Raw genomic sequence first — 57,671 nt, forward strand, 5'->3', positions numbered from 1 at the left:
TCCGCACCGCCCTCCAGCGCAAACACAACATCCCGCAACGAACGCCCCACACGCCCGTCCAACACCGCACACACCGCATCAAAAGCCTCGGCGAACACCGGGAACGCGGCATACAACTCACGCCCCATACCGGCACGCTGCGTACCCTGACCCGAGAACACGAACGCCGTCTGCCCGCCCTTGCGGGCCTGTCCCCGTACGATCTCGGCCGATTGCGCCCCGGAGGCGAGGGCGGTGAGCGCGCGGATGGCACTCCCGGAGTCGGCGGCCAGCACGACCGCGCGGTGGGCGAGAGCGGCACGGGTCGTCGCCAGCGAGTAGCCCAGATCCTGGAGGGACGGTCCCGTCCCGGCCACCGTATGCGCGGTGATGTGCTCGACCAGGCGCGCGGCCTGGGCCCGCAGCGCCTCCTCGGTACCTCCCGCGACCGGCAGCGGAACAGGGTCAAGGGCCGGTGCGGCAAGGGCCGGCAACCCGGCAGCGGCGGGTACCGGCACGGGCGCCTCTTCGATGATCACGTGCGCGTTCGTGCCACTGATCCCGAACGAGGAGACCCCCGCACGGCGCGGGTGGTCGCCGGGCTCCCAGGGCATCGCCTCGGTGAGCAACTCCACCGCACCCGCCGACCAGTCCACGTGATGGGAGGGTTCGTCCACGTGGAGGGTCCTGGGCAGCATGCGGTGGCGCAGGGACAGCACGACCTTGATGACCGCCGCGGCGCCGCCGGCCGCCTGGGCGTGGCCGATGTTGGACTTCACCGACCCGAGCCACAGCGGGTGGTCCGCCTCACGCCCCTGGCCGTAGGTGGCCAGGAGTGCCTGCGCCTCGATGGGGTCGCCCAGCCGGGTGCCGGAGCCGTGCGCCTCCACGGCGTCGATCTGGTCGGGAGTCAGCCCCGCCGAGGCCAGGGCCGCGCGGATCACCCGCTCCTGGGAGGGGCCGTTGGGGGCGGTGAGCCCATTGGAGGCGCCGTCCTGGTTGACCGCGCTGCCCCGCACCACGGCCAGGACCTGGTGCCCGTTGCGCCGCGCGTCCGACAGCCGCTCCAGGAGCAGCAGGCCCGCTCCCTCGGCCCAGCCGGTGCCATTGGCCGCGGCGGAGAAGGACTTGGCGCGTCCGTCGGGGGCGATGACACCCTGCCGGCTGGAGTCCACGAACAGGTCGGGGCTGGACAGGACGGTGACGCCGCCGGCCAGTGCCAGCGAGCACTCGCCGTTACGCAGCGCCTGGGTGGCGAGGTGCAGGGCGACGAGTGAGGAGGAACAGGCGGTGTCGATGGTCATGGAAGGCCCTTCCAGGCCCATGACGTAGGAGATGCGGCCGGAGACGACGGCTCCCGAGCTGCCGTTGGCGAGGTACCCGGCGACGGCCGGGGGCGCGTCGTGCACGCGGCTGCCGTAGTCGTCGTACATCGCTCCGGCGAAGACACCGGTCTGGCTGCCACGCAGGGAGCTCGGGTCGATCCCGGCCCGCTCGATGGTCTCCCAGGCGGTCTCCAGCAGCAGCCGCTGCTGCGGGTCCATGGCCAGGGCCTCGCGCGGGCCGATCCCGAAGAACTCGGGGTCGAACTCCGCCGCGCGGTGAAGGAATCCGCCTTCGCGGCTGTAGGTCTTGCCGCGCCGTCCCGGCTCGGGGTGGTAGACGCCCTCGATGTCCCAGCCTCGGTTGGTGGGGAAGTCGGTGATCGCGTCGGTGCCGTCGGCGAGCAGCCGCCACAGGTCGTCGGGTGTCATCACGTCGCCGGGGTAGCGGCAGCCCATGCCGATGATGGCGACGGGTTCGTCGCGGGGAGCCGGCTCGGCCTTCGCCGCCGAGGCGGCGGCAGGGGCCGGAGGGGCCGATTCGATGATCCGGCTCTTGAGATACTCCGCGACGGCGTGGGCCGTGGGGTGGTCGAAGACCAACGTGGCGGGCAGTGTCAGGCCGGTCGCCGAGCCGAGCAGGTTGCGCAGTTCCACCGCCGCGAGGGAGTCGAAGCCCAGCTCCTTGAAGGCACGTCCGGCGTTCACGTCCGCGGCGCTCTCGTGGCCCAGGACCGTCGCGACATGGGTGGCGATCAGTTCGATCAGCGCCTGGTCGCGTTCGGCCTCGGTGAGCCGGGACAGGCGCCGCGCCAGGTCCGACTCCTGCCCGGCGGACGTCCCGGCGGACGCCCCGGCAGTTGCGGTGCGCCGCCGGGAGGCGGCGGCCGGTACGCGCGCGGATGCGAAGCCGCGCAGCAGCGCGGGCAACTCGTCGGTACGGGCCTTCACGGCGGCCGGGTCGATCCGCAGCGGTGCGACGACCGGTTCCGTGGTCCGCAGCGCCTCGTCGAACAGGGCCAGCGACTCCCGTGCGTCGAGCGCCGGCACGCCGAGGCGCGCCATGCGCCGGAGGTCGTCGGCGCCGAGTTCGCCGCCCAGTCCGGTGTTCTCCGCCCACAGGCCCCAGACGAGGGAGGTCGCGGGCAGACCGGCCGCGTGACGGTGTTCGGCGAGTGCGTCGAGGAAGGAATTGGCGGCGGCGTAGTTGCCCTGGCCGGCCGCCAGCACCGTGCCGCCCGCGGAGGAGAAGAGGACGAAGGCTGCCAGGTCCCGGTCCCGGGTCAGCTCGTGGAGGTTCCACGCACCGTCGACCTTGGGCCGCAGGACCGTGGCGAGCTGATCGCCGGTCAGGGTGCCGACCAGTCCGCCGTCGGCGGTACCGGCCGCATGGACGACAGCGGTCAGCGGGTGCTCGGCCGGTATCCCGTCCAGTACGGCGGCCAGCGCGGCCCGGTCGGCGGCATCGCAGGCGGCGATCGCCACCGAGGCCCCGAGGGCGGTCAGTTGGTCACGAAGTTCGTCGGCGTCGGGGGCGTCCGGTCCGCGTCGGCTGGTGAGCACCAAGTGGCGGACGCCGTGCGCGGTCACCAGGTGGCGTGCCACCAGACGGCCGATACCGCCGGTGCCGCCCGTGACCAGCACGGTTCCTTCGGGGGCGAGCGCGGCGGGCGCGGGCCCGGCCGCTGCCGTGAAACGGGCCAGCCTCGGTACCCGGACGGCGGAACCGCGGACGGATGTCTCCGGTTCGCCCGACGCCATGGCGGCCATGAGCGTCTCGGGGAACGCGTCCTCCGCGTCCACAAGGAGGATCCGTCCCGGGTGCTCGGCCTGGGCGGCGCGCAGCAGCCCCCACACCGGGGTCGAGGCCGGGTCGGGGGCACCCTCCGGGGACACGGCGCCCCGGGTCAGCGCCACCAGGCGAGCGCCGTCGAAGCGGGCGTCGGCCAGCCACGCCCGCACCGTACGAAGGGCGTCGGCGGTACGGGCCCGGGCCCGGGCGGGGACGTCGGCGCGGTCGTCCCCGGCGGGTGTCCGGCAGTCGAGGACCACGGTGTCCGGTACGGGTGTGCCCGCCTCTACGGCGGCGACGAGCGCGTCGAAATCCTCGTGGACGCGCTGCGCCGGGACGAGGCGGCGAAGGGCGTCGGACGCCGGCGACGCCGGTCCCTCCGCCTTCCCGGCAACTCCGTTGCCGATCACAGCCCATCCCTCGACGGGCTCCGTCCGGGTGGCCCCCGTTCCGGTGGCGGTGGCGGGCAGGGGGTGCCACTCGACCCGGTGGAGGGAGGCGCCGGAGCCGTCGGCGGCGGTCTGGGCGGGCGGCTGTCCGGCGACCGGCCGCGAGACCAGGGACTCGACGGCGGCGACGGCCCTGCCGTCGCGGTCCGCGATCTCGATCGCGGAGACCTCGTCCCCCCTGACGCGGGTGATCCTGACGCGCAGTTCGGTGGCTCCGGCCGCGTACAGCGTGACCCCGTTCCAGACGAAGGGCAGCAGCGTCGCGCCGTCCGGGTCGGTGAGCAGGTCGGCGTGCATCGCGGCGTCCAGCAGGGCCGGGTGCAGACCGTAGGAGGTGGCGGTCCGGGCGGTGGTCTCGTCCGCCTCGATCTCGGCGAACACCTCGTCGCCGCGCCGCCATGCGGCCCGCAGTGCCCGGAAGGCAAGTCCGTAGTCGTAGCCCCGCTCGCGCAGGGTCGAGTACGCCCCTTCGAGGTCGATCGGCTCGGCGTCCGCGGGCGGCCAGTGGGCAAGGTCGAAGGACTCCGGACGACTCTCCTCGGCGAGTACGCCGGCGGCGTGGCGCGTCCACTCCTGCTCGGCCGGGGCATCGTCCGGACGGGCGTACACCGCCAGGGAGCGTCTTCCCCGCTGGGCGGGGCCAACCACCACCTGGAGGGCGACGCCGCCGCTGGCGGACAGCGCCAGGGGCGCCTCCAGCGTCAGTTCCTCGACGGTTCCGCAGCCGACCTGGTCGCCCGCCCGGACAGCGAGTTCAACGAAGCCGGTACCCGGCAGCAGGATCTCGCCGCGCACGACATGGTCGGTCAGCCACGGCTGGCTCCGGGCGGACAGCCTGCCGGTGAGCACCACGGTGTCGGCGCCCGGGAGCGCCACGACCGCCCCGAGTACGGGGTGTCCGGCGGCGAGTTGGCCCAGTCCGGCAGCGTCCGTGGCGGGCACGGCGTCCAACCAGAAGCGGCGGTGCTGGAAGGCATAGGTGGGCAGGTCGATCGGGGTTCCGCCCCGGCCGAGCAGGGCAGGCCAGTCGACGGGGACGCCGCATACGTACAGTGCGCCAACGGCGGTGAGGGCCCCGGACGGTTCAGGCCGGTCGCGCCGGGTCAGGGGGGTGAAGTGGAGGTCCGGGCGGTCCTGGAGGGCATCGGTGCACAGGGCGGTCAGAGCACCGCCGGGCCCCAGCTCCAGGAAGGTGGTGGCTCCCTCGTCCACGAGCCGCAGCACCGCGTCGTGGAAACGGACCGGCCGACGCACGTGCGACACCCAGTAGCCCGGATCACACAACTCCTCCGCCGTGGCCACCGCGCCTGTCAGCGACGACACCACCGCGATCCGCGGTCGGTGGTAGGTGAGTCCCTCGGCCACCTCCCGGAACTCACCCAACATCGGCTCCATCAACGGCGAGTGGAACGCATGACTCACCGTCAGACGATGAACCCGGCGACCCCAGCCAGCCACCTCCCGCGCCACCGACTCCACCACCGCGGCCTCACCCGACACCACCACCGACACCGGACCATTGACCGCCGCCACACCAGCCCGGCCCCCAACCCCGGCCAGCAACGGCAACACCTCCGCCTCACCAGCCTCCAACGCCACCATCGCACCACCCGAAGGCAACGCCTGCATCAACCGACCACGAGCCGCCACCAGCGCACAGGCATCCTCAAGGGACCACACACCCGCCACATGCGCGGCCGCGAGCTCACCGACCGAATGTCCAGCCACGAATCCCGGAACCACGCCCCAGGACTCCAACAGCCGGAACAACGCCACCTGCACCGCGAACAACGCCGGCTGCGTAAACCCCGTCGCGTCCAACAACGCCGCATCCGCACCGCCCTCCAGCGCAAACACAACATCCCGCAACGGACGCCCCACACGCCCGTCCAACACCGCACACACCGCATCAAAAGCCTCCGCGAACACCGGGAACGCGTCGTACAACTCACGCCCCATACCGACGTACTGCGACCCCTGACCGGGGAAGAGGAAGGCGAGCGTGCCGTCGTCCTCGGTCCCAAGAGGCGTCCCGGGCGGTGTCTCGCCGACCGCCAGTGACTCCAGGCCGCGCAGCAGTCCGGCGTGGTCGGCGGCGATCAGAGTGGCCCGGTGTTCGAGGGCGGCGCGGGTGGTGGCGAGGGAGCGGGCGAGTTCGCCGAGGTCCGTCCCGGGCCGTTCCTCCAGGAAGGAGCGCAACCGAGCGGCCTGGCCGCGGAGTGCGGCGGGGCCGCGCGCGGAGAGCACGTACGGCAGGACGGGCAGACGCGGTTCTCCCGGGTCCTGCTCCCGTGTCTCCGGGCGGGGGAGGTCGGGCGCGGGAAGTACCTGCTCGACGATGACGTGGGCGTTGGTGCCGCTGATGCCGAAGGAGGAGACGCCGGCCCGGCGGGGGCGGCCGTTCTCCGGCCACTGACGGAGCTCGGTCAGCAGCCGCACCTCGCCCGCCGACCAGTCCACTTGGTGCGACGGCTCGTCGATGTGCAGGCTCCTGGGCAGGACGCCGTGGCGCATCGCCATGACCATCTTGATGATGCCCGCCACACCGGCGGCGGCCTGGGTGTGGCCGATGTTGGACTTCACCGACCCCAGCCACAGCGGACGGCCCTCGGGTCGGTCCTGCCCGTAGACGGCCAGCAGCGCCTGCGCCTCGATCGGGTCGCCCAGCCGGGTTCCGGTGCCGTGTCCCTCGACGGCGTCCACATCGCCGGGTGCCGCTCCGGCCTCGGCCAGGGCCTGCCGGATGACGCGCTGCTGAGCGAGGCCGTTGGGCGCGGTCAGACCGTTGGAGGCACCGTCGTGGTTGACCGCGGAGCCGGGGACGACGGCCAGGACGCGATGTCCGTTGCGATGGGCGTCGGAAAGACGCTCGACGAGGAGCACGCCCACGCCCTCGCCCCAGCCGGTGCCGTCGGCGGCAGCCGAGAAGGACTTGCATCGTCCGTCCGCGGCAAGCCCGCGCTGCCTGCTGAAGTCGATGAACGTGTCGGGGGTGGACATCACCGTCACGCCGCCGGCCAGTGCCAGCTCGCACTCGCCGCGACGCAGCGACTGGACCGCCCAGTGCAGGGCGACCAGCGAGGACGAGCAGGCGGTGTCCACCGTGACCGCAGGGCCCTGAAGACCGAGCGCGTAGGCGACCCGGCCGGAGACGACACTGGCGAGGCTTCCGTTACCGAGGTAGCCGGCCATGTCCTCGGGCACGGTGCCGAGCCTGGTGCCCCAGTCGTGGTACATGACGCCGGCGAACACGCCGGTGCCGCTGCCGCGCAGCGAGCGCGGATCGATGCCGGCCCGCTCCAGCGCCTCCCAGGAGACCTCCAGCAGCAGCCGCTGCTGCGGGTCCATGGCCTGCGCCTCGCGCGGGCCGATCTCGAAGAACTCCGCGTCGAACTCGGCCGCGTCGTACAGGAACCCGCCCTCGCGGGCGTAGCTCCTGCCCGGTGTGCCGGGTTCGGGGTCGTAGACGGCGTCGAGGTCCCAGCCGCGGTCGGTGGGGAACCCTCCGACGGCGTCGGTTCCGTCGGCGAGCAGCCGCCACAGGTCCTCGGGGGAGGTGACTCCGCCGGGGTAGCGGCAGGCCATGCCGACGATGGCGATGGGTTCGTCCTCCACGGCGGGCCTGGCGGGTGCCGTGGCCGCGGGCCGTTCGTCCTCCGGCCGGTCGGCGAGCAGTCGCAGGATGTGGTCGGCCAGGTGCTGCGGTGTCGGGTGGTCGAAGACGAGCGTGGCGGGCAGCCGCAGCCCGGTGATCGTGTTGAGCGCGTTGCGCAGGTCGACGGCGGCCAGGGAGTCGAAGCCGAGGTCGGTGAAGGGCCGCCGGGGGTTGACGGAGTCCTGATCGGTGTGTCCGAGGACCTTGCCGACCTGGGTGCGCACCAGTTCCGTGACGGCCCGCTCGCGGTGGGGTCCGGTCAGCTCCGCCGGGGGCCACACCGGCGGGAGTCCGCCGGGGGCGGTCCGCGTTCCGGCCGGGTGGCGGGCCGGTGCCGGGGTGAGGTCCCGCAGCAGGCCGGGCACTCCGTCGGCGCGGGCCCGCAGGGCGGCGGGATCGACCCGGACCGGTACCAGGGCCGGTTCTCGGGTACGGAGGGCGGCGTCGAGGGCGGCGAGGCTCTCCTCGACGGTCAGCGGGGCGAGCCCCAGGCGGTCGATGCGGCGCCGTCCGGCCTCCTCCAGGCGACCGCCCATGCCGGTGCCGCCGGACCACAGCCCCCAGGCCAGGGAGTGCGCGGGCAGGCCGAGCGAGGCCCGGTGGGCGGCCAAAGCGTCCAGGAAGACGTTGGCGGCGGCGTAGTTGCCCTGCCCGGCACCGTCGACGAGGCCGGCGGAGGAGGAGAAGAGGACGAAAGCGGCCGGGTCCAAGTCCCGGGTCAGCTCATGGAGGTTCCACGCGCCGTCGACCTTGGGACGCATGACGGTCGCCAGCCGGTCCGCGGTGAGCGCGCCGGTCAGCGCGTCGTCGAGTACGCCCGCGGTGTGCACCACGGCGGTCAGCGGGTGCTCGGCCGGTATCCCGTCCAGCACGGCGGCCAGTGCCGCCCGGTCGGCGACGTCACAGTCTCTGACGTCCACCGTGGCGCCCAGTTCCCGCAGTTCGTCGGTGAGCGGTCCGGCGCCTGGGGTGTCCGTGCCGCGCCGGCCCAGCAGCAGCAGGTGGCGGACGCCGTGCGCGGTCACCAGGTGCCGGGCCACGAGCGCCCCGAGTCCACCGAGGCCGCCGGTGACCAGCACGGTGCCGTCCGGGTTCCAGGCGGCCGGGCCCTCGGCGGGGTCCTGGGCCGGGTCCTGGGAGTACCGGATGAGCCGCGGTGCGAGCAGGACGCCGCCGCGACTGCGGAGTTCGGGCTCTCCGGTACCGAGGGCGGCGTGCAGGGCGCGTGACGACAGGGGGGCGTCGTCGAGGTCGAGCAGGACGATCCGGCCCGGGTGCTCCGTCTGCGCAGAGCGCACCAGGCCGTGCACGGGGGCCGCGGCCAGACCGGCGGGCGTGGCCGCGTCGGCGCCGCGGGTGACGACCACCAGCCTGGAGTCGGCGAACCGTTCGTCGGCGAGCCACTGCCGGAGCGTGTCGAGGACCCGGAGGCCGACCTCCCGCACCGCGTCCGGCACCCCGGAGGGGCCCGTGCCGGGAGTGGCGGCGACGGGCAGCAGCACGACGCCGGGCACTCGCGAGGCCGCCAGGGACTCCAGGTCCGGGTGGGGATCGGCGTCGAGGCCGAGGGGATCGGGCCCGATCAGCGCCGGGCGCTCGCCGTCGGCGGCCGTGGAGGGGGCGGCGGGGAACCAACGGACGGTGTGCAGCGGGTCGTCCGCGGGGGCGGTGAGCGCGCCGGGCGCCACGGGCCGGGTGCGGAAGGAGTCGGCCGAGGCCACCGGTGTACCGGCCGGGTCGGTCAACAGCAGCGAGACCCCGCCGGACGGGAGCGAGGTGATGCGGGCGTGCACTTCGCGGGAGCCCGCGGCGTGGGAGCGGATCCCGGTCCAGGCGAAGGGGAGGCGGATCTGCTCCGGCTCGCGTGCCTCGCCCTCGGCGAAGTCCGTGGCGTGCAGGACGGCGTCGAGGAGCGCGGGGTGGATGCCGAAGGCGGAGGCGTCGGGGACCGCTTCCTCGGGGAGCACGACGTGCGCGTAGACGTCGGTGCCGTGCCGCCAGACGGCTTTGAGGCCGTGGAAGGCCGGGCCGTAGCCGTAGCCCTGGTCGGCCAGCTTCTCGTACAGGCCGTCGATGTCGACGGGGCGGGCGCCCTTCGGCGGCCGGCCGGAACCGGGCAGTCCGCCGGTCTCGGTGTGGCCGGCGGACCGGCGCGGCGGTACGGGCCCGGCCGCGTCGGCGGTCAGGGTGCCGGTCGCGTGGCGGGTCCACACGGCGGCCCGGGTGTCGCCCTCGGGGCGTGCGTAGAAGTCCACGGAGCGGCGTCCGGCCGCGTCGGGGACGCCGACGACGGCCTGGAGGACGACACCGCCCGTCCGGGGCAGCACCAGGGGGGTGTGGAGGGTGAGTTCCTCGACGACCGTGCAGTCGGTGTGTCCGGCCGCGTGCAGGGCCATGTCCACGAAGGCGGTGGCGGGCAGCAGCACAGTCCCGGAGACGGTGTGGTCGGCCAGCCAGGGCTGCGCGTTGAGGGCGATGCGGCCGGTGAGCACGATCCCGTCGTCGTCCGCGCGGCGGACGACGGCGGCGAGCAGCGGGTGCCCCGACGCGGTCTGGCCCAGCCCCGTGGGGTCGTCGTGTCCGCGGGGGGCGTCGAGCCAGAAGCGCCGACGCTGGAAGGGGTAGGTGGGCAGGTCGATGATGCGTCCGTCGTGTTCGGCGCAGTAGGCGTGCCAGTCGACCGCGGCGCCCCGGGTGTACGCCGTTCCCAGGGCGGAGAGCAGAGTGTGTTCCTCCGCGGAGTCCCGGCGCAACGCAGGGCCGCACACCAGGTCGTGGCCGGGCAGGCAGTCGGCGGCCAGCGCGGACAGCACCGGGTCGGGTCCCAGTTCCAGGCAGGTATTGGCACCGGCCTGGGCCAGGGCACGCAGCCCGTCCGCGAAGCGGACGGTCCCGCGCACCTGGCGGACCCAGTAGTCGGGCTCGCACATCTCCCGTGGCCCGGCGGGACGGCCGGTCAGGTTGGAGACGACCGGGATGCGGGGCTCGTGGTACTCCACGACCTGCAGGACCCGGCGGAACTCGTCCAGCATCGGCTCCATCAGCGCCGAGTGGAAGGCGTGCGAGACCCGCAGCCGCTGCGTCCCGCGGCCCTGGTCCGTCAGTTTCCGGTCGAGGGCGGCCACCGCCTCCTCGTCACCGGAGACCACCACGGACGACGGCCCGTTGACGGCGGCGATGTCCAGTCCGTCACCGAGCAGCGGCAGGATCTCTTCCTCCCCGGCCCGCACCGCGAGCATGGCTCCGCCCGCGGGCAGCGCCTGCATCAGCCGACCGCGGGCCGCCACCAGTGTGCAGGCGTCCTCAAGGGACCACACACCCGCGACATGGGCGGCGGCGAGCTCGCCGATGGAATGGCCGAGCAGCAGGTCGGGCGTCACGCCCCACGACTCCAGCAGCCGGTACAGCGCCACCTCCACCGCGAAGAGCGCAGGCTGGGCGTACTCGGTGCGGTCGAGCAGGGCCTGGTCGGTTCCGAACAGTACGTCCGTCAACGGCTGTTCGAGCTGGACGTCGAGGTGGGCGGCGGCCTCGTCGAAGGCCTCGGCGAAGACGGGGTGGGCGCGGTGGAGTTCCCGGCCCATGGCGAGACGCTGGGCGCCCTGCCCCGTGAAGAGGAAAGCCAGCCGGCCTCCGGTCGCGGTGCCGGTGACCGTGCCGGGGCCGGTGTCCCCGTCGGCGAGGAGTTCCAGTCCGCGCAGGGCCTCCTCGGCGTCCGCGGCGACGACGACGGCGCGCTGCTCCAAGGCGGCCCGGGTGATGGCGAGGGACCGCCCGAGGTCGGCGGGGGTCGCACCGTCCCGTACCAGGGTGCTCAGCCGGCGGGCCTGGGCGCGCAGGGCCATCTCGTTCTTCGCCGTGACAGGGATGGCCACTGCCGTCGGGGAGGCGGCGGGCGCGTGGTCCGTGTCGTCGGCCGGTGCGGTGGCCGGGGCCTGTTCGAGGATCAGGTGGGCGTTGGTTCCGCTGACTCCGAAGGAGGAGACGCCCGCCCGGCGCGGACGCCCGTCGGCCTCCCAGGGACGCGGCTCGGTGAGCAGCTCCACCGAGCCCGCCGACCAGTCCACGTGGGGTGACGGTTCGTCGACGTGCAGGGTTTGGGGCAGCACCTCGTGCCGCATCGCCATGACCATCTTGATGACGCCCGCGACACCCGCCGCCGCCTGGGTGTGCCCGATGTTCGACTTGACGGACCCCAGCCACAGCGGGGAGTCCTCGGACCGCTCCTGGCCGTAGACGGCCAGGACGGCCTGGGCCTCGATCGGGTCGCCCAGCCGCGTGCCGGTGCCGTGCGCCTCCACCGCGTCCACGTCGGACGGCTTCAGCCCGGCCGTCGCCAGCGCCCGTCGGATGACGCGCTGCTGGGAGGGGCCGTTCGGCGCGGTCAGACCGTTGGAGGCGCCGTCCTGGTTGATCGCGGAACCGCGTATCACGGCGAGGACGCGGTGCCCGTTGCGCAGGGCGTCGGAGAGCCGTTCCAGGACGAGGATGCCCGCCCCCTCCGCGAACCCGGTGCCGTCGGCGGCCGCGGCGAAGGCCTTGCAGCGCCCGTCGGGAGCCAGCCCGCGCTGCCGGCTGAACGCGGTGAAAGTACCGGGACCCCCCATCACGGCGACGCCGCCGGCCAGCGCCAGCGGGCACTCGCCGCGGCGCAGCGACTGCACGGCCAGGTGGAGGGCCACCAGTGAGCCGGAGCAGGCGGTGTCGACGGTGAGCGTGGGACCCTCGAGGCCGAGCGTGTAGGCGACCCGGCCGGAGACGACGCTGGGAGCGTTGCCCGTGAGCAGGTAACCGTCCAGGCCCTCGGGTGCCTCGTGCAGCCGCGGCCCGTACTCCTGCGCCTCGGCACCGACGAACACGCCGGTGGGTGTGGCGCGCAGCGAGGCGGGGCTGATACCCGCCCGTTCCAGGGCCTCCCAGGAGGTCTCCAGCACCAGCCGCTGCTGCGGGTCCATCGCGGACGCCTCGCGCGGGCCGATGCCGAAGAAGTCGGCGTCGAACTCGGCGGCGTCCGGGAGGAAGCCGCCGACGCGCACGTAGCTGGTGCCCGGGGTCTCGGGGTCCGGGGAGTACAGCGCGTCGAGGTTCCAGCCGCGGTCGGTGGGGAACGGGGAGAGGACGTGGCCGCCGCCCTCGACGAGCCGCCACAGGTCCTCGGGCGAGCCGACGCCGCCCGGGTAGCGGCAGCCGATGCCGATGACGGCCACCGGTTCGTCGTCGGCCGGCGCCGTTCCGGTGGCGGCGGGCTCCCCGGTGTCCTCTCCGAGGATCTCGGTCCTCAGTCTGCGGGCCACCGCTGCGGGCGTGGGGTGGTCGAAGGCGAGGGTGACGGGCAGCGGCAGGCCGGTGTCGGCGGTCAGCCGTGTGTGCAGGGCGACGGCGGCCAGTGAGTCGAACCCCAGGTCGCGGAAGGCCGTGCCGGGGTCCACCGCCTGCGGTGCGTCGGGGAGGACATCGCGGAGCACGGCGACGGTGCGGTCGTGCACGAAGCCGAGCAGGAACCGGTCCTGCTCGTCGGGTCCCAGTTCCGCCAGCAGACGTGCGAGAGCCGATTCCTGGTCTGTTGCTTCCCGCGACGCCGTGGCGTCCTGGGCCGAAGAGATGTGAGTCTCGCTCATTTCCGCTCTCCACTGGTCTGGCAGGCAGATGGGCCGGCGTTGCACGCCTGGGGGTCGTGGTCGCCGTCAGGTGCTCGGGGGCGCGTCGTGGCCGCCTCGGGTGTCCGGGAGCCGGTGGCTCACCAGGCGAGGCGGAGCCGGGACGGGCCGCGCACGATCACCCCGTACTTCCACTCCACGCCCTCCGGGCCGTCGGCGAACCGCAGCTCCGGAAAGCGTTCGAGGAGTGCCTTCAGCGTCTCCTGGAGTTCGAGCCGGGCGAGCTGGGCGCCGATGCAGTGGTGCGGGCCGTGCCCGAACGCCACATGAGGGTTGTGACTGCGGGTGATGTCGAGGCGCTCGGGGTCCTCGAAGACCTCGGGGTCGCGGTTGGCCGCGTGCAGCGCGGGCAGTACGGGGTCGCCGGCCCGTACCACGGTGCCCCCGAAGGACACGTCCTCCAGGGCGTACCGGGCGAACATGGCGGCGGTGTTGATGGGCACGTATCGCATCAGCTCGTCGACGGCACGGGGCAGCAACTCCGGTTCGCTGCGAAGCAGTTCGAGCTGGTCGGGGTGGGTCAGCAGGGTGAAGACGAAACTGGGCAGGGCGGAGGAGACCGTCTCCACGCCGCCGGTGAGGAGGCCGGCCCCGGCGATGGAGATCAGCTCGTCCTCGGTGAGCCTGTCGCCGTTGTCCCGGGCGTAGACGAGCGCGCCGAGCAGGTCGTCGGTGGGCTCCTCCCGGCGCTGGGCGACCAGGCCGGCCATGTACTCCTCGAGCTTGCCGCCGACCTCGTACAGCACGTCGCCCTTGGCGGTGGAGTCGTCAGTCAGCCCCTCGGTCCACTCGCGGAAGATGTGATGGTCCTCGAAGGGCACCCCGAGCAGGTCGCAGATGACGGTGACGGGCAGCGGCCTGGCGAAGCCCTCGACGAGGTCGGCGGACCGTCCGGCGGCCGTCATCCCGTCGATCAGCCGGTGGCTCAGTTCCCTGATGGACGAGCGCAGTTGCTCGACGCGGCGCGCAGTGAACGCCTTGCCGGCGAGCCTGCGCAGCCTGGTGTGGTCCGGCGGGTCCATGCCCATGATGCCGTCGCCGGTCAGTTCCCTGCGCATCCGCGGCTGGTCGAGGCCCTGGGCCACGGCACGGCTGAACCGTGGGTCCGTCATCACGAGCTTGACGTCAGCGTGCCGGGTGGCGAGCCAGGCGGGTTCCCCGAAGGGCAGCTTGACCCGGCTCAGCGGCTCCTCCGCCCGCAGTCGCGCGTACAGGGGCGAGATGCCGATCTCGTGCATCTCGAAGGGGTAGGGGCGGACTTCGGTACCGGTCGTCATACCGGCTCCTCCTCGGGGACCGTGCGCCCGCGGGCGTTCACCGGGCGGCGGGCGCGGTTCTCCAGCGCCTCCGCGTCGAACTTGTTCTGGACGTGGGAGAGCGCCTGCATCAGTTCGGTGGACCCGACCGGCCGGGCGCGGCGCCCCTCGGTGACGCCGGCCAGGGGCAGGGAGCCGATGGCGGCCCAGCCCAGCCGTCCGTCGGTGTCGATGCAGCTGCGGCTGCGTCCGGCGTTGTCGGGGTGGACGCAGTAGGGGATGTCGAGGATGCCCCGGCCGAATGCCTGGACCAGGGCCCGTCCGATGTCGGGGTGACAGTCGAGTACGGCGTCGATCAGCGCGCGCGCCTCGCGGTAGGTCTGGCTGTCGGTGCCGGCCGGCGGGACGGCCGGGGGCGTGGTGGCGCGGGCCGCCGCGGCGGCGTGCTCCAGCGCGGCCACGTTCTCGGCGACCACGGGGATACGGTGGGACTCGGCGGCGGTCTTGACGACGAGCCGCTCGGAGCCGGTGTCCACCGCAAGCCGGGCCGCCTGCGCGAGCAGGGCGAAGGCGCCCTCGGCCGTCCTCGGGTACAGGCCCATGTAGGTGTAGACGACGACATGCCAGTCCACCGTCGGGGGCAGCGACTCCGCGCAGAGGGCACGCAGGGCCGCGACGGCCTCCCGGTCCTGCTCCGGACTGGTCTGCTGGGCGTAGCTGACGGAGATGCTGCGAAGCCCGTGCTGATGGAAGAACAGCGCCTCCAGAACGCTGAGCGCGACGAGCAGACTGGGTGGACACAGCTGGCCCATCATGCAGCCGCCGAAGGTCTCCAGGTGGGGCTCCACACCGAAGTCGCAGCGCTCCAGCAGCAGTTCGCAGGAGCGGGCCCAGTTGTGGACGGACTCCTCCAGCGGGGTGCGGCCGTACGGCAGGCAGTAGGAGACCGGGCCGCCCTCCGTGGCGTGCAGTCCCGCGGCAGTGAGGGCCGCGACGATGGCCTGCGGCCGGGCGGAGCCGTGGCGGACCTGGACGGGGAACTCCTCCGGCCGCAGTCCCTCGAGGACCCGGCGAGTGGTCGACGGCTCGTGGTTGACCAGGGGGTAGCCGTTGAGGCCGATGCCCTCGCGCAGCGCTCGCCCCGCGGACTCCAGGTCTCCGACCCTCGTGTAACTGTCGAGCGTGATGGTGCCGACCGTGGTGGCATCGGCGCCCCGGGTGGCGAGCAGCCCCGAGCGCATCCGAGCCGGGTCGGAGTACCCCATCCGCGGCTGCACCACCAGCGCGCCCCGCCGGTGGCACCCGCGTACGAACTCACCCAGATTCACAGCCCGTCCTCCCGGACAGCGAGGCGGCGAAGGTACGGAACAAGGCGATGTTGTCCACACCGTCGTCGAAGACCGCGTCGAAGCCGGCCTTCAGCAGGTCGTCGACGTACCGGCGGCTCGCCTCGCCGAGGACGCCCAGCTTGCCGCCGATGACGACGGGGACGTCGCGCAGCTCGGGGTGGCCGCGCAGCCTGCCGATGACCCGCATCCCGTCCTGGTAGCCGTGCCCGTTGATGCTGCTGATGACCACCATGAGGGGCCGCCGGCGGAGGGTCTCGGACAGCAGCAGTTCGTCGGGCACGCAGGCGCCCAGGTTCACGACGTCGTAGCCGAGTTCCTCGATGAGCAGTTGCAGGAAGACCAGGTTCCAGGTGTGCGAGTCGGATGCCAGGCTGCTGACGATCACGGTCCGATCGTGCCGGTCGCCCCGTGCCGCCGGTGGCACGGGGCTGCGGTGTTCCAGGCTGTGCGAGCCGGTCACGCGAGTGCCGCTTTCACCGGCTCGTGGACCCGGCGCGGTTCCAGCCGGGACACCGACACCACCTCGCCGCCGCGAAGCACCACCTCGGTGGGCACGGGCCGGCTGAGGAAGCCCATCAGGCTGGCCGTGACCCCGTACGCCCCGGCGTTGGGCACAGCGACGACGTCACCGGGCCTCAGGGAGGGCAGCGGTATGTCGCGTCCCAGGGTGTCGCCGGGGGTACACAGCGGTCCGACCAGGCTCGCCGTCAGGTCGCCCACCGGCCCCTCGACGCCCACCGCGGCCGGCAGCAGCCGGCCGAGGCCGGAGAGCCCTCCCACGGCGTTGATCCCGGTGTCCAGGATGACGAAGGTACTGCCCCTGCTCTCCTTGATGTTGACCACACGGGTCAGCAAGGTTCCGCTGTCCCCCACCAGGTACCGGCCCGACTCGCAGGCGAGCCGCGGGGCGCCGTGGCGCCAGCGCGGCAGCCGTTCGTCGAGCAGCCGCTCCAGCTCGGCCCTGAGCCTTCCGTACACCGCCCGCCGGCCCGGCACTGCGTACGGGGAGGCGAAGCCGCCGCCGATGTCGAGGTACTCCAGGGGCATCCCGGCCTCGTGTTCCAGCCGCGTCGCGAGGTCGACGGCGTGCGCCAGCTCGGCGATCAGCCCGGACTCGTCCTTGGCGTTGCTCATGGTGAACAGGTGAGCGCCAACGATCTGGGTGCCGGGGACGGCGAGCAGGTCCGGCATCAGGCCGGGCAGGGTCTCGCTGTCGATGCCGAACTGGGACGGTCGGCCGGTCATCCTGATGCTGGTGTTCGCGCTTCCGGTCGCGCCGTTGACGCGCAGGAGGCAGCGGACGGTGACGCCGTACCGGGTGGCGTGCGCGCCGATGCGGCGCAGGTCGCCGAGGGACTCGACCGAGAACAGGCGGACTCCGGCGGCCAGCGCGTGGTCCAGTTCGGTGTCGGTCTTGCCCGGGCCCGTGTAGAGGCACTCGTCCGCCGGGTGCCCGGCGGCGAGCGCGACGGACAGTTCCCCGACGGAGCTGATCTCCGCCCGGCAGGGCCGGCCGGGACCCTCGCGCAGCGCGCGGGTCAGCTCGGGATGGGGATTCGCCTTGAGCGCGTAGTAGAGATCGAACCCCTCGGGCAGCGCCTCGAACAGATCCCCGCGGGCGGCGTCCACCCGGTCCAGGTCGTAGACGTAGAGCGGGGTTCCGTAGCGCTCGGCCAGTTCGGCGTGCGTGCTCAACCCTCGGTACCTTCCAGAAGCGGGAGGAGTTCCCTGACGGCGTTCTTGCCGTGCGCGGTGAGCGGAAAGGTGTCGACCACGCGGCAGACGACGGGTACCTTCGCGGGCTCCAGGCGCTTGGCGAGTTCCTTCAGCACGGTGTGCGGCGGGAGATCGGTCTCCACGCAGAGGGCGAGGTCACGGTCTCCGCTGGGTGGTATGGCTCCTGCCGCGCGGACTCCGGGGATGTCCATGGCGGCCGCCTCGATCTCCAGGGTGCTCATCCGGATGCCCCTGCGCTTGAACATGTCGTCGCGCCGGCCCTCGAAGTACAGGTAGCCGTCCTCGTCGAGCCGGCCGAAGTCCCCGGTGTGCAGGCGCGGTTCGCCGTCCGGACCGGGACGGAAGGTGCGCACGGTCAGCTCGGGCGCGCGCCAGTAGCCGAGCATCACATGCGGGCCGGTCACCACGATCTCGCCGGACTCGCCGACCGGCAGCTCCCGTCCCTCCGCGTCCAGGATCAGCACCCGGGTGCCGGGCAGCGGGCGGCCGACCGAGTCGGGGCGCTGATGCTCCTCGTCCGGCGGCATGACGGAGACCCGCTTGCATTCGGTCTGGCCGAACTGGCGGACGATCCGGGCCCCGGGGAAGGCCGCGCGCAGCTTGTCGATGGTGGCCTGGGGAAGAGCGGCACCGGTGTTGGTGAACAACCTCACCGGGGCGGTGTGTTCCGGGTCGCGTTCGGCGAGGGTGGCGATCATCGTGGCCAGCGACGGGACGATCGGCACCACTGTGGCGCCGACCTCGTGCATGCGGCGCAACAGGACCAGGTCGGACTCACCGCCGGCGAGGACTATCTCGGAGCGTCCCAGGCAGGACAACAGCACCTTGTACAGGCCGTAGTCCCAGGACATCGGGAAGCGGCAGAAGACGACGTCGTCGTGCCGGTAGCCGAGTTCGGCGTTGATGGCCGCCGCCGCGAAGGTGACCCGGCCGTGCGGTCCGATCACGCCCTTGGGGGCGGCGGTGCTGCCGGACGTGTAGACGAGGACCGCGACGTCATCGGGCCCGGTCCCGGCCGGCTCCGCGCGGGCGTCCCGGGCGCGGAAGCCCTCCACCTCGCTCCACGCGGAGCCGAAGCCGTGCACGGGGACGGCGGTGGCGGACCGCACCGTCCCGACGGCCTCGTCGGAGGCGACCACCAGCCGGGGTTCGGCGTTCTCCACGACCGAGCTCAGGTGGAAAGCCTTCATCGCGGGGTTGAGCGGAACGAAGATGGCGCCCCGGCGGGAGACACCGTAGAAGAGGGCGACCAGTTCGCGGGTGGTGGGCAGTTGCACCACCACCCGGTCGCCGGGGCGCACTCCCTCGGCCCGCAGCCACGCCTCCACGGCGTGGCTGTACTCGGCCAAAGTGTCGTAGTCCCACACCCCGTCGTCGTCCCGCACCGCCGGAGACAACGGGAATTCGGCGACCGCGTCGTCCAGCAGTGCGTGAATGAGCTGATCCTGCCGAGGTACGTTCACCACGTCCATTGCCGCGCTCCAGCCTGCCTGGCGAATGTCTGCGCCCATATGTCGATCCGCTTTGTCGATCCGCCGGAAAATCACCGGCCGAGAAAACTCCCTTGTGTTTTCCCCGCCCGTTTTCCTCGGCGGTCCGGAAACTACAGCACCGCGAACCCGGAGCCCCACCCCTAACGGCCTCTAATGTGCGGACGCTTCCGGAACGGCTCGTCCGTGACGGGCGAGGAGTTCCCCGGCCCGGGCGGTGAGCGCGGACCTGTCGACCTTCCGGTTGGGGTTGAGGGGAAGCACGTCCAGATGCCGGTAGTGACGGGGCACCACCCCTTCCGGGAGAGTCCGGCGCAGGCCGCGGGCGAGCTCCGCGGGAGGCGTAGGGGTGCCTGTGTAGAACGCGAAGAGCTCGGTGCCCGAGTCCGTCGCAACGCCCACCGTCGCGGCCTCCTCCACACCGGGGCAGGCCCGCAGGGCGTGGTCGACCTCGGCGAGCTCGACCCGCCAGCCGTGCACCTGGACCTGCGTGTCCAGCCTTCCCAGGTAGAGCAGTTCCCCGTCCTCCAGCCGCCGCACCCGGTCACCGGTGCGGTACCAGACCAGGGCGTCGTGGTGCAGGAAGCGGTCCCGCCCGTCGTCCGGGTCCAGGTAGCCGGGGGTGAGCTGCGGGCCGGTCACGCACAGCTCCCCCTCGTCGGCCGCGGGGCGCCCGTCCCCGTCCAGGAGCAGCAGTTCGTGGCCCGGGTGCGGGGCCCCGACGGGCACCACGCCGTTGACGGCCCGGCGGGGCGAAACGTCCGCGGACCAGCGGTGCGCGGTCACGGTGACGGTCAGCTCCGTCGGCCCGTACAGGTTCTCCAGCGCCGAGGCGGGCGCGGCGCGCTCCCAGTCGGCGGCGTCGCCGCACTGCAGCGCCTCGCCGGCGAAGAAGCTCCAGCGCAGGCCAGGAATGGAGGCGGCACCGAGCCGGCCCGTCCTGCGGACCAGGCCGATGGCGCTGGGAGTGGAGAACCACACGGTGATCCGGCGCTCCGCGAGGAAGGTGGGCAGGTCGCGGTACGCCGGTGCGGGCACGGCCACCAGCCGTGCGCCGGCGCCCCAGGCGCAGAACATGTCGAACAACGCGCAGTCGAAGTTGAGGTCGAAGGTCTGTGAGAAGGCGTCGCCGGGACCGAAGTCGTAGCGCTCGTCCAGCAGCCGGAAGTAGTGGTCGGTGCCGCCGTGAGTGACGACCACGCCCTTGGGGCGTCCGGTCGACCCCGACGTGAACAGCAGGAAGGCCGGGTCCCCCGGCCCCACCGGCCGCGGCCGGGCCAGGGCGTGGCCCGGTTCCGGCACGAGCGTCCCGGGGCCGCCCTCGGGGGCGAGGACGTCGACGGGGTCGCGGCCGGCTGTCAGTGCGGGCAGTGCCTCCGCCCCCGCCCGGTCGGCCACCACGGCGGTGGCTTCGGAGGCGTCGAGCATCCGGCGGGTGCGGTCCGGGGGGAAGTCGGGCCGCAGCGGCACCACCGCGGCGCCGGCGTACAGCGCGGCCAGGATGCCGGTGTAGGCGGTGGTTCCCTTGCCGGCGAGCACCCCTACGGTGCGGGCCTCTGCCCGTACCAGCGCTCCGGCCCACAGCACGGCCCGGCGGTGCGTCTGCGCGTAGGTCGGGGCCTCGGTCCCGACCTCGAACGCCGGGGCGTCCGGGGAGCGCTCGAGCCCTCGCAGGAAACGCGCGTGCAGTGCGGGCCCGGTGTCCGTGTCCATATCCTCGTTCTCCGCTGCGATGAGGGTGTTTTAGGGGTCGGTTCGGGTCGAACTGTCCTTGACCTCGCCGGTACGTTGCTGAGCCGAGCAATCCGGCTTCGCATTCCGCGCGGCGGCTCGTGATTCATGGAGCTGAAATGTGGGACAACTCGTACGAGGAGATTCTGCGGAAGCACCTTCCCTTCCTGCCGGGCGAGGAAGAGCTTGAAATGGAGACCGTTCTTCGCGATTACGGTCTCGACTCGCTTTCCATGGTGGAGTTGCTCTCCGTGCTGGAGGGCTCCTACGGGATCAGGTTCGCGGAGGACGCGCTGACGCTGGAGACCTTCGAGACCGCGGGGTCGCTGTGGCGGGCCTTGGAGTGGTCCCTCCAGTCAGCGGACTGAGCCGTCACTGCACGGCCGCCCGGCGCCGCGGCCGCAGCGCGAGCTGCGGCCCCGCGGCGACGACCTCGAAGTTCTCCTTTGTGCACGCCACCCTGGAGAACAGGCTGTCGGGGCCGGCCACGCACACCGTGCCCACGCCCAGTTCGCGCAGCGAGGCCACGACGGTCGGCCAGCGCAGCGGCCGGACGAAGCCGTCCAGGAGCATGGTGCGCACGTCGTCGGCGGAGCGCACCAATGTGCCGTCCTGGTCGGTCACCAGGGGCAGGGCCGGATCGGCGAAGTCCAGCTCGGCCAGCACCTCCTCCTCGGCCCTGCGCCGCAGCTCACCGAAGGCCGGCGAGTGCATCGGGGGCCGCATGGTGTAGAGGGTGAGGCCCCCCATGGCCCGTACCTTCCGGTCCAGCCAGTCCACGTTCCGCTCGCGCAGGGTCACCATGTAGAAGTCGTGGTCGATGTGGCAGGAGACGTCGCACCACTCGCCCCGGCCGCGCAGTTCCTCCAGCGCCTCGCTCACCTGCTCGCCCGGGGTCCGCACGAAGGAGCACGTCACCACGTCCCGGTGCTCGGTGGCGAAGTACTCCTCCATGCAGCGCGCCAGCCGAGCGGTCATCCACACCGCGTCCTCGAAGGGCAGGGCTCCCGTGTGGGCGATCGCCGTCTTCGCCCCGAAGCTGGCCCCGGTGCACACCTCGGGTGCGACCCCCAGTTCCAGCTCCGCCCACTCGGCCAGGGCGAGGCAGTTCACCAGGAACGCCGCCTGGGCGTACTCCGAGTAGTCCCCCGGCGTCTCACGGAACCGGTCGACCAGGGAATAGCCGAGCCGCGCGTCGGCAGCCGCGACCAGCCGGCGCGCGTAGGGGTTGAGCAGCATGAACTTTCCGACGTCCGCAAACCGTGTCGGCCCCATGCCGGGAAAGACCATCGCGGTGCCCGGTCGCGTCGCGCTCTCCATGTGTCACTGCCCTTCCTGCTCGGCGGTGCCGAGGCTCCTCAAGTACTCGACCATGACGGCCCGGAAGCGCTCCGGTTCCTCCAGGTGCGGCATGTGGCTGGACTCCTCGAACAGTTCCCAGCGCGCTTGGCGGACGAGTTCGTGGTAAGGCCTGACCGTCGCGGGCGTGGCCTCGTCGTACCGCCCCGAGACGATCAGGGTCGGCACCTCGATGTCGGGCAGGAACTCCTCGACCGACCAGTCCTTCAGTGTTCCGGTGACATGGAACTCGCTCGGCCCGTTCATCACCGAGTAGACAGTGGGGTTGCCGGCCGTCTCCATGAACGACGCCTGGTAGTCGCGCGGCCAGGGCACGATCCGGCACACGTGCCGGTCGTAGAAGACCCGCATGGCCCGGAAGTACTCCTCGGTGTCGGTCGTTCCCGCTGCCTCGTGGCGGCGCAGTGTCGCGTCGACCTCCGGCGGCAGGTCGGCCCGCAGCCTCTCCATCTCGGCGCGCCACAGCACGTACGAGGCGGGCGCGTTGGCGATGACCAGTCCGCGCAGACCGGGCGGGCGTGAGGCGGCGTGCCGGGCAGCCAGCATCCCGCCCCAGGACTGGCCGAACAGCACATAGTCGTCGGCGACGCCCAAGCCCCGCAGCAGGTTCTCCAACTCGGCCAGGAACAACTCGATGGTCCAGAAGTCCGCGCCACGGTCCGGCAGATGGCTGGAGCCGCCGTTGCCGAGCTGGTCGTAGTGGACCACCGGCCAACCCTCATGTGCCAGGGCGCACAGGCTCAGCAGGTAGTCGTGGGTGCTGCCTGGGCCGCCGTGCACGGTGACGACGGCCGGCCTTCCCCTGCCGGGTTGGCCGGTCACCCGGTACCACGTCCGGAACTCCCCGAAGGGCAGCCACCCCTTGGCTGTCGCCGCGACCGCCATCCCGTTCCCTCCCGTCGGCCGTACCGCGTCACCATGTCTAGCCAGCGAAGGGCACCGGCACCAACCCCTAAGGGGCCCCATAGGGGCTGGTGCCGCCCCTGCCTCACCGGGACGCGTGTGCGCCCCCTTACTCGCCTCCCATCGCCCTGGCGATGAGGTCCTCGGCGCTCATCGTGTCGATCTCGTCGATGGCGCCGTTCGCCTCCGGCGCCGGGGCCTGCTCCCCTGCCTCGGCATCGGCGAACGCGCGCAGGGTGTCCAGCAGCCCGCTGTCGCGCAGCCTGGCCGGCGGTACGGCGGCCAGGATCCGGCGGATCTCCTTGTCGGTCGGCGTACGCCCGTCGTCCCCGCCCGCTCCGGCGTCCTCCGGCTCGGGCGCCAGTTCCGCGTACAGGTGGGCGGCGAGGGCCCGCGGGCTGGGGTGGTCGAAGATCAGGCTCGCCGGCAGCCGCAACCCGGTGACCAGGGTGAGCTTGTTGCGGAACCCGACCGCGGCCAGCGAGTCGAAGCCGAGCTCGCTGAACGCGCGGTCCGGCTCGACGGCTTCGCGCCCCTCGTGTCCCAGCAGGGAGGCCGCATGCGTCCGCACGAGTTCGAGCAGCATCGGCAGCCGCTTGTGCGGCGGCGCCTGGGCGAGGCGGTCCCGCAGGGCGCCGACCGAGTCCTCGGGGGTGTCCTGCGCGGCCCTGCGCGGTGCCGGGCGCACCAGGTCGCGCAGCGGCGCCGGTACGTCGTCGGGCTCGCCGACGGCGTAGGCGTCCGTGTCGAGGCGCATGGGCAGCAGAGCGGGCTCGTCCGTGCCGAGCGCGCTGTCGAAAAGGGCCAGCCCCTCCTCGGGGGTCAGCGCGCCGATGCCGCCGGTCGCGATGCGCCGGACGTCCGCCTCACCGAGCCCGGCCGCCATGCCGTCGCCGCCGGTGTCCCACAGGCCCCAGGCCAGAGAGGTCGCGGCGAGCCCGGCCGCCCTGCGCCGCGCGGCCAGGGCGTCCAGGAAGGCGTTGGCGGCGGCGTAGCTGCCCTGTCCCGGCGCGCCGAGCACTCCGGCGGCCGAGGAGAACAGGACGAACGCCGACAGGTCCAGGTCCCTGGTCAGCCGGTCCAGTACCAGGGCCGCGTCCACCTTGGGCCGCAGGACGCGGTCCACTCGTTCGGGGGTCAGGGAGGACACGACCGCGTCGTCGAGCACGCCCGCGGCGTGCACCACCGCGGTCAGTGGGTGCTCGGCGGGCACCGTCGCCAGCATGGCGGCGGTCGCTTCCGGGTCGGCGACGTCACAGGCGACCAGCGAGACCGTGGCTCCCAATCCGGTGAGCTCCGCGCGCAGTTCGGCGGCGCCGGGTGCGTCCGGGCCCCGGCGTCCGGCCAGCAGCAGGTGCCGGACACCGTGCCGGGCCACCACGTGGCGGGCGACCAGCCTGCCGAGCGCACCTGTCGCGCCGGTGATCAGCACTGTGCCCTCGGAGTCCCAGGCCGGTCCGGCTCCGGTGCCGGACACGGTCGCCCGGACCAGCCGCGGCACCCGGACGCCTCCGCCGCGCAGCACCAGATGGGGTTCGTCCGCGGTCACCGCCGTGGACAGCCCGCGCAGTCGGGCTCCGGCGGCGGCCGTGTCCTCGGCGCCCAGGTCGACGAGCAGGACCCGATCGGGGTGCTCCGCCTGGGCGGAGCGCACCAGGCCACCCACGGCAGCACCGGCCAGATCCACGGCGGTACTTCCGCCGACGGCGGTGGCGCAGCATGTGACGACGACCAGCTTCCCGGCGGCGAACCGCTCGTCGGCCAGCCAGGACTGCAGCAGGCCGAGAACGCGGTGCACCTCCTCCCCCGGCCGCCGTTCCTCGCCTCCGCAGGGCAGCAGCACGATGTCGCTGCCCACCGCCGCGTCCAGGTCCGGTACGACCTGGGCGCCGCACTCGCCGGCCAGGCCCCAACGGTCCTGGCCCAGCACACTCCAGCGTCCCGTGGCCGCGGCCTCGCCGACCGGCAGCGGGCGCCATTCCGTCCGGAAGAGCGAGTCGGCGGTGGGGGCGGGGGCCGGGTCCGGTTCCTGGGCCGACATCGGGCGCAGCACCAGCGAGCCGACGGTGGCCACCGGCCGTCCGGTCCCGTCGGCCATGTCCAGCGCCGCGTGCCCGGCGCCGGGGCGCCGCACCCGGATCCGCAGCGCACTCGCGCCGACGGCGTACAGCTCCACCCGTTCCCAGGTGAAGGGCAGCGCGGCCTCGCGGGCGGCCGCGTTGGAGCCACCGATGCCGATCGTGTGCAGTGCCGCGTCGAACACGGCGGGATGCAGGCCGTAGTTCTCCGCCCCGGCCTGCTCGGACCGGTCCAGGGCGACCTCGGCGTAGACCTCGTCGCCACGCTTCCAGGCCCGGCGCAGACCTCGGAAGGCGGGTCCGTAGTCCAGCCCGCGGTCCGCGAGTTCCTCGTACATGCCGTCCAGCGACACCTCTTCGGCCCCGGCCGGAGGCCAGGCGGACAGGTCGAAGGACGGGCGCCCGCCGGTCGGGGCCAGCACGCCGGTCGTATGCCGGGTCCAGGGCCGGCCGTCGTCCGCCCCCTCGGGCCGCGAGTGCAGGCTGAATCGCCGTGTGCCGTCACTGTCCGGAGCGGACAGCATGCACTGCACGCGCACTCCGGAGCGCGGTGGTACCACCAGCGGCGCCTCGTGGGTGAGTTCCTCCAGGCGCGGGCAGCCCACCGACTCGCCGGCGTGTACGGCCATCTCCACCATGCCGGTGCCGGGGAACAGAATCCGGCCGCCGGGCTTGTGGTCCTCCAGCCACGAGTGGGTTCCCGCCGAGAGCCTGCCGGTGAACAGCAGCCCGCCGGAGTCGGCGAGTTCGACGGCTGGTCCGAGCAGCGGGTGGCCGGTGGCTCCGGGGGCGGGGGCACCGCTGGTGCTGTCCACCCAGTACCGCTTGTGCTGGAAGGGGTAGGTGGGCAGGTCGACCCGGCGTGCCCCGGTACCGGCGAACAGGGCCGACCAGTCCACCGGAGCACCAGTGGTGTGCAGACCGGCCAACGCCCGCAGCACCACACCCGGCTCGTCGGCGTCCTTGGCCAGCAACGGCACACACACCGCATCCCGACCCTCGGCCAGACACTGCTGTGCCATGGCGGTGCAAGTGGCGTCAGGACCGATCTCCACGAACCGGCCCACCCCCTGCTCCTCCAACACCCTTACCGCGTCGTGGAAACGGACCGGCCGACGCACGTGCGACACCCAGTAGCCCGGATCGCACAACTCCTCCGCCGTGGCCACCGCGCCCGTCAGCGTGGAGACGATCGGGATCTCCGGCCGGTGGTAGGTGAGTCCCTCGGCCACCTCCCGGAACTCACCCAACATCGGCTCCATCAACGGCGAATGAAACGCATGACTCACCGCCAGACGACGAACCCGCCGACCCCAGCCAGCCACCTCCCGCGCCACCGACTCCACCACCGCGGCCTCACCCGACACCACCACCGACACCGGACCATTGACCGCCGCCACACCAGCCCGGCCCCCAACCCCCGCCAGCAACGGCAACACCTCCGCCTCACCAGCCTCCAACGCCACCATCGCACCACCCGAAGGCAACGCCTGCATCAACCGACCACGAGCCACCACCAACGCACAGGCATCCTCAAGCGACCACACACCCGCCACATGCGCAGCCGCGAGCTCACCGACCGAATGACCCACCAGCACATCCGGCACCACACCCCAGGACTCCAACAGCCGGAACAACGCCACCTGCACCGCGAACAACGCCGGCTGCGTAAACCCCGTCGCGTCCAACAACGCCGCATCCGCACCGCCCTCCAGCGCAAACACAACATCCCGCAACGAACGCCCCACACGCCCGTCCAACACCGCACACACCGCATCAAAAGCCTCGGCGAACACCGGGAACGCGTCGTACAACTCACGCCCCATACCGGCACGCTGCGACCCCTGACCCGAGAACACGAACGCCGTCCGACCCCCGGCATCCGCCACACCCCGAACCAGACCCGGCGCCTCCTCACCATCCGCCAACGCCATCAGACCGCGCAGGAACTCCGGTCGCCTGCTGCCGAACAGGACGGCGCGGTGGTCGAAGACCGACCGGGTGGTCGCCAGTGAGTACCCGATGTCCGCGAGGTCCAGGTCCGGGTCCTCGTCGAGACGGGCCAGCATGCGCTCGGCCTGGGCGCGCAGGGCCGCCCCGGTACGGGCTGCCAGCGGCCACGGCACGGCTCCGGAGACCGCCCGCTCCGACGGGGCCTCGCCCGCGGTCGGCTCCTCGGCCGGGTCCGGCGCGGCAACGTGTTCCTCGATGATCACGTGCGCGTTGGTGCCGCTGACGCCGAACGAGGAGACCCCCGCACGGCGCGGGTGGTCGCCGGGCTCCCAGGGCATCGCCTCGGTGAGCAACTCCACCGCACCCGCCGACCAGTCCACCTGCGGCGACGGCTCATCCACATGCAACGTCCGCGGCAACACCCCGGACCGCATCGCCATCACCATCTTGATCACACCAGCCACACCCGCCGCCGCCTGGGTGTGCCCGATATTGGACTTCACCGACCCCAGCCACAACGGACGATCCGCCTCACGGTCCCGGCCATAGGTCGCCAGCAGCGCCTGCGCCTCGATCGGATCACCCAGACGCGTCCCCGTTCCATGCGCCTCCACCACATCCACCTCAGCCCCGGACAACCCGGCATCAGCCAACGCCGCCCGAATCACCCGCTGCTGCGAAGGCCCGTTCGGCGCCGTCAGACCGTTGGACGCACCGTCCTGGTTCACCGCGCTGCCCCGCACCACCGCCAACACCCGATGCCCGTTGCGCAGCGCGTCCGACAACCGCTCCAGCACCAGCACACCCACACCTTCGGACCAGGCGGTGCCGTCCGCCTCTCCGGAGAACGCCTTGCAGCGGCCGTCCGGGGCCAGCCCGCGCTGCCGGCTGAACTCGGTGAAGGTCTCCGGGGTGGCCATGACGGTCACTCCCCCGACGAGCGCGAGTGAGCACTCGCCCGTCCTCAGCGTCTGGGCGGCCATGTGCATGGCCACCAGGGAGGAGGAGCAGGCGGTGTCCACCGACACCGCCGGACCCTCCAGACCCAGGGTGTAGGCAACCCGGCCGGAGACGACGGCTCCGGTGCTGTTGCTGCCCACGTAGTCGTGGTACTGGACACCGGCGTAGACGCCGGTGGCGCTGCCGCGCAGCGACACGGGGTCGATGCCGCCTCGCTCAAGGGCCTCCCAGGACGCCTCCAGCAGCAACCGCTGCTGCGGGTCGAGCAGTGCGGCCTCCTTCGGGGAGACACCGAAGAAGCCCGGGTCGAAGTCGCCCGCGTCGTACACGAATCCGCCTTCGCGGACGTAGGTGGTACCGGGCCTTCGCCCGTCCGGGTCGTAGAGGCCGTCCAGGTCCCAGCCGCGGTCGGCGGGGAACTCGCCGATGGCGTCGATTCCCTCGCTGACGAGCCGCCACAGGTCGTCGGGGGTGTGCGCGCCGCCGGGGAACCGGCAGGCCATACCGACGATCGCGATCGCGTCGCCGGTCCGGGGGGCGGCGGCCGGGGCCGCGGCCCCGTCGGCCGCCCCGGTCAGTTCGGCCAGGAGGTGCCGGGCGAGGACCGCCGGTGTCGGGTGGTCGAAGACCAGGGTGGCGGGCAGCCGCAGTCCGGTGGCCGTGTTGAGCCCGTTGCGCAGTTCGACGGCGGTCAGCGAGTCGAAGCCGAGCTGCTGGAACTCCTTGCCGGGTTCGACGTCTTCGAGGGAGCCGTGACCCAGGACGGCGGCCACCCGGGCGCGGACCAGGTCCAGGACTGCGGCGGGGCGTTCGTCCTCCGGCAGGGCCCGCAGCGTCTCGGCGAGTGTGGCGGTGTCCTGCGCGGCGGCACTGGCCGCAGCGCGCCGGGGCCCACCACCCCCGGTCAGTCCGCGCAGGGCCGCGGGCGTCTCGGCGCCGGGCGCGCGCAGAGCCGACAGGTCGAACCGGGCGGCGACGACCAGGGGGTCGGCGGAGCCCAGGGCGGCGTCGAAGAGTGCCAGGCCCTGCCCCGTGGACAGGGGCAGCACCCCGCTGTGGGACAGCCGGGCACGGTCGGTCTCCTCGAGGGTGTCCGCCATGCCGCCCTCTTGCCCCCACCATCCCCAGGCGAGCGAGAGGGCGGGCAGTCCCGCGGCCCGCCGGTGGGCGGCCAGGGCGTCGAGGAAGGCGTTGGCGGCGGCGTAGTTGCCCTGGCCGGGGGCGCCCAGCAGTCCCGAGAGCGAGGAGAAGAGGACGAAGCCGGCCAGGTCCAGGTCTCGGGTGAGCTCGTGCAGCCGGAGGGCGGCCTCGGCCTTCGGTCCCAGTACGGCGTCCAGGCGTTCCGGGGTGAGGGAGGTCAGCACACCGTCGTCGAGCGCTCCCGCGGCGTGGACGACCGCGGTCAGCGGATGCTCGCCGGGTATGGCCGCCAGGACTTCGGCGAGCGCGGCGCGGTCGGTGAGGTCGCAGGCCGCGACCGTGACCCGGGCCCCGGCCGCCGAGAGTTCCCCGGTCAGCCCGGCCACGCCGTCGGGTCCCTTGCGGCTGACCAACAGGAGGTGCCGGACGCCGTGTTCGGCGACCAGGTGGCGGGCGACGGCGCCGCCGAGGGCTCCGGATGCGCCGGTGACGAGGACGGTGCCGTCCGGGTCCAGCCGGGGCAGGTCGCCGCCATGCTCCTCGGCCTGCGGGACGCGGGCCAGCCGCGGGACGTGGAGACGGCCGTCTCGTACGGCGAGCTGGGGCTCCGCCGAGCCGAGGACGGCGGGTAGGAGCGCCTCGGTGTCGGTCCCCCGCTCCACGTCGAGCAGCACGAACCGGCCGGGGTGCTCGGCCTGCGCGGAGCGGACCAGGCCCCAGACCGCGGCACCGGCGAGGTCCGTCGGCCCGTCGCCGTCGGCCGCGACGGCGCCCGTCGTCACGAAGACCAGGGTCGAGTCGGCGAACCGGTCGTCCCCGAGCCAGCTCTGGACGGCGGCCAGCGCCCGGTGGGTGGCGGCGCGCACCTCTTCTGCGCCGGTGCACTCCAAAAGGACCGCGTCCGGTACCGCGTCCCCGGTGGCCGCCGCCTTCTCGAAGAGGGCCGCACTCGGCGGCGCGGCGGGGGCCGGCGCGGCGATCGGCTGCCAGTGGATCCGGTGGAGCGGGGGGCGGCCCGCGACGGAGAGCCGCGACGGGGCGACGGGACGGAAGACGGCGGAGTCGACAGTGGCCACCGGGGCGCCGGCGGCGTCCGCGACGGTGATCGCGTACGAGTCGTCGCCGGTGGGGGTGAAGCGGACTCGCAGGACCGAGGCGCCGGCGGCGTGCAGTTCCGCTCCGGACCAGGAGAAGGGGAGGCGGCCCGCGGCGCCGGCCTCGTCGCCTCCGGCGGCGCGCAGCGCGTGGGTGGCAGCGTCCAGGGCCGCCGGGTGCAGTCCGAAGGCCACCGCCTCGCCCGACACCTCCTCGGGGAGCCGTACCTCGGCGTGGATCTCCTCGCCCAGGCGCCATGCCGCGCGCAGTCCGCGGAAGGCCGGGCCGTAGGCCAGGCCCGAGTCCTCGAACTCCTCGTACAGAACGGTGAGGTCGATCGGCTCGGCGCCGACGGGCGGCCATGCGTCCGGTCCGGTGGCAGGCTGGGCGCTCGGCGGCTCCAGCACTCCCGTGGCGTGCGTGGTCCACTCGGTGTCCGGGGCGGCCTCCTCCGGCCGCGAGTGCACCGTGAGGTGACGTGCCCCCGATGCGTCGGCACCGCCCACGGCGACCTGCACCCGTACGCCGTGGTGCTCCGGCAGCACCAGCGGGGCGCCCAGGGTCAGTTCCGCCACCCGGGTACAGCCGACCTGGTCGCCCGCGTGGATCGCCAGTTCCAGGAACGCGGTGCCCGGCAGGGTCACGGTGTCCCCGGCCCGGTGGTGGGTCAGCCACGGGTGCCGGCCAGTGGACAGGATGCCGCTGAGGACGACACCGCCGGTGTCCGCGAGAGAGACGGCCGCGCCCAGCAGCGGGTGTCCCGCGGCGTCCAGGCCCGCGGCGGTCACCCCGTCGCGCCGCGTGCGGTCCTCCAGCCAGTAGCGGCGGCGCTGGAAGGCGTACGTCGGCAGCGGAACCGTACGGGCTCCGCGTGCGTCGTGCACGGCCGTCCAGTCCGGGGTGGCGCCCGCGGTGTGCAATCCGGCCAGGGCGGTGAGCAGCGTCCGTGCCTCGCCGCGGTCGCGGCGCAGCAGCGGGTACAGGACCGCGTTGTCCGCCGTGTCGGTCAGGCAGTCGCGCACCAGGGCGGTGAGCACGCCGTCCGGGCCGATCTCGACGTACCGTGTGACGCCCTCGGCCTCCAGGTGGCGGATGCCTTCGTGGAAGCGGACGGCCTCGCGGACGTGGCGCACCCAGTACTCCGGTGAGCACAGTTCGTGGGCGGCGACCGGTCCGTCGGCCGTGTGGGAGACCACTGGGATGTCCGGCTCGGCGTACGCCAGCGACTTGGCGACACGTCCGAAGTCGTCGAGCATCTCCTCCATCAGGGGTGAGTGGAAGGCGTGGGAGACCCGCAGCCTGTGCGTCCTGCGGCCCTGCTTCGCGAAGGCCGCCACGATGCCGAGGACCGACTCCTCCTCGCCGGAGACCACCACGGACGACGGCCCGTTGACGGCGGCGATGCCGACCCGGTCGTCGAGCAGGGGTCGCACCTCGTCCTCGGTGGCCTGCACCGCGGCCATGGCTCCGCCCGCCGGCAGCGCCTGCATCAGCCGACCGCGGGCCGCCACCAGTGTGCAGGCGTCCTCAAGGGACCACACACCCGCGACATGGGCGGCGGCGAGCTCGCCGATGGAATGGCCGAGCAGCAGGTCGGGCGTCACGCCCCACGACTCCAGCAGCCGGTACAGCGCCACCTCCACCGCGAAGAGCGCGGGCTGGGCGTACTCGGTGCGGTCGAGCGCCTCGGCGTCCTCGAACATCACCTCGCGCAGGGGGCGGTCGAGGCGTTTGTCGAACTCGGCGCACACGGCGTCCAGCGGCTCGGCGAACTCCGGGTACAGGGAGTGGAGTTCACGGCCCATGGCCACCGACTGGGCGCCCTGCCCGGTGAAGAGGAAGGCAGTCGGCCCGTCGTCGGCGGTGCCGCGCAGTACCTCGGGATGCGGCTCGTCCGCGGCGAGCGCGGCCATTTTGCCGATGCCGTCGGCGGTGTTCTCGGCGAGCACCACAGCGCGGTGGTCCAGAACGGCTCGGGTGGCGGCCAGGGAGCGGCCTATGTCGGACGCGTCGGTTTCCGGGTTCTCCTCCAGGTGGACGCGCAGGCGGTCGGCCTGGGCGCGCAGCGCGTCCGCGCTGTGTCCGGAGACCGGCCACGGCACGGGCACGCCGGTCGGCCGGCCGGGCCGGGGGGAGCCGACGGGTTCGGCAGGCGCCGGTTCGGCCTCCTCGACGATCAGGTGCGCGTTGGTGCCGCTGACGCCGAACGACGACACCCCGGCGCGGCGCGGCCGTTCACCGCGCGACCACTCCCTGGCCTCGGTGAGCAGGCGGACCCGTCCTGCGGTCCAGTCGACCTGCCGGGTGGGTTCGGAGACGTGCAGGGTGCGCGGGAGCACGCCGTGTCGCATGGCCATGACCATCTTGATGACGCCCGCCACGCCGGCGGCGGCCTGCGCGTGGCCGATGTTGGACTTCAGGGAGCCCAGCCACAGCGGACGGTCCTCGGGCCGGTCCTGACCGTAGGCGGCGATGACGGCCTGCGCCTCGATCGGGTCGCCCAGCGTCGTGCCGGTCCCATGTCCCTCCACCGTGTCCACCTCGGCCGCGGACAGCCCGGCGTCGGCCAGCGCCCGGCGGATGGCGCGCTGCTGCGAAGGGCCGTTGGGTGCCGTCAAGCCGTTGGACGCGCCGTCGGAGTTGACGGCCGAGCCTCGGATGACGGCCAGCACGGGGTGCCCGTTGCGGCGGGCGTCGGAGAGCCGCTCGAGCAGCAGCAGGCCGGCTCCCTCGGCCCAGCCGGTGCCGTCCGCGTCGTCGGAGAAGGCCTTGCAGCGGCCGTCGGCCGCGAGCCCGCGCTGCCGGCTGAACGCGAGGAACGGTCCGGGCGCGGACATCACCATCACGCCGCCGGCCAGCGCGAGCGAGCACTCGCGCCGTTGGAGCGCCCGTCCGGCGAGGTGCAGGGCGACGAGCGAGGAGGAGCAGGCGGTGTCGACGGTGACGGCCGGGCCTTCCAGGCCGAAGGTGTAGGCCACCCGGCCGGAGAGCACCGAGGCCGCGTTGCCGGTGCTCAGGTAGTCCTCGACGGCCCTGGAGCCGGCCGGCCGGGAGAGGTCCTCGTAGTAGTCCTGGCTGCCACTGCCGACGAACACCCCGACCTGGGCTCCGCGCAGCGAGTCCGGTGCGATCCGGCCACGTTCCATGACCTCCCAGGCGAGTTCGAGCACCAGGCGCTGCTGGGGGTCCATGGCCAGGGCCTCGCGCGGCGAGATGCCGAACAGCGAGGCGTCGAACTCACCTGCGTCGTGGACGAATCCGCCTTCGCGTACGTAGCTGGTGCCGGAGCTGCCGGGGTCGGCGTCGTAGAGGGCCCCCAGGTCCCAGCCGCGGTCGGCGGGGAAGGGGCCGATCGCGTCGCGCTCCTCGGCGACGAGCCGCCACAGGTCCTCCGGCGAGGCCACGCCTCCCGGGTAGCGGCAGCTCATCGCGACGACCGCGACCGGTTCCTGTTCAGCCGTCTCCAGCTCGCGCAGCCGTTCGCGGGTGTGGTGCAGGTCCGCCGTCACTCGCTTGAGGTAGTCGAGAAGCTTCTTCTCATTGTTCATCGGAGCCTCTTGTCGATCCGTCGGTTCAGGTCAGCGACATGCGTGGTCGGGGTCACGTCGACCCGAGCTCCTTGTCGATGAGGGCGAAGAGGTCGTCGGCGGTCGCTCCGTCGAGCCGGTTCTCCAGGGGTGCCTGAGGCCCCGTCGCTCCGAGGGTCCGGTTCAGCCGGTTCACCAGTGACTGCAGGCGCGCCGTGAGCCGGGTCGCGTCGATCTCCTCGCGCGGCATCCGCTCCGCCAGGGCCTCCAGCCGGTCCAGCGCGGCCAGTACGGTGACCGCGTCCCGGTCGGCGCCGTCCGGCCCGTCGTCCCGGCCACCGCCGAGGACTGCGGTCAGGTGCGCGGCCAGTGCCTTGGACGTGGCGTGGTCGAAGACGACGGTGGCGGGCAGCCTCAGGCCGGTGCGGGCGTTCAGCCGGTTGCGCAGGTCGACCGCGCCGACCGAGTCGAAGCCGAGGTCCTTGAAGGCCCGGCCGGGTTCGACCGCCGAGGGCCCGTCGTGCCCCAGGACGACTGCGGCCTGGCTCCGTACCAGGTCCAGCGCCAGCCGCTCCCGCTCCCCGGGGGTCGCGCGGGCGAGCCGGGTCGCGAACGCCTGCGCGGCGGAGTCGTCCCGGCCGGGTGTCACTCCGGCGTCCTCGTCAAGCGCGGCGACCGCATCGGGAAGGGCGTACAGCAGCGGGCGGGGGCGGGCGAGGGTGTAGACGGGCGCGAACCTGCTCCAGTCGATATCGGCGACGACGAGGTGGCCCTCGGAGTCGGTGAGCGCCTGCTCAAGCGCTTGGAGCGCCCGCTCCGGGTCCATCTCGGTCAGCCCCATGCGCCGCAGCGCGGCGCCGGACCGGGCGTCGACCATGCCGCCTCCGGCCCAGGAGCCCCAGGCGACCGAGGTGGCGGCGGCGCCGCGGGCCCTGCGCCGCTGCGCCAGTCCGTCGAGGAAGGCGTTGGCCGCCGCGTAGGCGGGCCGGCCGGCGGTGCCCCACACGGCGGCGCCCGAGGAGAACAGTACGAAGGCGTCCAGTTCCCGGTCGCCGAGCAGCCGGTCGAGGTGGACCGCTCCGGCGGTCTTGGCGCGGGTGAGGTCCGCGAGCCGCTGCGGGGTGATCTCCTCCAGCGGCGGTTCCTCCTCCAACACGCCCGCCGCGTGGAACACGGCGGTCAGCGGTTCGTCGTCCGGTAGCGAGTCGAGCAGTGCGCGCAGCGCGTCGCCGTCGGCGACGTCGCAGGCTGCGATGGTCACCCGGGCTCCCAGGTCGGTGAGTTCCGCCTTCAGCCGGTCCGCGCCCGGAGCCTCGGGTCCGCGCCGGCCGGCCAGGGCCAGATGGGCGGCCCCGTTCCGGGCCAGCGCGCGTGCCACGTGGGAGCCGACCGCGCCGGTGCCGCCGGTGACCAGGACCGTGCCGCGCGGGCGCCAGTGCTCCGCGGCGGCGGAGGCGGCCCGGGGTGCGCGCACCAGCCGGCGCGCGTACACGCCGTCCGGCCGGATCGCGATCTGGTCCTCTCCCCCGGTGCCGGACAGCGCCGCGCGGAGCCGGTCGGCCGCCCGGCCGTCGACGGGCCCGGTCAGGTCGATCGTGCCGCCCCAGGTGCCGGGCCTGTCGAGCCCCGAAACCGTGCCGAGTCCCCACAGCGCGCTCGCCGCCGGATCGACGTCCTCGTGGCGCCGGACGGCGACCGCGCCGCGGGTCATGTTCCACAGGGGGGCGGTGACGCCGGCGTCGGCCAGTGCCTGCAGCAGCGCGACGGCGTCCACCAGGTGGTCCTGGTCCGCCCTGCGCTCCCGGTCGTCGAACGCCAGCAGCGACAGCACGCCCGCGATCGGCTTGCCCCCCGCGGCAGTGCGCAGCCGCTCTGTGAGGTGGGCGCGTTGGGTGTCGTGCGTCTCGACTCGGATCAGGTCCGTCCTGTACGCGGCGAGGGCGTCCGCCAGTGCCGCGGCCGGTTCCGCGCCCGCCGGTGCAACGAGCAGCCAGCTGCCCTGCAGCGGGCCGGACGCGGTGCCGGGCAGCGGCTGCCACTCCACCCGGTACCGCCAGAAGTCCACCGTTGCCGCCTCGGTCTGCCGCCGGTGCCAGTCGGAGAGCGCGGGCACGACGCGGCCCAGGTCCTCGGGGTCGACGCCCAGGAGGGTGCCGAGGCCGTCCCTGTCGCCTTCCTCGACGGCCTGCCAGAAAGCGTGGCCGACCTGGTGCCCGGGCGGCGGGGCGGTAGCCGTCTGTGCCGGGGACTCCTCCTCCAGCCAGTAGCGGCGGTGCTGAAAGGGGTAGGTCGGCAGGTCCGTCTGCCCGCCGCCGGGGAAGAACGCCGCCCAGTCCACCGGCACTCCGGCCGCGTACAGCTCCGCAGCCGACGTGGCGAACCGGTCGAGCCCGCCCTCGTCGCGGCGCAGCGTGCCGGCCACCACGGCGTCGTGGTTCAGTTCCTCCAGAGTCTCCTGGACGCTCATCGCCAGGACGGGGTGTGCGCTGACCTCGGTGTAGGCCGTAAAGCCGCGCTCGGCGAGGTCACGTACGACCGGGGCGAACCGGACGGTGCGGCGGAGGTTCGCGTACCAGTAACGCGCGTCGAGCTCTCCTGCCCCGACCCACGCTCCGGTGACGGTCGACAGCATCGGGACGTCCGGCTCGCCGGGGTCGAGCGGCGAGAGCTCCTGCAGCAGCCGCTGTTCCAGGAGTTCGACGTCGGCGGAGTGCGAGGCGTAGTCCACCGTGACCCGCTTGGCCTGCACGTCCTCGGCCACCAGCTCGGCCCGTAGTTCGTCCAGCGCGGCGCCCTCGCCGGAAAGGACGACGGACCGGATGCCGTTGTCGGCGGCGACCGAGATCCTGTCCCCCCAGCGCTCCAGGCGCGGCCGTACCCGCTCGGCGGGCAGCGCCACGTGGAGCATGCCGCCGTCGCGGCCGGCGAGCAACTCGCCGATGGCTCTGCTGCGCAGTGCGACCACGCGCGCCCCGTCGTCCAGGGAGAGCGCCCCGGCGACGCAGGCCGCCGCGATCTCGCCCTGCGAGTGCCCGATGACCGCGTCGGGTTCGACCCCGTGGGCCCGCCACACCGCGGCCAGCGACACCATGACGGCCCACAGCACCGGTTGCAGCACGTCCACCCCCTCGTGCGCCGGGGCCCCGGACTCGCCGCGCAGCACGGCGGTGAGCGACCAGTCGACGTACGGGGCGAGCGCCTTCTCGCAGACCTCGACGTGTTCGGCGAAGTCCGACGACTCCTCCAGCAGCCCGGCGGCCATCCCGGCCCACTGCCAGCCCTGGCCGGGGAAGACGAACACAGTCCTGCCGCCGGGCTTCGCCCGCCCGGTGACCACACCGGTCCTCGACCGGCTTGCGGCCAGGTCGTGCAGGGCGTCCACAAGCCGTTCCCGGTCCCGTCCGACCACGACCGCCCGGTCCTCGAACGCGGTGCGTCGGGTGGCCAGGGAGTGTCCCAGGTCGGCGAGGCCCGCGCCGGGGCGGTCCGCCATGGCGTCCGCGAGCCGCCGGGCCTGTTCGGCGAGCGCCTCCTCGCCGCGGGCCGAGAGCACCAGGGGGGCCACCACCGGGTCGGCGGCGGGCTCGTCCCCGGGCGGTTCCTCGTCGGCCTGTTCGATGATGACGTGCGCGTTGGTGCCACTGATCCCGAAGGAGGACACGGCGGCCCGCCGCGGCCGGCCCGTCCCCGGCCAGTCCCGCTCCTCGGTCAGGAGCGCGACCGTTCCGGGGGACCAGTCGACGTGCGGTGTGGGCTCGGAGACGTGCAGGGTGCGCGGGAGCACGCCATGCCGCATGGCCATGACCGTCTTGATCACGCCGCCGACCCCGGACGCGGCCTGGGCGTGCCCGATGTTCGACTTGAGCGAGCCCAGCCACAGGGGGTGATCCGCCGCACGCCTCTGACCGTAGGTGGCCAGCAGCGCCTGCGCCTCGATCGGGTCGCCGAGGGAAGTGCCGGTGCCGTGCGCCTCGACCGCGTCCACCTCCGAGGAGACGAGGCCGGCGTCGGCCAGCGCCTGCTCGATGACACGGACCTGGGCGGGTCCGTTGGGCGCCGAGAAGCCGTTGGAGGCGCCGTCCTGGTTCACCGCGCTGCCCCGCACCACGGCCAGCACCCGGTGGCCGTTGCGGCGGGCGTCCGACAGCCGCTCCAGGACCAGGACGCCGACGCCCTCGGCCCAGGCGGTGCCGTCCGCGTCGCCGGAGAAGGCCTTGCAGCGGCCGTCGGGCGCCAGACCGCGCTGGCGGCTGAAGTCCACGAACATCTCCGGGGTGCCCATCACGGTCGCCCCGCCCGCGAGCGCGAGGGTGCACTCGCCCCTGCGCAGGGCCTGTGCGGCCAGGTGGAGGGCGACCAGGGAGGACGAACAGGCGGTGTCGACCGAGACGGCCGGCCCTTGCAGGCCGAGGCTGTAGGCGACATGGCCGGACACCAGGCTGCCGCCGGGACTGCCGCCGAGGTAGTCGTGGTACATCAGCCCGGCGTAGACGCCCGTCGGGCTGCCGTGCAGGGACCGCGGGTCGATGCCCGCCCGCTCGAACGCCTCCCAGGAGACCTCCAGCAGCAGCCGCTGCTGCGGGTCGGCGCGCCGGGCGTCGCGGGGGCTGATGCCGAAGAAGTCGGCGTCGAACTCCGCCGCCTCGTAGAGGAACCCGCCCTGCCGCACATAGGTCTTGTCCTGCCGCTCGGGCTCCGGGTCGTAGATCGCGTCGACGTCCCAGCCCCGGTCGGCGGGGAACTCCCCGATGGCGTCCCGGCCCTCGACGACCAGCCGCCACAGGTCCTCCGGCGAGGTCACGCCTCCCGGGTAGCGGCAGCCCATGCCGACGATCGCGATCGGTTCGCCGTACCGGAGCTCGTACTCGTGCAGCCGCCGCCGTGTCTGGCGCAGGTCAGCCGTCGCACGCTTGAGGTAGTCGCGCAGCTTGTCGTCGTTCGCCATTGACCGTCCGCTCACGAGATGCCCAGTTCGTCGTCGAGCACGTGGAAGAGTTCGTCGTCCGTCGCCGCGTCGAGGTCATCGTCCGCCCCGGTCTGCTCCGCGGCACTCCGGCCGCCCTGCCACCTGCGCAGCAGTGCCTCCAGCCGGGCGGAGATCCTCGCTCTGTCCGTATCGGCGCCTGCCTGCTCCGCCGTCGCGAGCGCTGCCTCCAGCGTCTCGACGACGTCGAGGACCGGCTGGAGTGTGTCCGCCCGCGCAGGGGCCAGCAGCTCGCGCAGGTGGCCGGCCAAGGCCTCGGGGGTGGGGTGGTCGAAGACCACGGTCGCGGGCAGTGTCGTCCCGGCGGCCGCACCGAGCCGGTTCCGCAGCTCGACGGCGGCCAGCGAGTCGAAGCCCATCTCCTGGAAGGCGCGCCGGGGTTCGACGGCGGCCTGCGACGTGTGTCCGAGAACCGCGGTCACGTGGCTGCGAACGGCGTCGAGCAGGAACGCGTCGCGTTCCGTCTCGGGCAGCCCTGCCAGGCTCCGCGCAAGGCCGCCCGCGGTGTCCTCCGGCACGTCGGCCGGAGCCCCGTGCCGTACGGGTCCGCCCGCCAGGCCTCTCAGGACCGCGGGTACCTCGTCCCGGGGCCTGCGGCGCAGCGCCGGGACCGTCACCTTCAGTGGCACGACCAGCGAGCCCCGGGCGGGCGGTGCGTCGAGCGCTGCGTCCAACAGCGCCAGGCCCTCATCGGTGGTGAGCGGCGGAAGGCCGAGCCGGTCCAGCCGCCGCAAGGCCGGCTCGTCAAGCTGCCCGGCCATGCCGCCGTCCTCGGCCCAGGCGCCCCAGGCCAGGGAGAGGGCGGGCAGTCCCCTGGCCCGCCGGTGCGCGGCGAGCACGTCCAGGAAGACGTTCGCGGCCGCGTAGTTGGCCTGTCCGGCGCCCAGCACGTATCCGGCGGCGGAGGAGAACAGCACGAACGCCGAAAGGTCGAGGCCGAGGGTGAGTTCGTGCAGGTGCCAGGCCCCGTCCGCCTTCGGCCGCAGGACGGCGTCCAGGTGGGCCGGCGTCAGCGCACCGACGAGCGCGTTGTCCACGATGCCGGCGGCATGCACCACCGCGACCAGCGGATGCTCCGGCGGGACCGCCACGAGCAGCTCCGAAACGGCGTCCCGGTCCCCGACATCGCAGCCGACCACAGTCGCCTCGGCCCCCAACGAGGCCAGCTCCTCGCACAGTTCGCCGGCTCCGGGCGCCGCGGGACCGCGGCGGTTGACGAGCAGCAGGCGGCGGACGCCGCGGGCGGCGACCAGGTGCCGGGCCACCACCGCGCCGAGCCCGCCGGTGCCGCCGGTCACCAGTACCGTGCCCTCCTGGTCCCACACGGGGTTTCGCACCGAGTCCGGTCGTGTGCCGTCCGGATGGGGCCGCGGGGCGGGCGGGGCCTCCCGGACGAGTCTCGGGACGAGCCGCTCCCCGTCGCGCAGACAGCTCTCGGGCTCACCTGAGTCCAGGACGGCGCGCAGCCCGCGCAGCGAGGACGGCCGGTCGTCCATGTCCAGCAGGGCGAACCGGCCGGGGTTCTCCGCCAGCGCCGATCTGACCAGTCCCCACACCGGCGCGGTCTCGAGCTCGGCAGGCGCGTCGTCCCCGGTGCCGATCGCACCGGTGGTGACCAGCACGAGCCGAGAGGAGGCGAACGCGGGCTCGCCCAGCCAGGTGCGCACCACCTCCAGCACGGCGTCCCCCATGTCCCGTACGCCGTCGGGAACGCTCTTGCTATCGGTGCCCGTGCAGTTCAGCACCACGGTCCGCGGCACGGCCGTGCGACCGCCCGTGACATCGCGGCGGAGCGCCTCCAGGTCGGTGAACACCGGAACCGAAGATCCCAGCGCCGAGGCCAGACGGCCGGCCCCGGGCCCCACCGCGGCGGCGTCCGCGGAGGCCGCGGTGTCCGACAACGGGACCGCGGCGGGCTCCCACACCAGCCGGAACATGGCGTCCGGTACCGCGGGGGCGAGGCGCGCGGTGTCGACCGGCCGGACCACCAGCGACTCGACGGAGGCAACTGGCCTGCCTTCCCCGTCCGCGACGAGCAGCGAGACCGCGCCCGGCCCGGCCGAGGCGATGCGCACGCGCAGCGAGCCGGCCCCTCCGGAGTGGACCACCGCTCCGGACCACGAGAAGGGCAGCAGCGGGCCGTCGGCCTCCCCCTGGTCGCCTTCCACGCCGAGGAGTTGGGCGTGCAGTGCGGCGTCCAACAGCGCCGGGTGGAGCCGGTACGCGGAGGGGTCCAGGGCGGTCTCCTCCGGTGCGGCCACTTCGGCGTAGATCTCGCCGCCGTGCCGCCAGGCCGCACGCAGGCCGCGGAAGGCGGGCCCGTAGTCGTAGCCCTGTCCCGCGAGTTCGTCGTACATGCCGTCCATGCCGATCTCCTCGGCACCGGGCGGCGGCCACTCGGTGAGGCCCTGCGCGGGCCCGCCGTGCGTGGTGTCGTGCGGCGGGTGCGGGCCGGCCGCGGCCAGGATGCCGCCGGCGTGCCGGGTCCAGGGGGCGTCGGTCACGTCCCGGTCCACGGCCTCTGTGGCACGCGAGTGGACCGCGAAGGGGCGCCGGCCCGTCGCGTCCGCCGCGTCCACGGTCACCCGGAGGGCGACCGCGCCCTGCTCCGGCAGGACCAGCGGCGCTTCGAGGGTCAGTTCTCCGACCGTCTCGCAGCCCACCTCCACACCGGCTCGTACTGCCAGCTCCAGAAACGCCGTTCCCGGCAGCAGCACCCTGCCGAGCACCGTGTGGTCGGCGAGCCATGCCTGCCGGTCGACCGAGAGGCGGCCGGTGAGGACGACGCCGCCCGACTCGGGCAGTTCGACCACCGCGCCGAGGAGGGGGTGCTCGGCGGAGACCTGACCGGAACCGCTCGGGTCGGCGACCGCGGGCAGCGGTTCGAGCCAATACCGCTTGTGCTGGAAGGGGTAGGTGGGCAGGTCGACCCGGCGTGCCCCGGTACCGGCGAACAGGGCCGACCAGTCCACCGGAGCACCGGTGGTGTGCAGACCGGCCAACGCCCGCAGCACCGCACCCGGCTCGTCGGCGTCCTTGGCCAGCAACGGCACACACACCGCATCCCGACCCTCGGCCAGGCACTGCTGTGCCATCACCGTGCAAGTGGCATCGGGACCGATCTCCACGAACCGGCCCACCCCCTGCCCCTCCAACACCCCAACCGCGTCGTGGAAGCGGACCGGCCGACGCACGTGCGACACCCAGTAGCCCGGATCGCACAACTCCTCCGCCGTGGCCACCGCGCCCGTCAGCGTGGACACGATCGGGATCTCCGGCCGGTGGTAGGTGAGTCCCTCGGCCACCTCCCGGAACTCGCCCAACATCGGCTCCATCAACGGCGAATGGAATGCATGACTCACCGTCAGACGACGAACCCGCCGACCCCAGCCAGCCACCTCCCGCGCCACCGACTCCACCACCGCGGCCTCACCCGACACCACCACCGACACCGGACCATTGACCGCCGCCACACCAGCCCGGCCCCCAACCCCGGCCAGCAACGGCAACACCTCCGCCTCACCAGCCTCCAACGCCACCATCGCACCACCCGACGGCAACGCCTGCATCAACCGACCACGAGCCACCACCAACGCACAGGCATCCTCAAGCGACCACACACCCGCCACATGCGCAGCCGCGAGCTCACCGACCGAATGACCCACCAGCACATCCGGCACCACACCCCAGGACTCCAGCAGCCGGAACAACGCCACCTGCACCGCGAACAACGCCGGCTGCGTAAACCCCGTCGCATCCAACAACGCCGCATCCGCACCGCCCTCCAGCGCAAACACAACATCCCGCAACGAACGCCCCACACGCCCGTCCAACACCGCACACACCGCATCAAAAGCCTCGGCAAACACCGGGAACGCCTCGTACAACTCACGCCCCATACCGGCACGCTGCGACCCCTGACCCGAGAACACGAACGCGGTCTGCCCGCCCTTGCGGGCCTGTCCCCGTACGATCTCGGCCGATTGCGCCCCGGAGGCGAGGGCGGTGAGCGCGCGGATGGCACTCCCGGAGTCGGCGGCCAGCACGACCGCACGGTGGGCGAGAGCGGCACGAGTCGTCGCCAGCGAGTAGCCCAGATCCTGAAGGGACGGTCCCGTCCCGGCCGCCGTATGCGCGGTGATGTGCTCGACCAGGCGCGCGGCCTGGGCCCGCAGCGCCTCCTCGGTGCCTCCCGCGACCGGCAGCGGAACAGGATCAAGGACCGGTGCGGCGACGACGGGCAACCCGGCAGCGGCGGGTACCGGCACGGGCGCCTCTTCGATGATCACGTGCGCATTGGTGCCGCTGATCCCGAACGAGGAGACCCCCGCACGGCGCGGGTGGTCGCCGGGCTCCCAGGGCATCGCCTCGGTGAGCAACTCCACCGCACCCGACGACCAATCCACCTGCGGCGACGGCTCATCCACATGCAACGTCCGCGGCAACACCCCGGACCGCATCGCCATCACCATCTTGATCACACCAGCCACACCCGCCGCCGCCTGGGTGTGCCCGATATTGGACTTCACCGACCCCAGCCACAACGGACGATCCGCCTCACGGTCCCGGCCATACGTCGCCAGCACCGCCTGCGCCTCGATCGGATCACCCAGACGCGTCCCCGTCCCATGCGCCTCCACCACATCCACCTCAGCCCCGGACAACCCGGCATCAGCCAACGCCGCCCGAATCACCCGCTGCTGCGAAGGCCCGTTCGGCGCCGTCAGACCGTTGGACGCACCGTCCTGGTTCACCGCGCTGCCCCGCACCACCGCCAACACCCGATGCCCGTTGCGCAGCGCGTCCGACAACCGCTCCAGCACCAGCACACCCACACCCTCGCCCCACCCCGTGCCGTCGGCGGCAGCCGAGAAGGACTTGCACCGCCCGTCGGGAGCCAGCCCGCGCTGCCGGCTGAAGTCGACGAATGCCTCGGGGCTCGACATCACGGTCACACCGCCCGCCAGTGCCAGATCGCACTCGCCGCGTCGCAGCGACTGTGCGGCCAGGTGGAGGGCGACCAGGGAGGAGGAACAGGCGGTGTCCACGGACACCGCCGGGCCCTCCAGGCCGAACGTGTAAGCCACCCGGCCGGAGACCACACTGCCGAGGCTCCCGTTGCCGAGGTAGCCCGCGATGTCCTCCGGAACCCGGCTCTGCCGGCCCCAGTCGTGGTACATGACGCCGGCGAAGACACCGGTCCGGCTGTCGCGCACCGATGCCGGGGCTATGCCCGCCCGCTCGAACGCCTCCCAGGACGTCTCCAGCAGCAGTCGCTGCTGCGGGTCCATGGCCATCGCCTCTCGCGGGCTGATCCGGAAGAAGTCGGGATCGAACTCCGCTGCGTCGTGGAGGAACCCTCCCTCCCGGACGTAGCTGGTGCCGGGCCTCTGCCGGTCCGGGTCGTAGAGGGCGCTGACGTCCCAGCCGCGGTCGGTGGGGAATCCGGTGATGCCGTCCGCCCCGTCCGCGACCAGCCGCCACAGCTCCTCCGGGGAGGCGACATCGCCCGGATACCGGCAGGCCATGCCCACTATCGCAATCGTCTGCTCATCGTCCCGAACCACCGCGGCCGGTACCGTCTCGGCGCCCTGCTTCCGTGCCGTGTCACCGAGTTCCCTCGCCAGCAGTCGGGCGACGGCTCCGGCGGTGGGGTGGTCGAAGATCAGGGTGGCAGGCAGTCGTACACCGGTCGCGGTGCCCAGCCGGTTGCGCAGTTCGAGTGCGGACAGGGAGTCGAAACCCAGGTCGTTGAAGGGTTGTTCGACGTCCACCGTCTCCGGCGTCGCATGTCCCAGCACGGCGGCGACGTGCGCGCGTATCAGGTCGAGCAGGTGGCGCAGGCGCTCCGGTTCGGACAGTGCCGACAGCCTCCCGGCCGAGGAGGAACCCGTGGGCCCAGCGGCTGCCATGCGGGATGCGGAGGGTGTGCGGACCAGTCCGCGCAGCACCGGTGGGACCCCGTCCGCCGCGGCGTGCTCGCGAAGCGCGGCAAGGTCCAGGCACACGGGGAAGAGAAGCGTGTCATCGGAGCCGAGCGCCGCGTCGAAGATCGCCAGGCCGTAGTCGGACGAGAGGGCGCGCACTCCGGAGCGGTTCATGCGACGCAGCTCGGTCTCGCCGAGCCGCGCGGCCAGGCCCTCGTCGTGCTGCTCCCACAGGCCCCAGGCGAGTGACACGGCCGGCAGCCCCATGGCTCGCCGGTGGGCGGCCAGGGCGTCCACGTAGGTGTTGGCGGCGGCGTAGTTCGCCTGACCAGCCGCTCCGAACGTGCCGGACACCGACGAGAACAGCATGAACGCCGACAGGTCGAGATCGAGGGTGAGTTCGTGCAGATGCCAGGCCGCGTCCGCCTTCGGGCGCAGCACCGCGTCCAGCTGGTCCGGGGTCATCTCGGTCAGCACGCTGTCGTTCAGCACTCCGGCCGCGTGCACCACGGCGGTCAGCGGGTGCTCGGCCGGTACTCCGGCCACCACCTCGGCCAGGAAGTCGCGGTCGGCGATGTCTCCCGCGACGACCGAGACCCGGGCCCCGGCGTCGATGAGCTCCTCGACGAGTTCCCGGGCGCCCGGTGCCGCCGCTCCGCGCCGACTGACCAGCAGCAGATTCCGCACGCCGTGGATGTGCAGCAGCCTACGGGCCACCAGCGCGCCGAGACTTCCGGTGCCGCCGGTGACCAGCACGGTGCCGTCAGGGTCGAGAGCGGCGGGCGCGTCCGTACCGGTGTCCGCGGCTCTCACCAACCTGGGTACGAGCATGCGGCCTTCGCGCAGCGCGAACTCGGGTTCCTCCGTGCCGAGGGCGGCGGTCAGAGCGCGCCGGGAGTCGGCCTCTCCGTCGATGTCGGCCAGCACCAGGCGGCCGGGGTGCTCGGCCTGGGCCGCGCGGACCAGGCCCCACAGGGGTGCGGAGGCCAGATCGATCGCCCCTCCACCGGGCACGGCTACAGCGCCACGCGTGACGACCACCAGCCGCGTACCGCCGCTCCGTTCGTCCGCCAACCAGTCCTGCAGCAGGCGGAGCAGGTGGCGTGCCGAGAGCCGCGCCGCCCGGGAGCCGTCGTCTGCGGCGTCCGTGCCGGGAACGCACAGGACGGCGGTGTCCGGGAGGTCGTCGCCAGTGAGGTCGGCCCAGTTCCCGACGGGCGCACCGAACAGGTCGGACAGCCCGTGGATGTCGTCCTCCCACAGCACCGTCCGGCCGCCCGGGCGCCGCTCGGACACCGGGTGCGGGGTCCACTCCAGCCGGAACAGCGAATCACGGTGCCTTGCTCCCGCAGCGCCGACCAGGTCCGCGGTCACCGCACGCAGCACCAGGGATTCGACGGAGGCGGCAGGCCGTCCGGCGGAGTCGGCGAGTTCCAGGGCGAAGCCGGCACGGCCGCCATCGCCTTCGTGGCCAGGGCGGGAGACTCGCACACGGAGCGAGGAAGCACCAGAGGCCCACTGGGACAGCCCGCCCCATACGAAGGGCAGGCGCAGACCCGGCTCGTCGAAGTCGAAGAGGCTCACCGCATGCAGCGCGGCATCCAGCAGCGCCGGGTGCAGCCCGTAGGACGCGGCGTCCGCCTGTGCCTCCTCCGGAAGCCCCACCTCGGCGAAAACCTCGTCCCCGCGTCGCCAGGCCGCACGCAGGCCACGAAAGGCGGGTCCGTACTCGAGCCCGGCCGCGGCAAGGTCCTCGTACACCGTGTGCAGGTCGACGGCGGCGGCGCCCTCGGGCGGCCACGCGGCGAGGTCCCCTTGGACGGGTCCTCCGGCGGCAGCCTGTCGCAGCACTGCCGTCGCGTGCCGCGTCCACACCTCCTCGGCGTCGTCCTCCTCCGTACCCTCGGGCGACTGCGACGAGTAGAGGGAGAGAACGCGGTGCCCGGATTCGTCGAGGGGGCCGACGAAGACCTGGACCGGGACTCCGCCACGCCCCGGTAGGACCAGCGGCGCTTCGAGGGTCAGTTCCCCGACCGCCCCGCACCCGACCCGGTCGGCGGCCCGGTGCGTCATCTCGACGAACGCGGCACCGGGCACCACCACACTGCCGTGTACGACGTGTTGGGACAGCCAGGGCAGGGTGTCGACGGACAACCGGCCGGTCATAAGGGTGCCACCCGAAGCGGGCAGGCTCACCGAGGCGCCCAGTAGCGGATGGCCGACCGCCCGCAACCCCGCGGGGGCGGAGTCCGTGCGATGCTTCGAGGGCGTCCAGTACCGCTTGCGTTGGAAAGGGTAGGTGGGCAGGTCGACCCGGCGCGCTCCGGAACCCGCGTACAACGTCGGCCAGTCAACCGTGCCGCCGCCGACGTGATAGGCGCCGACCGAGGCGAGCAGGGCGGTCGCCTCGGGGTGCCCCGGCCGCAGGGTGGGCGTCAACAGGACGTCCTCACCCTTGGCCAGGCACTGCTGCGCCATCACCGTGCAAGTGGCATCGGGACCGATCTCCACGAACCGGCCCACCCCCTGCTCCTCCAACACCCTTACCGCGTCATGGAAACGGACCGGCCGGCGCACGTGCGACACCCAGTAGCCCGGATCGCACAACTCCTCCGCCGTGGCCACCGCGCCCGTCATCGTGGACACGATCGGGATCTCCGGCCGGTGGTACGACAGCCCCTCGGCCACCTCCCGGAACTCACCCAACATCGGCTCCATCAAAGGCGAGTGGAATGCATGGCTCACCGTCAGGCGACGAACCCGGCGGCCCCAGCCAGCCACCTCCCGCGCCACCGACTCCACCACCGCGGCCTCACCCGACACCACCACCGACACCGGACCATTGACCGCCGCCACACCAGCCCGGCCCCCAACCCCCGCCAGCAACGGCAACACCTCCGCCTCACCAGCCTCCAACGCCACCATCGCACCACCCGAAGGCAACGCCTGCATCAACCGACCACGAGCCGCCACCAACGCACAGGCATCCTCAAGCGACCACACACCCGCCACATGCGCAGCCGCGAGCTCACCGACCGAATGACCCACCAGCACATCCGGCACCACACCCCAGGACTCCAACAGCCGGAACAAGGCCACCTGCACCGCGAACAACGCCGGCTGCGTAAACCCCGTCGCATCCAACAACGCCGCATCCGCACCGCCCTCCAGCGCAAACACAACATCCCGCAACGAACGCCCCACACGCCCGTCCAACACCGCACACACCGCATCAAAAGCCTCGGCGAACACCGGGAACGCCTCGTACAACTCACGCCCCATACCGGCACGCTGCGACCCCTGACCCGAGAACACGAACGCCGTCCGACCCCCGGCATCCGCCACACCCCGAACCAGACCCGGCGCCTCCTCACCCCCAGCCAACGCCACCAGACCGCACAGGAGTTCACCACGGTCCACGCCGGTCACCGCAGCCCGATGCCGCAGATGGGACCGCCCGGTCGCCAGCGAGTACGCCATATCCATCGCAGCCCGCCCCGGCTCTGCCTGAATCTCCTCCAGCAATCGTGCCGCCTGGGTGCACAGCGCCGCCGGGCTGTGCCCCGACAACAGCCAGGGCGCCGCGGGACCGTCGTCCTCCGGCACCACCTCAGCAGGAGACTCCTCCGGCGCGTCGACATGTTCCTCGATGATCACGTGCGCATTGGTGCCGCTGATCCCGAACGAGGAGACCCCCGCACGGCGCGGGTGGTCGCCGGGCTCCCATGGCATCGCCTCGGTGAGCAGCTCCACCGCGCCGGCCGACCAGTCCACCTGCGGCGACGGCTCATCCACATGCAACGTCCGCGGCAACACCCCCGACCGCATCGCCATCACCATCTTGATCACACCAGCCACACCCGCCGCCGCCTGGGTGTGCCCGATATTGGACTTCACCGACCCCAACCACAACGGACGATCCGCCCCACGGTCCCGGCCATACGTCGCCAGCACCGCCTGCGCCTCGATCGGATCACCCAGACGCGTCCCCGTCCCATGCGCCTCCACCACATCCACCTCAGCCCCGGACAACCCGGCATCAACCAACGCCGCCCGAATCACCCGCTGCTGCGAAGGCCCGTTCGGCGCCGTCAGACCGCTACTGGCACCGTCCTGGTTCACCGCGCTGCCCCGCACCACCGCCAACACCCGATGCCCGTTGCGCAGCGCGTCCGACAACCGCTCCAGCACCAGCACACCCACACCCTCGCCCCACCCCGTGCCGTCGGCGGCAGCCGAGAAGGACTTGCACCGCCCGTCGGGAGCCAGCCCGCGCTGCTCGCTGAAGTCGACGAAGGTGTCGGGGCTCGACATCACGGTCACACCGCCGACGAGGGCCTTGGAGCAGTCGCCACGGCGCAGCGCTTGGACCGCCCAGTGCAGGGCGACCAGTGAGGAGGAGCAGGCGGTGTCCACCGACACCGCCGGGCCCTCCAGACCCAGGGTGTAGGCAACCCGGCCGGAGACGATGCTGCCGACGCTGCTGCTGCCGGGGTAGTCGTGGTACATGACGCCCGCGAAGACCCCGGTCCGGCTGCCCTTCAGTGACAGCGGCGGAACACCCGCCCGCTCCAACGCCTCCCAGGACGCCTCCAGCAGCAACCGCTGCTGCGGATCCATACCCAGCGCCTCACGCGGCGAGATACCGAAGAACTCCGCGTCGAACTCCGCCGCGTCGTGGAGGAACCCTCCCTCACGGGCGTAACTGGTGCCGGGCCTTTCCCCCGTGGGGTCGTACAGCCCGGTGAGTTCCCAGCCGCGGTCGGTCGGGAACTCACTCACTGCATCGACCCCGTCGGCGACCAGCCGCCAGAACTCCTCCGGCGTGGTCACCCCGCCAGGAAACCGGCAGGCCATGCCCACGATCGCGATGGGCTCGCCGTTCCGTGCCTCGGCCTCGCGGAGCTGCCGTCGGGTTTCGCGGAGGTCAGTGGTAGCCCTCTTGAGGTAGCTGAGAAGTTTTTCCTCGCTGGTCACCGAAATTCCCCCACGGCAAACGGTCGGAGTCCTCGCACAAATCGACGGGAATCCAAGAGCGGATATGCGGAATCTGGTATCCGGGAGACCCGATCGGACGATAGCGCGCGTCGCGGCGGTGCAAGACCCCTAATTTCTCGCTCTTCAACCCCCTTAAAGGGGCTCTCCCGGGCTTAGGGGGCCTAAGGGCTGTCCCGCAATCCCTGGCGGGCGCACGACGACAGCTGCGGCACCTCGCTGCGTTGTCGGAACGCCCGAATACACCCGGTATGAGGATGCTCCTCCGCCTTGCGATGCACCGCACCTGACGCCGCGCGCTGATCCACCAGGGATTACGGGACAGCCCTTAACGTCGTACCCCGACGAAGAGACCGCGGCCGGAGAGCCCGCCCTCGATGTAGGTCGGCGTCAGGCCGGCGCGGTCGAAGGCCTCCTCGTACTCATCCCGGGTGAAGAGGGTGATGAGCGTGCTCTCGGTGAGGTGTCTGACACCGCTCGTGGGGTCGGCGATGAGGCAGTGCACGTCCATGCGGCTCGCCCTGCCCTCCAGGCTCGAGTGCGACACCCGGGCCACGGTGCGATGGTCGGCCGTCACCACGTCGCCCGCTACGTGGTGGGGCAAGAAGGTCTCCGGGAACCACCAGGGGTCGACGACCACCACTCCGCGCGGCTCGGCCGCATGCCGGGCGAAGCACCGCAGCGCTTCGGCCAGTTCCTCGACGGTCGACAGGTGCCCCACCGAGGCGAAGAGGCAGGTGACCGCGTCGAAGGTGCGACCGAGGTCGAAGGAGCGCATGTCCCCGAGGTTCAGCCGGACACCCGGAAGCCGGCGCTGGGCCAGGGTGAGCATGTCCACGGAACGGTCCAGCCCCTCGACCTCCTCGAACTCCCTGGAGAAATGGGTGAGGTGGAGGCCTGTGCCGCAGGCGACGTCGAGCAGGGATTGCGCATCCGGTTTGTGCGAGCGGATCACATCACAGAGGCGCTTGGCCTCCGCGGCGTAGTCCTTGCCCCGGCCCTGGTGGACGAGGTCGTAGATCTCGGCATCCTCAGCTTCGTACATTCATCCCTCACATCATTCGCGTCGGGCGTTCGTTGGTGACCAGCCGGGGGCGCGGCCGGGCGTGTGCCGCGGCCGCGCCCCCGGGTCCGTGTCTCACGTGAGCGAGTCAAGCCATTCGCCGATGACCCGCGCCGTGTTCTCCGCGCCGTCCTCGACCATCGAGTAGTGGTCTCCCTCGACGGTCCGGTACTCGTCGGCCCTGCTCCATGTCGTCTGCCAGTCCTCGGCCCCGCCCGCGGAACCGTCGGGCCGCGCGGTGAAGCGCTCCTCCGGGCGGAGCAGCAGGGCGGGTGCCGCGATGTCGGGCAGCGGGAAGTCCGGGAGCAGGTCGACGTAGCGGGCCATCGCCGTGAGCCGGTCCCGGTCGAACAGGTTGTACTGCGACTCGCGATCCAGCATTCCGACGGTCATCTCGTCCATGACGCCGTCGGTGCGTTCTCCGCCGCCCTCGGTGCTCTCCGAGCCATGGACCTCGTAGGTGTCCAGCAGGACGACTGCGGACGGCTTGGGACCAGTGCCCTCCAGCCGGGCTGCGACGGCGTGGGCGATGATGCCCGCCGACGAGTAACCCAGCAGGGCGAACGGCTCCTCCCCCGCCGCCTCGCGCAGGGCTTCGGCCAGTACGTCGACGACCGCGCCCGCCGAGACGGGCAGTTGCTCGCCGGACAGGAAGCCGGGCAGCGGCACCGCCGAGACCTCCCGTCGGCCGCGGAAGTGGGCGGCCAGACGGGCGTGCTGGTAGACGCCGCCGATCGCGACGGGCGTGCTGACGCAGAACAGCCTGGGTCGCGTCGGCCCGTCGGCGAGCCTGACGATCCGGGGCGGCGTGGCCAGTTCGGCGGTGGTCTCGAAGGACGGCCGGAGACCGGCCACGGCCCGCAGAATGTCCAGGCCCTCGTGGAGCTTCCCGACGGTCACGGCCTCGTGGAAAAGATCCCGGAGAGAGTCGGGCGACTGCTGCGGGGCGGGGGCCTTGTCCGGGGACATGGCGCCGGCGCCCTGCCCCTGAGTTCCCTCGCCCTCCATGGCACCGAGTTCCTTGACCAGGTGCCTGGCCAGTTCGATCGGTGTCTCGTGGTCGAAGACCACCGTGGCGGGCAGCCGCAGCCCGAGGGAGGCGTTGAGGCCGTTGCGGAGCTCGACCGCGCTCAGCGAGTCGAAGCCCGTGTCCAGGAAGTGCCGGTACGGGTCGACGGTCTGCGAGTCGGTGTGTCCGAGCAGCGCCGCGGCACTGTCGCGCACGAGGTCGAGCAGGGCCTTCTCCCGCCGGTCCTGCGTGAGGCCGGCGAGCTGCCTGCGCAGGGTGTCCTCGTCCGGCCGGGCGATGCCCGCCGCGGTGCGCCGGGCGGGCTTCACGAGTCCGGCGAGGACGCGCGGGACGGGGCCGTCCGCGGTGTCCGTCCTCAGGTCGATCTTGATGGGGACCTGAAGGTGCTGCGGGTGCCGGATCGCCGCGTCGAACAGGGCCAGGCCCTCCTCCGCCGACAGCGAGAGCATTCCGCTGCGCGTCATGCGCGCCCGGTCGCCGTCGGTCATCGCGGCCGTCGCGGTGCCCGTGTCCGCCCACAGGCCCCAGGCGAGCGACTGGGCGGTCCTGCCCTGGGCCCGCCGGTGTGCCGCGAGCGCGTCCAGGACGGTGTTCGCCGCCGAGTAGTTCGCCTGTCCGGGTGCGCCGAAGAGCCCGGCGGCCGAGGAGAACAGCACGAAGGCGGACAGTTCCAGATCCGCGGTCAGCTCGTGCAGGGCGAGTGCCGCGTCGGCCTTCGTCCGCAGGACGGTGTCGAGCTGTTCGGGGGTGAGCGAGGTGACCATCCCGTCGTCGAGGACTCCGGCCGCGTGGACCACGGCGGTCAGCGGCTGCTCGGCCGATATCCCGTCCAGAACGGCGGCCAGTGCGGCGCGGTCCGTGACGTCGCAGGCGACGGGGACGGCCTCGGCTCCCAATTCGCGCAGTTCCTCGGCCAGTTCGGCTCCGCCGCCGCTGCGGCTGAGCAGCAGCAGCCGGCGTACCCCGTGCTCGGCGACGAGGTGCCGGGCGACGAGACGGCCGAGCGCGCCAGTGGCGCCGGTGAGGACAGTGGTGCCCTCGGGGCCGAAGGTACTGCCCGGTTCCGCGGTGTCACCTCCCGCCCGGACGAGCCGGGCGCTGTGGGCGGCGCCCTGCCGGACCACGGTCTGGGGTTCGCCGCCGGCCACCACACCCAGCAGGGCCCGGTGGGATTCGGGGCGCCCGTCGGTGTCGACCAGGACGAACCGGTCGGGGTGCTCCGCCTGGGCGGAACGGACCAGGCCCCACACGGCGGCCCCCGCCAGGTCGGTCACGTCCTCGCCGGCCGGGGACATCGCGCCACGGGTGAGGACGACGAGCGGCGTGCTGCCGAACGTGTCGTCGGCCAGCCACTCCTGGAGTGTGCGCAGCGCGCGCCGGGTGGCCGCGTGCACCGCCTCCGCCACGTCGTCGTGGTCTCCCTCGTCGTGTCGGCAGTCGAGCAGCACGGCCTCGGGCGCCGAGCCCTCGGCGCGGGCATGGGCGGACAGTTCGGCCGGATCGGCGGCCGCGGTCGCCGTGATGCCGACGCGGTGGAGGTCGGCCGCGAGTTCCACGGCACGCTCGCCGACCACGGCCCAGCCCGCCGCGCCGACCGTTTCCCCGCCCTCGGGCAGGTGGATCCAATCCCAGCCGAAGAGGTACTCCTCGTGCGGGGACCGCAGTGCGGAGGCGAGCCGGTCCGTCTCCGCCTCCCTCAGCACCAGGGAACCCACCGAGGCGACGGGTCGCTCCGCCGGGTCGGTCAGCAGCAGTGACACCGCACCGCCGCCGATGGGGGTGACCCGCACCCTGAGCCGGGAGGCGCCGATGGCGTACAGCTCCACGTCCGACCAGGCGAAGGGCAGGCCGGACGCGACGTCCTCACTGCCGCACAGCCCGATGGCGTGCAGGGCCGCGTCGAGGGCCGCCGGGTGCAGGCCGAACCGCTGGGCCTGTCCGGCCGTCTGCTGTTCGAGCGCCACCTCCGCGAAGACCTCGTTCCCCCGGCGCCACGCCGAGCGCAGGGCCCGGAACGCCGGGCCGTACACGAGTCCCCTGTCGGCCAGTTCCTCGTACAACAAGGCGGTGTCGACGGGTTCCGCGCCGACGGGCGGCCATACGGACTCCCCCTTCGGCTCCGCGTCGCCCGCGGCAGTCAGGAGACCGCCGGCGTGCCGCGTCCAGGCGGTGCCGGGCAAGACACCCTCCGGCCGGGAGTGCACGGTCACCGGGCGCGCCCCGGAACCGTCCGGCGGTCCGACGGCGATCTGGACCTGCACCCCGCCCCGCTCGGGCAGCGGCATCGGAGTCTCCAGGGTCAGCTCGGCGACGCGCCCGCAGCCGACCTCGTCCCCCGCACGCAGGACCAGTTCCACGAAGGCGGCCCCGGGCAGCAGGACCGTACCGTCGACGGTGTGGTCGGCCAGCCACGGCTGCGCGCTCACCGACAGGCGCCCGGTCAACACCGCACTGCCGGAACCCGCCAGGGTGAGTGCCGCGCCGACGAGCGGGTGGTCTGCCGAGTCGAGTCCGGCCGAGGAGACGTCGCCGCCTGCCCACAGGGCGTCCATGTCCACCCAGTAGCGGCGGCGGTGGAAGGCGTACGGCGGCAGTGGCACGCGGCGGGCGCCGCGCGCGGTGAACAGGCGTGCCCAGTCCGGGTCCAGCCCGTCCGTGCAGAGCCGTCCGGCCGCCAGCAGCGCCGACACGGCCTCCGGCCCGTCCTTGCGCAGCAGGGGGACCATCACGAAGTCCTCCTCCGCGCCCGTCAGGCACCCCTGGGCCATTCCCGCCAGTACCCCGTCGGGGCCCAGTTCGACGAATCTGGTGACCCCGTCGGCCTCCAGGCTGCGGATTCCGTCGAGGAAGCGGACGGACTTCCGTGCGTTGTCCAGCCAGTACTCGGGGTCCGTCAGGTCGTCGGCGGAGGCAAGCCGGCCGGTGACGGTCGACACCACGGGGATGACGGGGGCCTCGTAGGAGAGGCCGTCGGCGATGTCGTACAGGTCGTCCAGCATGGCGTCGATCCGGGGCGAGTGGCCGGCCACCCTGATGGCCAGCCGCTTGACCCTGCGTCCCTGCTCACGCCAGTGGCGGGCGACCTCCAGCACCGATTCCTCGTCGCCGGAGACGACCACCGACCGCGGTCCGTTGATGGCGGCGATGTCCGCGCCCTCGCCGATCGTCGGCCGGACCTCGTCCTCGCTCGCCTCGACGGCCACCATGGCACCGCCCGGGGGCAGTTCCTGCATCAGCCGACCGCGGTGCGCGGTGAGCTTCACGGCGTCCCGCAGCGACAGCACGCCCGCCACATGGGCGGCGGCGAGTTCACCGGCGGAGTGGCCCAGCACATGGTCCGGGCGCAGACCCCAGGACTCCATCAGCCGGAACAGGGCGACCTCCAGCGTGAACAGCGCCGCGTGGGTGAAGGTCGTCTGGTCCAGGAGCTGGGCCTGTACGGTCCCCTCCTCGGCGAACATGACCTCGCGCAGCGGCCGGTCGAGATGCCGGTCGAACCGGGCGCAGATCTCGTCCACGGCCTCCGCGAAGACAGGGAAGGCGTCGTACAGTTCGCGGCCCATGCCGGGGCGCTGGGTGCCCTGCCCGGGGAAGAGGAAGGCGGTGCGGCCGGTGCGGACGCTGCCGCTGACCACGGCAGGCGATGTCGCTGAGGTCGCGAGCGCGGAGAGGCCGTCCATCAGCTCGTCCCGGTCGGCGCCGACCACGACCGCGCGGTACTGGGCCGCGGGCCTGGATGTGGCCAGCGAGTAGCCGATGTCCTGGAGCCTGGTCCCGGGGTTGGCCTCCAGATGCTCCAGCAGGCGCTTCGACTGGACGGGCAGCGCCTGCGGGCTGCGGGCGGAGATCAGCCACGGGAGCAGCAGCTCGGGGTGCTCGGCCGCGTCCCGGTCGGCGGTCCCGTCGGCGGACGCGCCGTCCGCGGTGGACTCGGTCCCCTCGTCGGCCGGGGCCTCCTCCAGGATGGTGTGCACGTTCGTTCCGCTGTAGCCGAACGAGGAGACACCGACCCGGCGAGGCCGTTCGTTCCTCGGCCACTCGACAGACCCGTCAAGCAGCCGCACCGCGCCGGCCGACCAGTCCACGTGGGGTGACGGTTCGTCGACGTGCAGGGTCCGGGGCAGCGCCTCGTGCCGCATCGCCATGACCATCTTGATGACGCCCGCGACGCCTGAGGCGGCCTGGGTGTGCCCGATGTTCGACTTGACGGACCCCAGCCACAGCGGGGAGTCCTCGGACCGCTCCTGGCCGTAGACGGCCAGGACGGCCTGGGCCTCGATCGGGTCGCCCAGCCGTGTTCCGGTGCCGTGCGCCTCCACCGCGTCCACGTCGGACGGCTTCAGCCCGGCCGTCGCCAGAGCCCGCCGGATCACCTTCTCCTGGGCGGGGCCGCTGGGGGCCGTCAGCCCGTTGGAGGCACCGTCCTGGTTCACGGCGCTGCCGCGCACCAGGGCCAGCACCTGGTGGCCGTTGCGCCGCGCGTCCGACAGCCGCTCGACGACGAGCACGCCGACGCCCTCGGCCCAGCCGACGCCGTCGGCGTCGGCGGAGAAGGGCTTGCACCGGCCGTCGGCCGCGACCGCGCTGCTGTCGAAGTCGACGAACGGGCTCGGGGAAACGATCACGGTCACGCCGCCGGCCAGCGCCAGCCGGCAATCGCCCCGGCGCAGCGCCTGAATGGCCCAGTGGAGGGCCACAAGGGAGGAGGAGCAAGCGGTGTCCACGGACACGGCGGGCCCTTCGAGCCCCATCGTGTAGGCCACCCGACCCGACACCACGCTGCGCGACAGGCCGGAGCTGCGGAATCCGCCGGCGTGCTCGGCCGTGTCGAACATGCCCGGGTCGTAGTCGGACTGCATCACGCCCGCGAACACGCCGGTGGGACTGCCCTTCAGCTCCAAGGGCTCGATGCCTGCCCGCTGCAGCGCCTCCCATGACGCCTCCAGCAGCAGCCGCTGCTGCGGGTCCATCATCAGCGCCTCGTTGGGGCTGATCCCGAAGAAGTCGGCGTCGAAATCGGTGGCGTCGTGGACGAAACCGCCCTGCGGGGTCTTGGACTTCTCCGAGAGCACCTGCCAGTGCTCCAGGTCCCAGCCCCGGTCAGTGGGAAAGTCGGATATCCCGTCGGTCCCGGTGGACACCAGGCGCCACAGGTCCTCGGGGGAGCCCACGCCGCCGGGATAGCGGCAGGCCATGCCGACGATGGCGATCGGCTCGTCGTCCGGTATGTCGTCCTGCGGGGCCTCGTCCTCGGGGCCGTCCAGCGTGCCCAGCAGCATCTGGTCCAGATGGGCCGCGAGTGCCGTGACGGTGGGGTGGTCGAAGACCAGAGTGGCCGGCAGCTGGATCTCGGTGACGGTGCTCAGCCGGTTGCGCAGTTCGACCGCGGTGAGGGAGTCGAAGCCGAGGTCCTGGAACACCCGGTCGGCGTCGACGGACTCCGGGGAGCGGTGTCCGAGGACGGCGGCCACCTCGGTGCGCACCATCTCGCGCAGGGTGTCGGCGCGCTCCGCGGCCGAGAGCCCGGCTGTGCGCCGCGACAGCGAGCCGGTGTCGCCGCCCGCGGTCCGGCGGGGCGCGGGCACCATGACGCGCAGCAGTTCGGGGACACCGCCGGGGGCGGTGCGCAGCTGCGGGAGGTCCAGCCGCATGGGCACCAGCACGGGCTCCTGGAAGGAGCACGCCCGGTCGAACAGCTCCAGGCCTTCCTGGGTGGTGAGCGCGAGCATACCGTGCCGTGGCCGGTGCGGCGCGGAGTCCTCTCCGCCATGCTCCGTACGGTCTGCGCCGTCGGCCCGGGCCACATCGCCGGCCATCCCGTCGGCCTGGCCCCACTGGCCCCAGGCGTGCGACTGGCCCGGCAGGCCGAGGTGCCGCCGGTGGCCGGCCAGCGCGTCGAGCCAGGCGTTGGCGGCCGCGTAGTTCGCCTGTCCGGGCGCGCCGAGCACACCCGAGGCCGACGAGAAGAGCACGAACGCGGCCAGGGGCTGGTCACGAGTCAGTTCGTGCAGGTGCCAGGCTGCCTCCACCTTGGGCCGCAGCACCCGCTCGAGACGCTCGGGGGTGAGGGACAGCAGCACTCCGTCGTCCAGCACACCCGCCGTGTGCACCACGGCGCGCAGCGGGTGTTCGGCCGGGATCTCCGCCAGCAGCGCGGCGAGGGCCGCGCGGTCGGCCACGTCGCAGGCCGCGACGGTCACCGTGGCTCCCGCCTCGGTCAGTGCGGTGCGCAGCCGATCC

14 protein-coding genes and 1 pseudogene (1 of these 15 running past the window's edge) are annotated in these 57,671 nt (G+C 72.9%); 1 reads left to right on the forward strand and 14 read right to left on the reverse strand.

Annotation, left to right across the window (positions count from 1 at the left end; genetic code table 11):
• From ACFU8W_RS40305 to ACFU8W_RS40335, 7 genes and pseudogenes are all read right to left on the reverse strand, one after another.
• A pseudogene (locus ACFU8W_RS40305) lies at positions 1 to 12,800 on the reverse strand (SDR family NAD(P)-dependent oxidoreductase); the annotation flags it as partial.
• A 134-nt stretch (positions 12,801 to 12,934) separates the two neighbouring features.
• Positions 12,935 to 14,131, reverse strand: coding sequence for a cytochrome P450 (locus ACFU8W_RS40310; RefSeq protein ID WP_384048743.1), 1,197 nt, complete (start codon positions 14,129 to 14,131; stop codon positions 12,935 to 12,937).
• Positions 14,128 to 15,438, reverse strand: a complete 1,311-nt coding sequence (locus tag ACFU8W_RS40315; protein ID WP_384048746.1) for a methylaspartate mutase — start codon at positions 15,436 to 15,438, stop codon at positions 14,128 to 14,130. The genes ACFU8W_RS40310 and ACFU8W_RS40315 overlap by 4 nt, the downstream gene beginning before the upstream one ends.
• Positions 15,425 to 15,844, reverse strand: a complete 420-nt coding sequence (locus tag ACFU8W_RS40320; RefSeq protein ID WP_384048749.1) for a cobalamin B12-binding domain-containing protein — start codon at positions 15,842 to 15,844, stop codon at positions 15,425 to 15,427. The genes ACFU8W_RS40315 and ACFU8W_RS40320 overlap by 14 nt, the downstream gene beginning before the upstream one ends.
• Before the next feature lie 71 nt (positions 15,845 to 15,915).
• The gene (locus tag ACFU8W_RS40325) at positions 15,916 to 17,154 is read right to left on the reverse strand and encodes a type III PLP-dependent enzyme (RefSeq protein WP_384048751.1); all 1,239 of its coding nucleotides are present in this window, start codon (positions 17,152 to 17,154) and stop codon (positions 15,916 to 15,918) included.
• Entirely contained in the window at positions 17,151 to 18,668 is a 1,518-nt protein-coding gene (locus tag ACFU8W_RS40330; protein WP_384048779.1) for an AMP-binding protein, read from the reverse strand. Before ACFU8W_RS40330 ends, ACFU8W_RS40325 begins: the two co-directional genes overlap by 4 nt.
• Positions 18,669 to 18,839: 171 nt before the next feature.
• The gene (locus tag ACFU8W_RS40335; RefSeq protein ID WP_384048754.1) at positions 18,840 to 20,399 is read right to left on the reverse strand and encodes an AMP-binding protein; all 1,560 of its coding nucleotides are present in this window, start codon (positions 20,397 to 20,399) and stop codon (positions 18,840 to 18,842) included.
• A 137-nt stretch (positions 20,400 to 20,536) separates the two neighbouring features.
• On the opposite strand from ACFU8W_RS40335, the gene ACFU8W_RS40340 reads away from it, so the two are divergent.
• Positions 20,537 to 20,785 (forward strand): acyl carrier protein, encoded by a 249-nt coding sequence (locus ACFU8W_RS40340; protein WP_384048757.1) that lies wholly within the window; start codon positions 20,537 to 20,539, stop codon positions 20,783 to 20,785.
• Between the two features lie 4 nt (positions 20,786 to 20,789).
• Here ACFU8W_RS40340 and ACFU8W_RS40345 read toward each other — a convergent pair whose 3' ends face one another.
• The 7 genes from ACFU8W_RS40345 to ACFU8W_RS40375 all read right to left on the reverse strand — a co-directional run.
• Positions 20,790 to 21,737, reverse strand: coding sequence for an ACP S-malonyltransferase (locus ACFU8W_RS40345; RefSeq protein ID WP_345509555.1), 948 nt, complete (start codon positions 21,735 to 21,737; stop codon positions 20,790 to 20,792).
• Between the two features lie 3 nt (positions 21,738 to 21,740).
• Positions 21,741 to 22,661, reverse strand: a complete 921-nt coding sequence (locus ACFU8W_RS40350; protein WP_384048760.1) for a proline iminopeptidase-family hydrolase — start codon at positions 22,659 to 22,661, stop codon at positions 21,741 to 21,743.
• 127 nt (positions 22,662 to 22,788) lie between these two features.
• Positions 22,789 to 33,453, reverse strand: a complete 10,665-nt coding sequence (locus ACFU8W_RS40355) for an SDR family NAD(P)-dependent oxidoreductase (RefSeq protein ID WP_384048763.1) — start codon at positions 33,451 to 33,453, stop codon at positions 22,789 to 22,791.
• 52 nt (positions 33,454 to 33,505) lie between these two features.
• Positions 33,506 to 38,377, reverse strand: coding sequence for a type I polyketide synthase (locus ACFU8W_RS40360; protein ID WP_384048765.1), 4,872 nt, complete (start codon positions 38,375 to 38,377; stop codon positions 33,506 to 33,508).
• An 11-nt stretch (positions 38,378 to 38,388) separates the two neighbouring features.
• Positions 38,389 to 49,320 (reverse strand): SDR family NAD(P)-dependent oxidoreductase, encoded by a 10,932-nt coding sequence (locus ACFU8W_RS40365; RefSeq protein ID WP_384048768.1) that lies wholly within the window; start codon positions 49,318 to 49,320, stop codon positions 38,389 to 38,391.
• 346 nt (positions 49,321 to 49,666) lie between these two features.
• Positions 49,667 to 50,383 carry a class I SAM-dependent DNA methyltransferase gene (locus ACFU8W_RS40370; RefSeq protein ID WP_384048773.1) on the reverse strand — a complete coding sequence of 239 codons (717 nt, stop codon included), beginning with the start codon at positions 50,381 to 50,383 and terminating at the stop codon, positions 49,667 to 49,669.
• 93 nt (positions 50,384 to 50,476) lie between these two features.
• Positions 50,477 to 57,671 carry the 3' portion of an SDR family NAD(P)-dependent oxidoreductase gene (locus tag ACFU8W_RS40375; RefSeq protein ID WP_384048776.1) on the reverse strand. The gene runs 1,640 nt beyond the window's last position, so 7,195 of the gene's 8,835 nt are visible here — the last part of the coding sequence; its start codon lies off the right edge, out of view — the gene reads right to left on this strand; the stop codon is at positions 50,477 to 50,479.

This window comes from Streptomyces sp. NPDC057565, from assembly GCF_042801455.1.
GTDB lineage: Bacteria > Actinomycetota > Actinomycetes > Streptomycetales > Streptomycetaceae > Streptomyces > Streptomyces yanii.

Bases quoted from the DNA above. Each gene is read 5' to 3' on its own strand.
- ACFU8W_RS40310 (WP_384048743.1), bottom strand. From the start codon at position 14,131: ATGACGACCGGTACCGAAGTCCGCCCCTACCCCTTCGAGATGCACGAG.
- ACFU8W_RS40330 (WP_384048779.1), bottom strand. From the start codon at position 18,668: ATGGACGTGGTGAACGTACCTCGGCAGGATCAGCTCATTCACGCACTG.
- ACFU8W_RS40335 (WP_384048754.1), bottom strand. From the start codon at position 20,399: ATGGACACGGACACCGGGCCCGCACTGCACGCGCGTTTCCTGCGAGGG.
- ACFU8W_RS40340 (WP_384048757.1), top strand. From the start codon at position 20,537: ATGTGGGACAACTCGTACGAGGAGATTCTGCGGAAGCACCTTCCCTTC.
- ACFU8W_RS40345 (WP_345509555.1), bottom strand. From the start codon at position 21,737: ATGGAGAGCGCGACGCGACCGGGCACCGCGATGGTCTTTCCCGGCATG.
- ACFU8W_RS40350 (WP_384048760.1), bottom strand. From the start codon at position 22,661: ATGGCGGTCGCGGCGACAGCCAAGGGGTGGCTGCCCTTCGGGGAGTTC.
- ACFU8W_RS40355 (WP_384048763.1), bottom strand. From the start codon at position 33,453: ATGAACAATGAGAAGAAGCTTCTCGACTACCTCAAGCGAGTGACGGCG.
- ACFU8W_RS40360 (WP_384048765.1), bottom strand. From the start codon at position 38,377: ATGGCGAACGACGACAAGCTGCGCGACTACCTCAAGCGTGCGACGGCT.
- ACFU8W_RS40370 (WP_384048773.1), bottom strand. From the start codon at position 50,383: ATGTACGAAGCTGAGGATGCCGAGATCTACGACCTCGTCCACCAGGGC.